50 protein-coding genes, 1 tRNA gene, 1 rRNA gene and 2 riboswitches (1 of these 54 running past the window's edge) are annotated in these 57671 nt (G+C 51.2%); of the genes, 15 read left to right on the top strand and 37 right to left on the bottom strand.

From position 1 onward, the window contains the following. From ACLB09_RS24385 to ACLB09_RS24340, 10 genes are all read right to left on the bottom strand, one after another. Nucleotides 1–106, bottom strand: the 5' portion of a protein-coding gene (locus ACLB09_RS24385) for a YwiB family protein (protein WP_410772430.1). It extends 314 nt beyond the left edge of the window; the window shows 106 of its 420 coding nt (coding positions 1–106); its start codon is at nt 104–106; the stop codon falls past the left edge of the window. 408 nt (nt 107–514) lie between these two features. Then, nucleotides 515–1687 (bottom strand): beta propeller repeat protein, encoded by a 1173-nt coding sequence (locus tag ACLB09_RS24380; RefSeq protein WP_410772429.1) that lies wholly within the window; start codon nt 1685–1687, stop codon nt 515–517. 156 nt (nt 1688–1843) lie between these two features. After that, nucleotides 1844–2713: an agmatinase gene (gene speB, locus ACLB09_RS24375; protein WP_410772428.1), complete on the bottom strand. Its 870-nt coding sequence runs from the start codon at nt 2711–2713 to the stop codon at nt 1844–1846. Nucleotides 2714–2728: 15 nt separating this feature from the next. After that, nucleotides 2729–3556, bottom strand: a complete 828-nt coding sequence (gene speE / locus ACLB09_RS24370) for a polyamine aminopropyltransferase (protein WP_211024709.1) — start codon at nt 3554–3556, stop codon at nt 2729–2731. 184 nt (nt 3557–3740) lie between these two features. After that, nucleotides 3741–4781, bottom strand: a complete 1041-nt coding sequence (locus ACLB09_RS24365; RefSeq protein WP_410772427.1) for an NAD(P)/FAD-dependent oxidoreductase — start codon at nt 4779–4781, stop codon at nt 3741–3743. A 59-nt stretch (nt 4782–4840) separates the two neighbouring features. Continuing rightward, entirely contained in the window at nt 4841–6571 is a 1731-nt protein-coding gene (locus ACLB09_RS24360; protein WP_410772426.1) for an ABC transporter ATP-binding protein, read from the bottom strand. A 35-nt stretch (nt 6572–6606) separates the two neighbouring features. After that, entirely contained in the window at nt 6607–7644 is a 1038-nt protein-coding gene (locus ACLB09_RS24355) for a FecCD family ABC transporter permease (protein ID WP_410772455.1), read from the bottom strand. 8 nt (nt 7645–7652) lie between these two features. Next, nucleotides 7653–8708 carry a FecCD family ABC transporter permease gene (locus ACLB09_RS24350; RefSeq protein ID WP_410772425.1) on the bottom strand — a complete coding sequence of 352 codons (1056 nt, stop codon included), beginning with the start codon at nt 8706–8708 and terminating at the stop codon, nt 7653–7655. 13 nt (nt 8709–8721) lie between these two features. Beyond that, a complete protein-coding gene (locus tag ACLB09_RS24345) occupies nt 8722–9708 on the bottom strand; it encodes an ABC transporter substrate-binding protein (RefSeq protein ID WP_410772424.1) in 987 nt (328 codons plus the stop codon). Nucleotides 9709–9740: 32 nt separating this feature from the next. Continuing rightward, the gene (locus ACLB09_RS24340; RefSeq protein WP_410772423.1) at nt 9741–11717 is read right to left on the bottom strand and encodes an AraC family transcriptional regulator; all 1977 of its coding nucleotides are present in this window, start codon (nt 11715–11717) and stop codon (nt 9741–9743) included. 304 nt (nt 11718–12021) lie between these two features. On the opposite strand from ACLB09_RS24340, the gene ACLB09_RS24335 reads away from it, so the two are divergent. Further along, on the top strand, nt 12022–14085 hold the full coding sequence (locus ACLB09_RS24335; protein ID WP_410772422.1) for a transglycosylase domain-containing protein: 2064 nt from the start codon (nt 12022–12024) through the stop codon (nt 14083–14085). Between the two features lie 842 nt (nt 14086–14927). Next, nucleotides 14928–15617 (top strand): DNA-3-methyladenine glycosylase, encoded by a 690-nt coding sequence (locus ACLB09_RS24330; protein WP_410772421.1) that lies wholly within the window; start codon nt 14928–14930, stop codon nt 15615–15617. Nucleotides 15618–15639: 22 nt separating this feature from the next. On the opposite strand, the gene ACLB09_RS24325 is transcribed toward ACLB09_RS24330, so the two are convergent. From ACLB09_RS24325 to ACLB09_RS24280, 10 genes are all read right to left on the bottom strand, one after another. Beyond that, on the bottom strand, nt 15640–16704 hold the full coding sequence (locus tag ACLB09_RS24325; RefSeq protein WP_410772420.1) for a protein-glutamate methylesterase/protein-glutamine glutaminase: 1065 nt from the start codon (nt 16702–16704) through the stop codon (nt 15640–15642). Between the two features lie 29 nt (nt 16705–16733). Next, nucleotides 16734–17525: a CheR family methyltransferase gene (locus ACLB09_RS24320; protein ID WP_410772419.1), complete on the bottom strand. Its 792-nt coding sequence runs from the start codon at nt 17523–17525 to the stop codon at nt 16734–16736. 21 nt (nt 17526–17546) lie between these two features. After that, nucleotides 17547–19619 (bottom strand): chemotaxis protein CheW, encoded by a 2073-nt coding sequence (locus tag ACLB09_RS24315; protein WP_410772418.1) that lies wholly within the window; start codon nt 19617–19619, stop codon nt 17547–17549. Between the two features lie 14 nt (nt 19620–19633). Further along, nucleotides 19634–20062 (bottom strand): chemotaxis protein CheW, encoded by a 429-nt coding sequence (locus ACLB09_RS24310; RefSeq protein ID WP_410772417.1) that lies wholly within the window; start codon nt 20060–20062, stop codon nt 19634–19636. Nucleotides 20063–20083: 21 nt separating this feature from the next. Then, nucleotides 20084–22066, bottom strand: a complete 1983-nt coding sequence (locus ACLB09_RS24305) for a methyl-accepting chemotaxis protein (protein ID WP_410772416.1) — start codon at nt 22064–22066, stop codon at nt 20084–20086. A gap of 16 nt (nt 22067–22082) precedes the next feature. Continuing rightward, entirely contained in the window at nt 22083–23678 is a 1596-nt protein-coding gene (locus ACLB09_RS24300) for a methyl-accepting chemotaxis protein (protein ID WP_410772415.1), read from the bottom strand. Between the two features lie 141 nt (nt 23679–23819). Beyond that, entirely contained in the window at nt 23820–24182 is a 363-nt protein-coding gene (locus ACLB09_RS24295; protein WP_410772414.1) for a response regulator, read from the bottom strand. A gap of 11 nt (nt 24183–24193) precedes the next feature. Continuing rightward, the gene (locus ACLB09_RS24290; protein WP_410772413.1) at nt 24194–24646 is read right to left on the bottom strand and encodes a chemotaxis protein CheX; all 453 of its coding nucleotides are present in this window, start codon (nt 24644–24646) and stop codon (nt 24194–24196) included. 228 nt (nt 24647–24874) lie between these two features. Beyond that, on the bottom strand, nt 24875–25540 hold the full coding sequence (locus ACLB09_RS24285) for a response regulator (RefSeq protein ID WP_410772412.1): 666 nt from the start codon (nt 25538–25540) through the stop codon (nt 24875–24877). A 31-nt stretch (nt 25541–25571) separates the two neighbouring features. Further along, a complete protein-coding gene (locus ACLB09_RS24280; protein ID WP_410772411.1) occupies nt 25572–28316 on the bottom strand; it encodes a PAS domain S-box protein in 2745 nt (914 codons plus the stop codon). A 289-nt stretch (nt 28317–28605) separates the two neighbouring features. Between ACLB09_RS24280 and ACLB09_RS24275 the strand changes: the two genes are divergently transcribed. The 4 genes from ACLB09_RS24275 (at nt 28606) to ACLB09_RS24260 (ending at nt 32875) form a co-directional block, all read left to right on the top strand. Further along, on the top strand, nt 28606–29019 hold the full coding sequence (locus ACLB09_RS24275; protein WP_410772410.1) for an ArsR/SmtB family transcription factor: 414 nt from the start codon (nt 28606–28608) through the stop codon (nt 29017–29019). After that, on the top strand, nt 29012–31282 hold the full coding sequence (locus ACLB09_RS24270; protein WP_410772409.1) for a heavy metal translocating P-type ATPase: 2271 nt from the start codon (nt 29012–29014) through the stop codon (nt 31280–31282). The genes ACLB09_RS24275 and ACLB09_RS24270 overlap by 8 nt, the downstream gene beginning before the upstream one ends. 4 nt (nt 31283–31286) lie before the next feature. Then, the gene (locus tag ACLB09_RS24265; RefSeq protein WP_410772408.1) at nt 31287–31424 is read left to right on the top strand and encodes a hypothetical protein; all 138 of its coding nucleotides are present in this window, start codon (nt 31287–31289) and stop codon (nt 31422–31424) included. Nucleotides 31425–31702: 278 nt separating this feature from the next. Beyond that, nucleotides 31703–32875: a copper amine oxidase N-terminal domain-containing protein gene (locus tag ACLB09_RS24260; protein WP_410772407.1), complete on the top strand. Its 1173-nt coding sequence runs from the start codon at nt 31703–31705 to the stop codon at nt 32873–32875. Nucleotides 32876–32963: 88 nt separating this feature from the next. Here ACLB09_RS24260 and ACLB09_RS24255 read toward each other — a convergent pair whose 3' ends face one another. Continuing rightward, nucleotides 32964–33491 (bottom strand): YwhD family protein, encoded by a 528-nt coding sequence (locus ACLB09_RS24255; RefSeq protein WP_410772406.1) that lies wholly within the window; start codon nt 33489–33491, stop codon nt 32964–32966. Nucleotides 33492–33672: 181 nt separating this feature from the next. On the opposite strand from ACLB09_RS24255, the gene ACLB09_RS24250 reads away from it, so the two are divergent. The 6 genes from ACLB09_RS24250 to ACLB09_RS24225 all read left to right on the top strand — a co-directional run bounded on the left by ACLB09_RS24250 (nt 33673) and on the right by ACLB09_RS24225 (nt 39809). Continuing rightward, on the top strand, nt 33673–35667 hold the full coding sequence (locus ACLB09_RS24250) for a M1 family metallopeptidase (protein ID WP_410772405.1): 1995 nt from the start codon (nt 33673–33675) through the stop codon (nt 35665–35667). A gap of 161 nt (nt 35668–35828) precedes the next feature. Then, nucleotides 35829–36659 carry a hypothetical protein gene (locus ACLB09_RS24245; RefSeq protein WP_410772404.1) on the top strand — a complete coding sequence of 277 codons (831 nt, stop codon included), beginning with the start codon at nt 35829–35831 and terminating at the stop codon, nt 36657–36659. Between the two features lie 221 nt (nt 36660–36880). Next, nucleotides 36881–37015: riboswitch (cyclic di-AMP (ydaO/yuaA leader) on the top strand. A 2-nt stretch (nt 37016–37017) separates the two neighbouring features. Beyond that, nucleotides 37018–37512 (top strand): C40 family peptidase, encoded by a 495-nt coding sequence (locus tag ACLB09_RS24240; RefSeq protein ID WP_410772403.1) that lies wholly within the window; start codon nt 37018–37020, stop codon nt 37510–37512. Nucleotides 37513–37753: 241 nt separating this feature from the next. Beyond that, a riboswitch (cyclic di-AMP (ydaO/yuaA leader) is annotated at nt 37754–37890 on the top strand. A 4-nt stretch (nt 37891–37894) separates the two neighbouring features. Further along, a complete protein-coding gene (locus tag ACLB09_RS24235) occupies nt 37895–38368 on the top strand; it encodes a C40 family peptidase (RefSeq protein ID WP_410772402.1) in 474 nt (157 codons plus the stop codon). Nucleotides 38369–38774: 406 nt separating this feature from the next. Continuing rightward, a complete protein-coding gene (locus tag ACLB09_RS24230; protein WP_410772401.1) occupies nt 38775–39278 on the top strand; it encodes a GNAT family N-acetyltransferase in 504 nt (167 codons plus the stop codon). Between the two features lie 171 nt (nt 39279–39449). Next, complete coding sequence (locus ACLB09_RS24225) at nt 39450–39809, top strand: c-type cytochrome (RefSeq protein ID WP_410772400.1); 360 nt, start codon at nt 39450–39452, stop codon at nt 39807–39809. Nucleotides 39810–39894: 85 nt separating this feature from the next. On the opposite strand, the gene ACLB09_RS24220 is transcribed toward ACLB09_RS24225, so the two are convergent. Both ACLB09_RS24220 and ACLB09_RS24215 read right to left on the bottom strand, forming a co-directional pair. Next, nucleotides 39895–40194: a 4a-hydroxytetrahydrobiopterin dehydratase gene (locus ACLB09_RS24220; protein WP_410772399.1), complete on the bottom strand. Its 300-nt coding sequence runs from the start codon at nt 40192–40194 to the stop codon at nt 39895–39897. A 242-nt stretch (nt 40195–40436) separates the two neighbouring features. Beyond that, nucleotides 40437–40730, bottom strand: coding sequence for a hypothetical protein (locus tag ACLB09_RS24215; RefSeq protein WP_410772398.1), 294 nt, complete (start codon nt 40728–40730; stop codon nt 40437–40439). A gap of 197 nt (nt 40731–40927) precedes the next feature. Here ACLB09_RS24215 and motA point away from each other — a divergent pair, with 197 nt between their 5' ends. Then, nucleotides 40928–41731: a flagellar motor stator protein MotA gene (gene motA / locus ACLB09_RS24210; protein WP_410772397.1), complete on the top strand. Its 804-nt coding sequence runs from the start codon at nt 40928–40930 to the stop codon at nt 41729–41731. Next, nucleotides 41715–42512 (top strand): flagellar motor protein MotB, encoded by a 798-nt coding sequence (motB, locus tag ACLB09_RS24205; RefSeq protein WP_410772396.1) that lies wholly within the window; start codon nt 41715–41717, stop codon nt 42510–42512. The genes motA and motB overlap by 17 nt, the downstream gene beginning before the upstream one ends. Before the next feature lie 120 nt (nt 42513–42632). On the opposite strand, the gene rluF is transcribed toward motB, so the two are convergent. Next, nucleotides 42633–43337, bottom strand: coding sequence for a 23S rRNA pseudouridine(2604) synthase RluF (rluF, locus tag ACLB09_RS24200; protein ID WP_410772395.1), 705 nt, complete (start codon nt 43335–43337; stop codon nt 42633–42635). 15 nt (nt 43338–43352) lie between these two features. Further along, on the bottom strand, nt 43353–45251 hold the full coding sequence (locus tag ACLB09_RS24195) for an ATP-binding protein (RefSeq protein WP_410772394.1): 1899 nt from the start codon (nt 45249–45251) through the stop codon (nt 43353–43355). A 336-nt stretch (nt 45252–45587) separates the two neighbouring features. Here ACLB09_RS24195 and tadA point away from each other — a divergent pair, with 336 nt between their 5' ends. Next, a complete protein-coding gene (gene tadA / locus ACLB09_RS24190) occupies nt 45588–46082 on the top strand; it encodes a tRNA adenosine(34) deaminase TadA (RefSeq protein ID WP_410772393.1) in 495 nt (164 codons plus the stop codon). A gap of 95 nt (nt 46083–46177) precedes the next feature. Here the strand turns inward: tadA and ACLB09_RS24185 are convergent, their stop codons facing one another. The 12 genes from ACLB09_RS24185 to rrf all read right to left on the bottom strand — a co-directional run. After that, nucleotides 46178–47251, bottom strand: a complete 1074-nt coding sequence (locus ACLB09_RS24185) for a DUF6612 family protein (protein WP_410772392.1) — start codon at nt 47249–47251, stop codon at nt 46178–46180. Nucleotides 47252–47348: 97 nt separating this feature from the next. After that, nucleotides 47349–48188, bottom strand: a complete 840-nt coding sequence (locus ACLB09_RS24180) for a YitT family protein (RefSeq protein WP_410772454.1) — start codon at nt 48186–48188, stop codon at nt 47349–47351. A gap of 365 nt (nt 48189–48553) precedes the next feature. Then, nucleotides 48554–48700, bottom strand: a complete 147-nt coding sequence (locus tag ACLB09_RS24175; protein WP_410772391.1) for a small acid-soluble spore protein P — start codon at nt 48698–48700, stop codon at nt 48554–48556. Between the two features lie 145 nt (nt 48701–48845). Beyond that, a tRNA-Ser gene (locus ACLB09_RS24170) sits at nt 48846–48934 on the bottom strand. A 61-nt stretch (nt 48935–48995) separates the two neighbouring features. Next, nucleotides 48996–50279 (bottom strand): serine--tRNA ligase, encoded by a 1284-nt coding sequence (gene serS / locus ACLB09_RS24165; RefSeq protein WP_410772390.1) that lies wholly within the window; start codon nt 50277–50279, stop codon nt 48996–48998. A gap of 148 nt (nt 50280–50427) precedes the next feature. Further along, nucleotides 50428–51012 carry a pyridoxal 5'-phosphate synthase glutaminase subunit PdxT gene (gene pdxT / locus ACLB09_RS24160; RefSeq protein ID WP_410772389.1) on the bottom strand — a complete coding sequence of 195 codons (585 nt, stop codon included), beginning with the start codon at nt 51010–51012 and terminating at the stop codon, nt 50428–50430. A gap of 74 nt (nt 51013–51086) precedes the next feature. Then, the gene (pdxS, locus tag ACLB09_RS24155; protein WP_410772388.1) at nt 51087–51968 is read right to left on the bottom strand and encodes a pyridoxal 5'-phosphate synthase lyase subunit PdxS; all 882 of its coding nucleotides are present in this window, start codon (nt 51966–51968) and stop codon (nt 51087–51089) included. A gap of 83 nt (nt 51969–52051) precedes the next feature. Further along, the gene (locus ACLB09_RS24150) at nt 52052–53476 is read right to left on the bottom strand and encodes a D-alanyl-D-alanine carboxypeptidase family protein (protein ID WP_410772453.1); all 1425 of its coding nucleotides are present in this window, start codon (nt 53474–53476) and stop codon (nt 52052–52054) included. A gap of 111 nt (nt 53477–53587) precedes the next feature. After that, entirely contained in the window at nt 53588–55045 is a 1458-nt protein-coding gene (guaB, locus tag ACLB09_RS24145; RefSeq protein ID WP_410772387.1) for an IMP dehydrogenase, read from the bottom strand. A gap of 321 nt (nt 55046–55366) precedes the next feature. Then, complete coding sequence (gene clpP, locus ACLB09_RS24140; RefSeq protein WP_410772386.1) at nt 55367–55963, bottom strand: ATP-dependent Clp endopeptidase proteolytic subunit ClpP; 597 nt, start codon at nt 55961–55963, stop codon at nt 55367–55369. 17 nt (nt 55964–55980) lie between these two features. Next, the gene (locus tag ACLB09_RS24135) at nt 55981–56808 is read right to left on the bottom strand and encodes an RNA polymerase sigma factor (protein WP_410772385.1); all 828 of its coding nucleotides are present in this window, start codon (nt 56806–56808) and stop codon (nt 55981–55983) included. A 788-nt stretch (nt 56809–57596) separates the two neighbouring features. Next, a 5S ribosomal RNA gene (gene rrf / locus ACLB09_RS25830) occupies nt 57597–57671 on the bottom strand; the annotation flags it as partial.

Below are 57671 nucleotides of genomic sequence, written 5' to 3'. Positions count from 1 at the left end.
AGGCCGCATCTCCCCGGACAAAGACCTCTCCCGTCACTTCCTGAAGAGTTTCCTCTCCGTTCTGGCGGCTCGTGACCACAATTTTGGCTCTGCTCTGATCCGGCATGTCCCAAATCCCCATTCTATATATTACATTGTATCCTATTGTACTACTATATCCAGTTCATTGTTTCAATTCAATACGGGTGAGGTTCTACCAAGGTGAGGAGAAAAAAGAAACCCGGTCAGAAACCGGGCTCTCTCCATGTGCTTTGCGTTGATACTTATATATGAATGTTTCACGTTACTTGCCGTTTAAATACGTGTTCAAAAAGTCGACTTTTTAGCACCGAGAAGGTTGGATGAAGGCGGGACTGAGGAGCGGAGCGTAGGCAAAACCTACGTGAGCACCTCAAATGTTTCCGAAGGAAACATACTTCGAAAGCATCCTCTTGGCCCGCCTGAATTCAAGATTCGATGTCGGTTAAGGATCCTGAAATGCTTCGTGATCAAAAGGTGACTTTTTGAACAACCTCTATAAATCAAACTTGATATTCCAGCTAACCCCGCCGTCTTTGGTAAAATAGATCGCCGCGTCATCCGGATTGGTGACGGCGAGCCAGCCGGTCTTCTTTGCCGGAAAAGCAATTTTCGCGTCAAATCCGGCAAGCGTTGCCGGGACGTTGCTCCAGGTTTTGCCTCCGTTAAAAGAGCGTCCCACTCCGACCTTGCCCGCTGCCGGAGAACCTCCGGCCAGGTAAACGGCGCCGTCCGCGATGACCAGATTCCCGGGATGTCCGCCGGGATTCGCCGGTCCCCGCTCCGCTACGGCCTTTCCCGAACCGGGTGCCGGTCCGCCGCCGGCGGTACTTTGAGCGACGACGCGGGTCCAGTTCTTCCCGTCATCCGCGCTGGTGTAAAGGGAATAGGAAACCTGCGACATGCCGGATTCCCCGCGCACAAGCGCCCATACCTGTTCGCCGCTGCTATAAATTTCACCGCCGATGCCTCCCGAGACGGCTAGCGACTCACGCCAATGGCGTCCGCCGTCCACGGTCTTCATCAGTTGGATTCCTCCGCCGGGCTTCACCGTCATGGCCCATCCCCGCTTGAGGCCTCCATCCGCAGGAAACAGCGCAGCCCGCGTATTGGCGGGCGTCGGAATCCGGGACCAAGCGTTTCCGCCATTTTTGGTCACATAGACCGCGTTCCTTGTATACCCGACTACAGTCTCGGCATTATGAACATCGATTCGTTGCAGGGATTGTCCTGCGGTATAAACGTTAGCCCACTTCGAGCCCCCGTCTTTGGTACGTATCAAGTTGAGATTCTGTGATTTTCCCGCCCGGGCCAAAGCCCAGCCCTTCACATTGTCCGGAAAATCGATCTGCTCAAACTGCCACTGCCCCGTATAAATCTCCTGCCAATGGCAGCCGCTGTCCGACGTCCCGATCAAAAAGCCGTTCCCGGCTGCACGTCCTGTCGATGTACTCAAAAAGTCAATGTCGCTGAACTTAAGAGGATCCTGATCGGCACCCGCTCTTTGCCGTTTCAGGTTTTGCAGTAATCCGTGATCGCCCTGCCCGCACTTGCCTTCCTCGGCTGCAGTCGCTTTTGTCGGCAATAAACCAGGGGTAGTCCCTATGCCCAGGATCAAGCCAATGCATAGCACCGGAAGAAGCCAAAACCGGACTTGTTGTTTGTTCATACTTCGACACCTCCGTTACCTTACTATTACCCGTTTCGAAGAAAAGTGGGACAACCTGTGTTCAGGAGAAAATGAAAAAGCACCTCCTGCCCGCAAACCAGGTTTACGAGAGGAGGCGCTTAAGTTTATATTTCGAAGGCTTTCAAGTAGCTTCGTTTACTTCACGAATCCAAGCAGCATTTCGCGGATCAGCTTCGCCGCCACGATTTGCGTTTGCTCGGTCGGATCGTAGATCGGGGCCACTTCCACGAGATCGCAGCCGACGACGTTCACGTCGGAACCCGCGATCAGATGCACGGCCTCAAGCAATTCCTTCGACGTAATGCCGCCGGCTTCCGCCGTACCCGTGCCTGGCGCGCAGGACGGGTCGAGCACGTCGATGTCGATCGTCACGTAAACCGGACGGCGTCCGAGCTTCGGCAGCGCGCTCTTCAACGGCGCGGCTACGTCGAACGGGTAGAAATTAATGTTTTCGCGTCCGTATTGGAATTCCTCCTTGGAACCCGAACGGATGCCGAATTGGTAGATGTTTTTGCCGCCCATCAGTTCGGCCGCTTTACGGACCGGCGTCGAGTGGGACAGCGGCTCACCCTCGTAATGCTCGCGCAAGTCGGCATGCGCGTCGATATGAATCAGCGCCAGGTCGGGATACTTCTCATACATCGCCTGGATCACCGGCCAAGTCACAAGATGCTCGCCGCCGAGACCGATCGGGAATTTATCGTCGGCCAGCAAGCCGCGGACGTACTCGCCGATCACCTCCAGGCTGCGTCCGGCGTTGCCGAACGGCAGCAGGAGATCGCCCGCATCGAAATAAGTAGCGTCAAGGATGCTCTTGTCCAGGTAAGGGCTGTATTCTTCCAATCCTACCGAAGCCTGACGAATGCGGGCCGGACCGAACCGGGACCCGGGACGGTAGCTGACCGTGAAATCCATCGGCATCCCGTAAATCACCGCTTTGGAAGACGCATAGTCCTCCGAACTACAAATAAATACGTTACCTGAATAAGCTTGATCCAGTTTCATTCTTTTTCTCTCCCTCTATTTCACAAGATCTTCCACGAATTTCGGCAGCACGAAGGCTGCTTTATGCAAACGTGGCGTATAGTATTTCGTATCGAGGTCCGGGATCTTCGTCTCGTCGACCTCGAGCGGATCATACTTTTTGCTGCCCATGGTGAACGTCCACAAACCGCTTGGATAAGTAGGGATGTTGGCACCATATACGCGGACGATCGGGAAGATTTCTTTGACGTCCTTGTTGACCTTCTGAATCAGGTCGGCCTTGAACCAAGGGTTGTCCGTTTGCGCAACGAAAATGCCGTCTTCCTTCAGCGCTTCGTGGATGCCCTGGTAAAATCCGCGTTCAAACAGCGGAGCCGCCGGGCCCACAGGTTCGGTCGAGTCGACCATGATCACGTCGTATTTATTCTTGCTTTCGATAATATGCATATATCCGTCGTTCACCTGAACCTCAACCCTGGGGTTGTCCAGTTCGCCGGCGATTTCCGGTAAGTATTTTTTCGAATATTCGATGACTTTTCCGTCAATTTCAACAAGAACGGCCTTTTCCACCTGGGGATGCTTGATCACTTCGCGGATCACCCCGCCATCGCCGCCGCCTACGACAAGCACGTGCTTAGGATTCGGATGGGTAAACAGCGCCGGATGGGCCACCATCTCATGATAAACAAACTCGTCCTTAACCGTCGTCATCACCATACCGTCGAGCACGAGCATCCGCCCGAATTCTTCGGTATCGATCATCGCCAGGTCTTGAAAATCCGTCTTCTCCGTCACTAAAGTTTCACGAATCTTTGCTGTAATGCCGAAGACGGGCGTTTGCTTCTCCGTATACCACAATTCCATCTTACAACCCTTCTTTCCGCCAGAATAGTGTTTGAATCATCGTTCACCCATACCAAACAAAATTGATAATAACACAGTTGGTGTTCGCTGTGCGAGTGATTTGCCGCCAAATGTTTCCGCTAATTTACGCAATAAAAAACGGCTGGCTCCCTATTATCGGAAGCTTCACCGTTTCTATACCCAATTATGCATCCTCCACCACGCCCAAAGCGCGATTCTTCTCTTTAAAGCGGCTGTTGTGGGAGGAAACGTAGGCTACCTTATCAGCATCCGGCTCCATGTACAGCTTGGCGCTGTTCACGGCTAAAGCCGCATCCGTAAAGGCCCCGGCGATCAGCCGGACCTTGGTCTCGTAGTCGACGAAATCACCCGCGGCAAAAACGCCCGGAATGTTGGTTTCCATTTTCCCCGAAACTTCCGCCGTCCACTCGCCCATGTTCAGCCCCCATTCCCGAATCGGGCCAAAGTCGCTGCGCATCCCGTGATTGACGACAACGGCATCCACATCGATCGTATCCTCGGAGATCCCGTCGACGTGACAGATCGTGACTTGCCCGATCGTTTTGCCGTCCTGGCTGTGCAGTTTACCGACGAGACAAGAAGTACGCACATCCACGGAGGAAGCCCGCATCCGGGCTACGTTGCGTTCGTGTCCGCCGAACTCCTCGCGGCGGTGAACGATCGTGACCCGGGCCGCGATGCTCTCCAGCTCGTTGGCCCAATCCACCGCGGAGTCTCCTCCGCCGGAAATGAGTACCTTCTTCCCGCGGAATACCTCCAACTCCTGCACCGTATAATGAAGGTTCGTCACTTCATACCGGTCGGATCCTTCAATTTCGAGCTTGGCCATTTTCCGGATCCCGTAGCCGATCGCCATAATGACCGTCCGCGTCCAGTGCCGCTGGCCCGATTCCGTGATCAGAATGAACGTGCCGTCCTCCTGCTTCTGAAGCCGGGTCACCTGCTCGCCCAGCACGATCGTCGGATCGAAGGTTTTCGCTTGCTGCTCCAATTGCTTGATCAGCGTCCCGCAGAGCGTCGGCGTTACGCCGCCTACGTCCCAGATCATTTTTTCGGGATAGATCAGCATGCGTCCCCCTAGCTTTGAGTTCGCATCGATCAATTTCGTCTTGAGGTCCCGCATCCCGCTGTAAAAAGCGGCATACATTCCCGCGGGTCCTCCTCCGATGATAGTAACGTCATATAGATCCAATGGTGTCGACATCTTATACTCCTCCAGTGCAAATTTGCTCCTAGTTACGTCCATCGCTGCTTCTCCTGTCATCAGGAGACTTGCTCCGCCATGCCGAATTGGGCCCGGTGCAGGCGGCTGTAGGCTCCACCGGCTTCCATAAGCTCATGATGCGTCCCCTCCTCGGCGATTCCCTGCTCGGCGACCACAATGATCCGGTCGGCGTCCTTGATCGTCGCCAGGCGGTGCGCAATGATCAGCGTCGTCCTTCCCTTCGCCAGCTTGGACAAGGCCAATTGAATGGCCGCCTCCGTCTCCGTATCCAAAGCCGAAGTCGCTTCATCCAAAATAAGAATCGGCGGGTTCTTCAGGAACATGCGCGCAATCGACAGGCGCTGCTTCTGGCCGCCCGAGAGCTTCACGCCGCGCTCGCCGATCATGGTGTCCATGCCTTGCGGCTGCTCGAGAATCAGCTCTTCAAGCTGCGCCATCCGGGCGGCCTCCCAAATAGCTTCCTCGGTCGCGCCGAGATCGCCGTAGGCGATATTTTCACGGATCGTCCCGTCAAACAGAAACACGTCCTGCTGCACAATCCCGATATGCGACCGCAGCGATTCCAAGGTGATGCTCCTGATATCCCGGCCATCCATTGTGATGGTCCCCTCGTCCACGTCATAAAAACGCGGCAGCAAACTGCATAACGTGGTTTTCCCGGCCCCTGAAGGACCTACCAGAGCGACCGTTTCTCCCGCCGCAATATCCAGATTCAAGCCTTTCAGAATCTTTTCTTTATGCTCGTAGCCGAAGGTCACATTTTTAAAAGATATATCTCCTTTTACCTTTTGAACGGGTTCCGCTCCGGGCTCATCGGCCACATCGGGATCCAGCTCCAGCAGTTCCAGATACCGTTTAAACCCCGCGATGCCTTTCGGATAAGTCTCAATCACCCGGTTAATCTGTTCGATCGGACCCAAGAATACGTTCGACAGCATCACGAATGCGATGAATTCTCCGTAAGTCATCTGTTTCTGAATCACGAACCAGGTTCCGCACATCAGTACGAACAGCGACACGAATTTCATCAAAATAAAACTGAGCGACGAGTTCCAGGCCATAATGCGGTAAGTGAGCAGTTTCGTTATCCGGAAGCGTTCGTTGTTTTCCGCAAACTTGGCGATTTCATGGTTTTCATTGGCAAAGGCCTGTACGACGCGGATTCCGCTTACGTTGTTCTCAACGCGGGCGTTATAATCGGCGATATCTGCAAACATTTTTTTGAAGGCCCGGGACATTTTCCGGCTGAAAAAGAGCGACAAATAAATCATCAACGGCACGATGATAAAAGTGAGCACCGCAAGCTGCCAGTTGATTCCGAGCATAATGCCGAACGCCCCGGCCAGCGTCATGACGGCAATGAACAAATCCTCCGGTCCGTGGTGGGCGATCTCGCCGATATCCATCAGATCGTTAGTCATCCGTGACACAAGATGCCCGGTTTTGTTGTTGTCAAAGAAACGAAAGGACAGCTTTTGCACGCGGTCAAACAGCTTTTTCCGCATATCCGACTCGATGTTGATGCCCAGTTTATGACCCCAATAGGTGACGACGTAATGAAAGAACGAGCTCACTGCATAGATCCCCAGCAAAGCGAGACAGGCGTAAAAAATCCATCTCCAGTTCCCGCTCGGCAGCAGCGTGTCCACCACTTGATTCACCGCCAGCGGAAATGCCAGCTCCAGCAAAGCGGCAAAGATGGCACAGGAGAAATCGAGAATAAACAATCCTTTATAAGGGCGATAGTATTCAAAAAAACGCCGCAACATGTCGGTGCCTCCCCTCTTTCCCGATGTTTGTTAAGTTAATTCTTGGTCTTGACCAGCAGGTACAAGAAATAGGGGGCGCCGATTACGGCCACTACGATCCCCGTAGGCACTTCCGTCGGCTGCAAAATCCATCTGCCGATCGTATCCGCCGTGAGCACCAGCAGCGCTCCCGCCAAAGCCGACGCGGGCAGCAGCCATTGATGCTTGGGGCCGACCAGCCTGCGGGCCAGATGGGGGCCGATTAGGCCCACGAACCCGATGCCCCCGCTGACCGACACGCAGGAGGCGGCAAGGCCTACGGCGGCGGCCAGCGTCTTAAGCTGTTCCCTGGATACGAAGGTCCCTAGGCCGGTTGCAGTAGCTTCACCCAAATTAAGCACATTCAAGACCCTTCCCTTATAAAAGACATAAGGGAGCAGAACAACGATCCACGGCAGCAGGCTTAGTACGAACTTCCAGCTTGTTCCCCAAATGCTGCCGGCAAGCCAGGTGGCTACGAATTGATATTTCTCCGGGCTCAGTCTTAGCGTCAGGACGATCATGGCGGAGCTGATCGCTGCGGCCACGGCAACCCCGGTAAGGAGCAGTCTTGTCGGCATAATGCCTTTGTGCCGGCTATAGGACAGGGCGAATACCACGGCTGCCGTCAGCGCTCCCCCTGCCATAGCCAGCACCGGCAAGAGCAGTGCCGGGACGGCGGAAGCGCTGGGGTACAGGAAGATGAACAACATCACCATCAACCCCGCGCCGGAGTTAATCCCCAAGATGCCGGGGTCGGCAAGCGCGTTGCGCGAAATGGCCTGCATCACGCAACCGGAAACCGCTAGTCCGGCGCCGATCAACACGGAGATCACGATCCGCGGAAGGCGGAAGTCGAACAGGATCAGCTCCTGTTGGGCCGTGCCTTTTCCCAGCAGCGTATGCGTTAAATCCACGGGCGAAAGCCGGATGAAGCCCGTATTCATGCTGATCATGAACGAGACGAGGATCAGCAGGCCAAGTATGGAAAGGACAAAAACTCCCTTTTTATTTTGTTTTTTGCCAAGCGGATTCACCGGCAGGTTGTTTTCCATCTCCATGTTTAGAGCTCCCTCCTTTCTTTGCGGGCCAAATACAGGAAGAAAGGAACGCCGATCAAAGAAATGAGAGCCCCTATCGGCACCTCGTACGGAGGATTGATCATCCTGGCGGCCAAGTCGGCCAATACTACCAGCAAGCTTCCCAGAACGGCCGAGCAGGGGATAATCCACCGATAGTCTACGCCGACCAAGTAGCGCGTAAGATGAGGAATGATTAAGCCCACAAAGCCCACCGGGCCGACCACGGAAACTGCCGAACCTGCGAGGATCAGCACAATGACCGTCGCGGTAAGCTTGACGAGCCCGGTCCGTTGGCCCAATCCCTTGGCAACGTCCTCCCCGAGGCTCAGCATCGTAATGGAGCGGGATAAGACAATAGCGCCGAGGAGGGCGCCTCCGACCCAGGGAACCATGATTTTGAGCTGGTACCATTTCGTACCGGCGACGCCCCCGGCAACCCAGAAGGCAATATCCTGCCCCACATTGAAGTGAAGCGCGATCCCTTCGCTCAAAGCGCTAAGCAGAGCGCTGAGCGCCGAGCCGGCCAGGATCAGGCGGATCGGCGTCAATCCCCCTTTGGCCAGGGAACCGACTCCGTAAACAACCCCTGCGCCCAGCCCCGCTCCGACGAAGGAATACAGGATCAGATACAAAAACGGCAAGCCGGGAAAAAAGGCAAAACACAGCGCAAGCGCGAAGCCCGCTCCCGCATTCAGCCCCAACAGTCCGGAGTCGGCCATAGGGTTGCGCGTCATTCCCTGCATGATCGCTCCGGCAACCGCGAAGGATGCGCCGACCAAAGCCCCGCCCAATACGCGGGGCAAGCGAAGCTCCCAAATGATCTGATGCTGGGTCGCTGCCTGATCAAAATGGAAAAACGCCGACCAAACCACGGGGAGCCGGATATCCGCCGCCCCGAAACAGATGGATAAGGCGATGCTCAAGAGAAGGACTGCGGTCCCCCCGATCAGAATGAGGGTGGCTGCCAGCGGCCGTGACCGTAAAGTTTTGGCTTTTTGCGGAAGCTCCCTCGTTAAAGATTGGACATGGGTGTTCATCGTACGTCACCTTTCATTCTGCTTGCTTGGAGTTTCGCGTAACGAGCAAATCGGCAATTTCCTCGGCTTGTCCAATCACGGCCGCCGGATCGTAGTAGTAGTAGCGGTCACTGTCCAGCTCATAGACACGGTTGTTTTTCACCGCCTCAAGCGACTGCCAGATCTTATCGCCTTGATAACCCATCTTTTCCTTTGGAATGTTCAGGAAAATATGATCGCCCGCATACTGGTTAACCGCCTCGAGCGAGAGGCTTTTCACCTGCGTATCTCCAAAAATTTCGTTCTTGATGATCTCCGGAGGCGTAAGCTGAAGCACATTGTAAATCGCTTGGCCGCCCCGGCCGTAATTATCCGCGAAAAGATTCATTTTCTTCTCGTCGATGGACATCAGCGTAAAGGTCTCCTCCGGACCGATAACCCCGTTCAATTTCGCCCTGGCGGCTTCTGCGCGTCGGTCATACTCTTCCAGCCAGGCCTTGGCTTCCTTCTCCCGGCCGAGCATTTTCCCCAGGCCTTCTATTTCTTCGTGCGCGTTTTTATAAGTATTGTAGGGAACCACGATCGTTGGAGCGATCTTGGAATAACTCTCGTAAGCGCTCTGATCGTTGTTGAACGTAAGGATCAAATCCGGCGAGAGGGCAACGATCTTTTCCATGGACGGATCCCAGTCGCCGACGCTTTCAATGCCTGCCGTTTTATCGCCCAGATAAGGATTATCAATAAAATATTGCGGGGCTCCCACAGGTTTTAATCCGAGAGAAACGACGGCGGACAAGTAATCCAAGGCGACGATCCGCTGCGGTTGAAGCGGAATTTCAACCTCGCCGAATACGGTATCGATCTTTTTGGTTCCGGCGGAAGCGCCTGTATCGGTCTGCCCGGCCGTATCCGGTTCCCCGGCGCCCGAGGCGGATTTATTCGCTGAGGAACAAGCGCCCAATACCAAGGGCATCACAAGCAGAAGTGTCAGGATCAGCGGGGTTGCTGCTTTTTTATACATCGATTAGTTCCTCCTCCTTTTGACATTCCAAACTAGTTTTTCGTGTCCCCAGCCAGCTTGTCCGCAATTTCTTCCGCCTGCAAGAGGGCCGACATCGGGTCGGAGGCAAAATATTTCTTCATCTCGATCTCATACACGCGATTATTGGTCACTGCCGGAAGCGAGGTCCAGGTCGACGGAAGCTTGGGTGGTTCTTGGCCTTCATTGACCAGAACGATCACGTAATCGCCGACGTAATCGCCAACGGTTTCCCAAGACAATTCGACCCGGCTCTCCTTCTTGTCGATCAGCTCGCTTTTCACCTTTGGAGCAGGCGTGAGTCCCAGAATTTGATAGATGGCTTTTCCTCCGCGTTCTCCCAAATCGCCCACGACCATTGCGAACTTCTCTACCGTTACATAATCCACGATGGTGAAAGTGGCTCCTTCGGGAATAACCTGATCGATTTTGCTGCGCGCGGCCTCTTTGCGTTGGTCAAAATCAGCAAGCCACTCCTTGGCCTTGTCCTGCTTGTTCAAGATTTCGCCCATGGCAGTTATTTCTTCATGAATATCCTTATATTGAGTTGAATCGAATACGACAGTAGGGGCAATTTTGGAGTAATTCTCATACGCCTCTTGATCCCAGGTAATGATCAGGTCCGGGGAAAGAGTCATTACTTTTTCAAGAGACACCTGACCGTCCAGGCCTATATCCTCAACGCTCGCAGAAACAAGCGGCTTCAAGAATGCACCGTAATCGAGCAGCGTCTTACTGACCCCAACTGGCATTACATCCAACGCCAAAATATCGCCGAGATACCAATCGGCCACCACCCGTTTAGGCTCCGCAGGCACTTCGACTTCTCCCATCACCGTAGATACTGTTCGTGTGCTTGCCTTATTCGAAGCTTGCGACCCGCCTGCTTCTTGTCCGGTCGCTTCCACTTCCTGTCCTGCGGCTTTAGCCGCTGAATTCCGGTTCTCGGCTGCGCCCCCTCCCGAACAAGCGGTAAGCAATAATGTAAAGCAAAGCATGAAGGTTAGCAGTTTGGTTGATCTTGAACCGTTAAACATGTATATATCCCCTTTTTCGCTGTATTGATAATGATTATCATTATTAATATAACGATGCAGGGGCATCCCGCCAATGGAGGATATGAATGTAGTCCATGTAAGATCTGAATCTGTTCTTCCAGCGGATACCTCGGTTTTATACTGTCCGGGCGTCAGCCCGGTCTGCTTTTTAAACACCCTGTTAAAGTAAAATACATCCGTATAACCCACGGCCAAGGCGATTTCCTGCGTGCTTGCCCCCGTACCGGACAGCATTTCCTTCGCTTTGTCGATCCGCACCTGGATGACATAGTCGATCGGACTTTTTCCCGTACTCTGCCTGAACTGCTTGGAAAGATACTGCATGCTGTAGTTCCACTTCTTGGCGAGCATTTCCAGGGAAATCGGCTCGTTGTAATGCTTGTGAATGTAATGGAGGATCTGTTCCGCCACATCGAGAGGTTTGGAGGAACTTTCCCTTAGCTGAAGCTGGCGGATATGCTCGTAAACAAACTCATAAAATCGGGATTTGGCGTAAAGTTGGTTCAGTGCGGGCACATGCCCCCGATTCCAATCCGAATACAACGCCCGGACAATCTGAAACAGAACGACGGGGGCTTCCGGGATCCAGACGCGATTATGCTTCATCGGATTCTTGGAAGGCGAAAGTTTCTTGACCTTGCCGGTCGGTGCATGAATTTCTCCTTGATAAAATATGGCATAGTATTCGATTTCTTCATCGCTTGCTTCTATGGATAAAAAGGCGCCTTTGCCGGCATGCAAAAGACAGAATCCGTCAATGCCATGATTGGACTTATTCAGCCGCATGCTGCCTTTCCCGCGCACCACAAGCAAATACCCGCTGGACGGGAACAAAGAAGTTTCCTGACCCCATGGCCTTACCGCCGAATGCCGGATTTCCGTAATCTTGATCAGCGCATGATTCCAGAAATCCGCATATCCCTCCCAATCCAAGGTCAACCCTCCCAAGTATCGTATAGTAATAAGCTTCATCAATAATCAGGCCTGATAAGTAATGAACCTTTCATAAGTAATAAGCCTCATTCTAATGTGATAGGTAATTAAGCTTCATTCTAATTGATAATGATTATCATCGTCAATGAGACAATGATAAATGGTCCTTTCGCCCTTAATGAATAACCTTAATAATCTATCCCATACTAGAATTATCCAGCATGTACATGCTGCGTATTTAGCGCTATATCCGGCGATTTTCCCTTTTAATTATCGTGGCCGGGAGTAAAAGAGGAGGTCCCTAATGCATAAACTTGTCCGCAGCCAGCGCAAACCGCGGCGCAGCCGGCTTCTGAAGCTAATGAAATATACCTTGTACTCCGGCTTATTTGGAGTGACGTTACTCGGCATTGTGCTGTTATATTTATCGCAAGCCAGCCTTCCTCCGGCGGATTCGGCCAAAAATTCGCAGCTGATCGACCTCGACGGACAAGCTGTGACCGTCTTTTCAAGCAGCGAGCGGAACCGGAAGCATGTGGATCTGGATGAGATATCGCCGTGGTTGATTAAAGCGACCTTGGCGGTGGAGGACCGGAAATTTTACGATCATTACGGATTTGATATGAAAGGAATGCTCCGGGCGCTGCTGGTCAATTTGAAAGAAATGGACAAAGTCCAGGGAGCCAGCACGCTTACCCAGCAATTGGCCCGGAACCTTTATCTCTCCCACGAACGAACCTGGTCACGCAAGCTTAAAGAAGCCAAGCTTACGGCACAGCTTGAAATGAAATACAGCAAAGATGAAATTTTGAATATGTACCTGAACGAGATTTATTACGGGCGCGGAGCGTACGGCATTGAAGCGGCGTCGCAAATGTATTTCGGCAAGTCCGCTAAAGATCTCGATCTGGCCGAAAGCTCCATATTGGCCGGCATCCCCAAAGGACCTACCTACTACTCGCCCTACAACCATATGAAAAATGCCAAGGACCGCCAAAAAATCATTCTGGCCGCCATGAAAGAGACTGGATTGATTACGCAAGAACAAGCCGACGAGGCCTATAACCATCTGTTGTCCTTTCAATCTCCGCAGCAGCGGACCCGCACCGAGGAGGCTCCTTATTTCCGGGACTACATCCGGAACATTGTGGTGCATGAGCTGGGTTTTGAAGAAAGCTTGCTGGAGCATGGCGGGCTGCGTATCTATACGACGCTGGACATGGATGCGCAGCGTGCTGCCGAAGCGGCCGTAGCATCGGAGCTTCAAAACAGCCCCGACCTGGAAGCGGCGCTCGTGTCCATCGATCCACGGAACGGGTACGTCAAAGCCCTCGTTGGCGGAGCAAATTACAGGGTAAGCCAGTACAATCACGTGTTTGCCACCACCCGGCAACCCGGCTCCAGCTTCAAGCCGATTATGTATCTAGCGGCCCTGGAATCGAAAAAGATGACTGCCGTGAGCACCTTTAACAGCCAGCCCACGCTATTCCACTATGACGACAACCGCAAGACGTACAGTCCCAAAAACTACGGGGACAAGTATCTTGGCGAAATCGATATGCGCAAAGCGATTGCGGCATCGGACAATATCTATGCGGTCAATACCATTCTGACCGTAGGGGCCGAGCAAGTGATTCAGTTGGGCAAAAAAATGGGGATCACCAGCCCGCTGGAGCCCGTGCCTTCGTTGGCGCTGGGTACTTCCCCGATCAGCCCGTTCGAAATGGCCGCCGCCTTTTCCGTCATCAGCAATCAGGGGCGGAAGGTCACTCCCGTCGCCGTGCTGAGAATTACGGATGAAGAAGGGCATACGCTCTATAGGGCTCCTCAAATGAAGGAGCAGGAGCAAGTGATCGATCCGGCCGCCGCTTATGTGCTCACGCAGCTGATGGAAAGCGTGTTTGAAACCGGCGGCACCGGCAACCGGGTATCGGCCGAGATCAAGCGGCCGGTGGCCGGCAAAACCGGAACGACCAGCACGGACGCGTGGCTGGTCGGGTTTACGCCGGAGCTGTCGACGGCCGTCTGGGTCGGTTACGACAAGGGCAAGACGCTCGGCACGGCCGAGTCGCGCCGGGCGGCACCGATCTTCGCCAAGTTCATGGAGAACGCGCTGGAAAAGGTGCCGCCGAAAATTTTTCCGATGCCGGACGGCGTAGTCAGCGTCTACATCGACTCCGCCACCGGCAAGCTCGCGACCGCCGACTGCCCGGACAAGAAGCTGGAGGTTTTCTTGCAAGGCACGGAGCCGACCGAATTCTGCACCGCTCACGGCGAAGGCGAACAGCCTGCCGAGCCGCTGCCGGTCAAGGACAAAACGGAAAGCCACTCCTGGTGGAGCGATTTGAAACGCTGGTGGATGGATTAGAACGGTGAGGAACGCAGGTAGTTTCTTGTCGGAGTAGTAGTTGATATGAGGCGGATGAACTCGCTCGGAGATAGGCTGCTGTTGTGCTGGGTTAGTTAGTTCCCGTTGGAGTGACTAGTTGGTGCGTGGCGAGTGAACTCTCTTGGGGACAGGCTGCTGTTGTGCTGGATTAGTTAGTTCCCGTCAGAGTGACTAGTTGGCGCGCGGCGAGTGAACTCTCTTGGGATAGGATGCTGTTGTGCTGGGTTAGTTAGTTCCCGTCGGAGTGACTAGTTGGTGCGTGGCGAGTGAACTCTCTTGGGGATAGGATGCTGTTGTGCTGGGTTAGTTAGTTCTCGTCGGAGTGACTAGTTGGTGCGTGGCGATTGAACTCTCTTGGGGACAGGCTGCTGTTGTGCTAGGTTAGTTCATGTAGGAGTAACTAGTAGGGGCGCGGCGAGTGAACTCTCTTGGGGATAGGATGCTGTTGTGCTGGGTTAAGTGCCGTGTGCATGCGCCACAACATTAACTGGATTTCCTACAGTTAGTTTGACCCGATTCGGCTACTGGATTGAATTAGATGGAAAACCTCCATCTATTTCGGAGTAAAGTCAGCCGAATCGGCAAAAAATGCAGAATTAACTGTAGGCTTTCCAGTTAATTGATCTTTAAGAGCTTTTTGCTCGAAATTAACTACATATTTTCCAGTTAATTTTACGGTGGGCTATCTAAAGCCATTTTGCCTTGCGCTCTAAAAGGCCATTTTTATAATATAAAGGTAAACCTGACGGGGGTTGAACGTCATTCCGGGATCTCTAAACAAATACTTTCGGAATGGCAAAAATCCGAGGAGGCCTAAGCCTATGAAGTCTAAACCTGGCTGCTTTAACGCGGGGGAATTGCTCCCGCTTTCTTTTTATGCCGTTTCGGCGCTGGAGGCGGCGCCCCGGTTGCTGGGGCAGACGCTCGTCCGCGAGACCGAGGAAGGCGAGATTATCCGCTGCCGGATCGTCGAGACGGAAAGCTACGGCGGCGTGGAGGATAAGGGGAGCCATGCGTACGGGGGCCGGAGGACGGCCCGTACCGAAATTATGTTCGCCGAGGGCGGAGCCGCCTATATTTATTTGATTTACGGCATGTACCACTGCCTGAATGTGGTCACAGGGCCGCAGGACGACCCGCAGGCCGTCCTGATTCGGGCCGTGGAGCCGCTGACGCCGGGAGACGAGGCGCTCATGCGCGCCTATCGCGGCTCCCGCGCCCGCCGGCCGGGGGACTTGTCAGGGGGACCCGGCAAATTGTGCCGGGCCCTTAACATCGACAAGTCGCTCAACGGCGTGCTGCTGCACAGCGGCGACAGCCCGCTGCGGCTGGAAGCAGCGGGCACCCCGGCCGAGCCGCCGGCCCGGGGCGGCGGCTCGGCCATCATCCTTGCGGCGCCGCGCATCAACATCGCCTATGCGGCGGAATACGCCGACATGCCGTGGCGCTTCTATTACCAGGACAACCCTTATGTCTCGGTTGTCGACAAAACCAGGGGCATTCCTTATTAACTAAGGAATGCCCCTGTTGTTATCAAACCTTTGTCAATTGCCGGATTTTTGCGGCAATCACCGTCACGGGCACGACGTGGTCGACGCAATTGAGACTGATCGCCGCCCGCGGCATGCCGAACACGACGCAGGTGTCCTGGGCTTCCGCAATCGTGGATTCGGCTCCTTGCCGCTTGGCCTGCGCCATTGCCCTGGCGCCGTCGCTGCCCATGCCGGTCATCAGCACGTAGTGCTTCTTTAATCCCGGCAAGGCGGATACCGAATCGAACATGACGTCCACCGAAGGTCGATGGCCGTTTTGCGGCGGCTCCTGGTGCAAAACGATACGAACCTCATCCTTCCGTCTGACCAGCGTCATATGGTAGCCGCCGGGTGCAATATAGGCGGTTCCCCCTTGCACCAACTGCCCGTCCTCCGCTTCCACGACCCGGATCCGGCACAGGTTGTTCAGCCGCTGAGCCAAAGACAGCGTGAACTTCGGCGGCATATGTTGAACAACCAGGACGGGATACGGGAAATCCGCCGGCAGTCCCGTCAGCACTGTTTCCAAGGCTTTGGGACCGCCCGTCGAAGTCCCGATCGCTACGATTTGACGGAACTCTTTTGCCCCATCCGAGACAACGCGCTTGGGCTCCCATGCGGCCTGCGGGGTTCCTCCGCGGCGCGCGGCAATCAGCACCGAAAGCTGGGTCCGTGCCGCTGCCTTGATCTTGCCGACGATCTCTTCCCGAGCCCCGACCAGTCCCGTCCCGACGGATCCGGAAGGCTTCGGTATAAAATCAACCGCCCCGCTTTGCAGCGCCGTGATCGTTTCTTCGGCCCCCTCCCTGGTGAGGGAACTGAGCATGATGACCCGCGTCGGCAGTTCTTCCATGATTTTTCCCAGCGCTTCGATTCCGTTCATTTCCGGCATTTCAATATCCATCGTAACTACATCAGGCCGCAACTCTTTGACCATCCTGACGCCCTCGGCCCCATTGCGGGCCGTGCCGACGACCTGAATATCTTCATCCTCTTCTACCAGCCGAACGATCATCCTGCGCATAAACAACGAGTCGTCAACGACGAGTACTTTGATTTTCCCCATGACTGGTATCTTCCTTTAGTTAAATTGAATTATTGCTTTCTGTAAAAAAAGGTTTCCGTAGCCTCCAGCCCATACTGATGCGGTTGAAAGATCTGCTCCGTTCCTCCGATGAACAAGTAACCGCCCGGCTTCAGAGCCTGGCTAAACTTAGAAAAGATAATCTCTTTCGCTTCATCGGTAAAATAAATCAGCACATTCCGGCAAACGATCAGGTCAAACCCTGTTTCATAGCGGTCGGCAAGCAGGTTATGCTGCTTAAACTGCACGCAATGCTTAACTTCTTCCGAAATCAGATACCGTTCACCCTGTTTTGTGAAAAATCGGTTCAAATGCGCTTTAGGCACGTCCTTGACCGCGGCCGCCTGATAGTTTCCGATTTTTGCTTTTCCAATGGCATTCTGGTCCAAATCCGTGGCCAACAGCTGAATTTCCTTCAGATTCATAAACTCGGATAGCAACATCGTTATGGAATACGGCTCCTCTCCTGTCGAGCAGGCGGCACTCCAGCATTTCAGTCTTGGGCTGCGTTTCAAAAGCTCGGGCAGGATCTTATCCCTCAGAACGTCCCATCTTTGTGGATTCCGGAAAAATTCCGATACGTTGATCGTCATCTGGTCCAGAAATTCACCATACAGAGCAGGCTGGGCAGAAAATGCGTTGAAAAAATCAACAAAGCTCGCATAGCCTCTTCTCTCGCGCAGGCTGCTCAGTCTGCGTTTCATTTGCGGTTCTTTATATAAAGCCAAATCAATGCCCGACTTTGTCTTTACGAGCTGGACAAACCGTGCAAAATCTTGATCCGGCTGCAGAGAGGTTACCATCCTCGCCTCGCCTCCTTTTGTTTAAGACACGGTTTTCCCGCCGATTTTACTAATAATTCCCGCTATCTCCATGATCAGCGCAACACTTCCGTCACCAAGAATCGTTCCGCCCGCAATCCCGGTTACCTTGCCTATATAGGAACCAAGCGACTTGATCACGATCTCCTGATTGCCGATCAATTCATCCACCACCAAAGCCAGGCGCTTCTCGGCAGACCCTACAATGACAAGGGAGATATTCTGCTTGACCTGTTCCGTTACCGGCAAATGAAAGTACTCATGAATCCGGGCGACCGGAATAACCTGATTGCGGAGCAAAATGACCGATTGTCCCCGCACCGTAACGATGTCATCCCGGGTGACTCTGACGATTTCCGAAATATTGCTCATGGGAATAATGTAGGTTTGTTTCGCAAGTTTGACAAGAAGCCCTTCGATGATGGCCAAGGTCAAGGGTAATTTGATTTTGAACGTTGTTCCCTTGCCGATTGCCGTATGGATTTCGATCAGTCCGTTCAGTTTCTCAATGTGGCTCTTGACGATGTCCATTCCCACGCCCCGCCCGGATACGTCGCTGACGACCGATGCCGTCGAGAAACCCGGCCGGAAAATCAATTCGACCGCTTCCGGCTCCGACAAATACGAAGCCTCCTCCGGCGTAATTACCCCTTTGGCAATCGCTGAAGATTTGACCTTCTCTGCGTGGATACCGGCTCCATCGTCTTCTACGTAGATGACGACCTGGTTATCTTCATGGGCAGCCCGGATCGTCAGCGTCCCTTTCGGCGACTTGCCGGCCGCTTCGCGTACTCCGGGAGCTTCGATACCATGGTCTACCGCATTTCGGATTAAATGGATTAGCGGATCGGCAATTTCTTCAATCAGCGTCCGGTCGAGCTCGGTGTCCTTTCCTTCGATGACCAGCTCGATTTCTTTGCCCAAATCCCGCGACAGATCTCGAATCATCCGCGGAAACCGGTTAAAGAGCTGCTCAATCGGAAGCATCCGGGTTTTCATCACGCTCTCTTGCAAGTCTCCGATAATTCGGGACAAATGGTCGGAGATATGTCCCAGTTCCTCCACCGAGTCATCCGTAAACCGCCTTCTCTGGATGCGTTCTACCTGATGAATCCGGGTTTGATCAATCACCAGCTCGCCGACCAGGTTCATCAGATGCTCCAGTCGTTCGACACTAACCCGAATCGTCTGCTGTTTGGACTTGGCAGGAGAGGAACTCTCTTCTTGCCCTGCCGTTTTGGGAGCGGAAAACGCAGGAGCGGGCTGCACCAGTTCGATTTCTTCTGCGGCTACGGGCTCGATCCGCACCGTTTCCACATCCATTAAATCCATGGTCAGTGCCCGCAGTTCCTCCCGGTTGCGATCGCCCGCATGGAGATAGGCAATCTCGGTCGATTCCGAGCTATGCTCCTCCATTTCCTCCAGCTCCGGATGGGTATATAACACTTCACCCCATTCGGCCAAACTGGACTGAATCACAAATGCCCGCGCGCCCTTGATCGGACAAGAGCTTGAGATCCGAACAAAGATCCAGTTTACCTGCCGGCCCTGATCCTGGCATTCGCATACTTTGAGCCGGGTATCGAGTAAAAGAACCGGCTTTAAGGAACTTGTCCACAAAGCCTCGGATTCCATTTTGTCAGCCACCGGATGAGCATGCGAATCAGCTTGTTGGACACCTTGCTTCACCTCTTCCGGCCCGTTTGCAAAACTATGCAACTCCTGAAGACAGACAGAGATATCAATCCCTGCACCGCCACCGCCGTCTACGATATCTAATTTCAGAAGCTTCAGGTGATCCAAGGCATGGAACAGGCGATCGATCAGGGCTCCGGTTACGGCACGTTTTCCGCTTCGGACCAGATCCAGCAACTGCTCCATTTCATGGGTCAACTGCTTCATTACGTCAAATCCCATGGCCGCCGAGGAGCCTTTCAGTGTATGCGCCGCGCGGAACAAGCTCTGCACGACGCCATGGGAATCCTCTTCCCGCTCAAGCTTCATTATTTCCTCATCCATCAGTTGCAGCTGTTCTTCAAGCTCCTCCAGAAAAACCTCTCTATATTCAGATAGCACGACAATAGGCCTCCTTATTCATGCAAAAGAACTTCATCGAGCCTCAAGATGCCGACCAGCCCGCTCTCCGCAAGCCCGATTCCTGTGAAAAAGCTCCCTTGTACACCTCCAACCCGCTCGGGGGGAGGTTGAATATCGGAAAACGTCGTCACCTTGTTCACCCGGTCGACGACAATGCCGACCGCTTCCTCCTGATGATGAATGACAACGATCCGGCTGCTCTTGGTATACTCCGCTTCGTTGCTGCCGAATAAACTGCGCAGACTGATTACGGGAACGATCCGGCCCCGCAGATTGATGACGCCCTTAACATATTCCCTGACATTCGGGATGGCGGTAATTTCCTGGATTTTGATAATTTCATGAATATCCTGAATCCGGATCGCGTATTGCTCTTGTTCAATTCCGAATTCAACATATTGCTCTTGTCCGCTTACCTGCATGTGTTTCCACCTCCTGCGTGATCAGACTTTGAACGCCGCTACCATGCGGTTTAATTCATCGGCAAGTTCAGCTAAAGCTCCTGCTGTCGAGGCCGTTTCCTCACTGCTTGCCGCTGTTTCTTGCGTTGCAGCCGAAATGTTCTCGATCGCGGCCACGACATCGCTCGATTGGGCCGCCTGCTCTTCGCTCGCCGCCGCTATCTCCATCACCCGACTCGCCGACTCGGTTACCATGGCAACGATATGGTCAAAGGCTTCTCCGGATTGCTCCGTAGAGAACATTCCTACTTCCACCGCTTTAACGGTTTCCGCCGTGTTGTTCTGCATGCCTTTAATAATGCCGGTAATCTGCTTCGTTGCCTCCCCGCTCCGTTCCGCCAATTTACGAACTTCATCCGCCACGACGGCGAAGCCTCGTCCCTGATCTCCTGCGCGGGCCGCTTCAATGGCGGCATTCAGTGCCAGGAGATTGGTCTGTTCCGCGATATCGTCAATAACCTCAATAATCTCGCCGATCCGGATTGAGTCCTCTTCCAGCCGGAGCACCTGACGGCTTACCGAATTCATTTCCTCCACGGAACGCCCTACTACCGCTCCGCCTTCACTGGCAACCGTCGCGGTTTTGTTCGCCAATTCCGAAGCCGAGGCCGCGCTGGCCGCTACAGAGTTGATCGCGACGGACAATTCCTTGAACAATTCATTGATCGTTTGGACCGCATACGCCTGGTCACCGCTGCCCGAGGCCAATTCTTCGGCTCCCGCGGAAATCTGCTGGGAGGCGGCAGCGACCTGAGAGGCATTCGCGTTAACTTGCCCGAGCATCGATTTCATGCTTTGCGTAATTTCCTGGAACCCCCGGCTTAACACGCCGATTTCATCATGCCTGCGCAAAACCTGTTCCGGCAAAGTCTTCGTGAAATCCCCCCGGGCCATATATTCGCCGATATCCACCACCTGCTTAAGCGGCTTTACAATGCTGTTGGTCAGTAAGACAACTACAAAGCCTAACACTAACAACGTGAGCAGACCGGCAATAATAATGATGGTCAAAATCCGGTCCGAATCGGCTGTGATCTCTTTCAAAGGAACCACCGTAGCTACCGACCAAGGGGTTTCGGTTTGGCCCACCGTAATCGGCGTGTAAAGAACATAAGTCTCATTCCAAGTATATGTGTAGGAGGACCCCTTTCTGATGAAATCCAGGGTTTCCGCATTCGCATCCGGGAATGCCTCTTTCAAATTTTTGCCGATGATGCTCTTATCCGGGTTCGTCACGACGGTACCTGCATTCGAATAAATATGGGCGAAGCCGGTCTTATACAGCTTGAATTGGTCCATCATGTTCTGAAGATACTCCAACTCGATGTCAATTCCGATGACACCCACCACGGAACCATTTTCTTCAATCGGAACGACAAGGGACGTCATCATGACATCCTTACCATTAATCGAGTCGCTGTAGGGATCCATGATCACTTCTTTTCCGCTATTTTTCACGATTTCGTAAAAGTCATCGTTGCCTTCGATAAACCAAGCCTCAAGCGGGCTCAGCTCCAGTCCGTTCTCCGTCCGTTTCCAATAAGGAACGGATCTTCCGAGTTCATTCGAACCCGGGGCATCCCGAAACTCCGCATCCTTGCCGTCAAAAGCGTTTGGTTCCCATATAGCCCATGCCCCTAAATAGGAAGGGTTCTTTTCCACGGTTTGTTTAAGCATGGCATTCTGGGTAGTCCGGTTCGCCGCAGCGGTCTGCTTCAAGCTTTCCATGGATTCGGCCAAATTGCGGGCTACCGCGATCGCACTTTCAAACTCTAGCTGCACATTGGCACCGATCTTCTCGCCCGAGGTTTTCGATAAAGACATCGCTGTGGATATCGCTTCATTTTTCGTCGTTATACCTATAAAAGTTAGCATGATCCCCAGCAGAATGATGACCGATCCCAAAATGGTAATCAGCATGCGAGTCCTTAATTTCATGGAAAATCCGAATCTTGTTAATTTCACCATTGTCGCCACCTAACTATGAGTTCACTTTAAACACCGATACGGTATGGTTTAATTCCTCCGCCAGGCCTGCAAGAGATTGTGCCGCCGAAGCCGTTTCTTCGCAGCTGGCCGCCGATTCCTCCGTCACCGCCGAAATATTCTCGACCGCCGCCATCACTTCCGCAGATTGAGCTGCCTGCTGCTCGCTTGCCGCAGCAATCTCCGTTACTTTGCCTGCAGACTCGTTAATTTTAGTCATAATATGTTCAAAGGCTTCTCCGGTCTGCTTGGTTAGTGCCACTCCATCACGAGTAGCCTTGACGCTATGGCGCGTATTTTCTTGCATCCCTTTAATGATGTCGGTGATCTGTTTGGTAGCTTCCCCGCTCCGCTCCGCCAATTTCCGGACTTCATCCGCTACGACGGCAAAGCCTCTTCCCTGGTCCCCGGCACGCGCAGCTTCAATCGCTGCATTCAGGGCAAGCAGGTTTGTCTGCTCCGCGATATCATCGATAACTTCAATAATCTCGCCGATCTTGTTCGAATCCTCTTCCAGTCTGGCCACCTGCACGTTAACCTGGTTCATGCCTTCAACGGAAGAACGGACGACCTTCCCGCCCTGCTCTGCGATGTTCATCGTATCGTCCGAAATATCCGAGGCTTGTTCGGCAATCCGGGCAACCGCATGCGTCGCGGCGGACAATTCTTTAAACAATTCGTTAATCGTTTGGGCGGCATGGGCTTGTCCTGCGCTGCCCCCGGCGATCTCTTCCGTGCTTGCAGATATTTGCTGAGCGGCAGCGGATACGCCTTCAGCGGTGGTAAGAACCCCGCCTACGATGCTGCGCAGGCTCAGAATCATATCGTTCGTCGAAGAAGTAAGCCTGCCAATCTCATCCTTCGAGTCCACTTCCGTCGTTTCGGTCAAGTCGCCTTTGGATACTCTCTCAACCAGTTTAACGACCCGTTGAAGCGGGCTGGATATACTGCGCGAAAGGATTACGCTAAACGCAACTCCGAGCAAAACCGATAGAACCAGCACAATAAACGTGATGTTTCGCGAATCCAGGTACAACTGGCCCGCCTGGGCGTTGCGTTCTTCCGCAAGTTCTACGTTCACCGCAACCAATTGTTCGATGATCCCCATGACCGTATCTCCGCTCTTATCGAGCTCTCCTCGCAGCAGCGCGAAAAATTCATCGGTTTTATCCTCATAAATCAAGGCCTTGGCTTCGTCCAAATCCTGTTTAAAAGCGTCCCACGCCGGGCCTAAAGTCGCCAGGAGCTCCTCTTCCCTGCTGGTCAACTTGGTAGCCTGATATTGATTGATATTCGACTCTACCTCACTGATAAAACTATTAATTTTCTGATTATAATCATCCCTGACCGCCTTGTTGTCATCCATGATTTCCATATCGCGGATATTCACCCGGATTCTCTGATATAATCCCGAAGCGGCGGATATGTCCCGAACCGTTACCAGATTGTTATCATACATGTCGGACATGCTGTCGCTCATTTTGTCTATACTGCTTAATCCAAAGTACCCTATGAATACCAGCAACGCGGCCATTAGAAAAAAACCAAAGTATAACTTCACCGATATTTTCAAGTTCCGAAACCATCCCATGGCTATCCCTCGCTATCTTTGTCATTAATTTGTTCCAATTCCGCTTCAAGGTGTTCCAAAATCTGCTCTAGATCTTCCCCTGATAAACGATCGTCGTGATGAAACCTGATGAACTTCATTTCCCTTACCACCTTCACTTTTCTAAGCCCCTAATGCTTTTCGAATGGATTCCAGAACCCTTTCCTCTTGAAACGGTTTGACGATAAAGTCTCTGGCCCCGGCTTGCAGAGATTCCACAACCATCGCCTGCTGCCCCATAGCCGAACACATAATAATTTTTGCATCCGGATCTATGGCCTTGATCTGCCTAACCGCCTCTACCCCCTCCATCACCGGCATCGTGATGTCCATGGTCACCAGATCGGGCGCCAGGGTCCGGTACTTCTCTATCGCGTCCTGCCCGTTCTCGGCTTCACCCACGATCTCAAATCCGTTTTTGCTCAAAATGGTTTTCAACATTAACCGCATAAATGCCGCGTCATCAACAACCAGAATTTTATTCATAGTAAGTCCCCCTAAGCCTGTAACAGTAAAATGGTGTTCACCGGGCCGATCGCTTCCAAATGAACCGTAACCCGAATACCGCGACTAAACCCGTACATTCGAAGCTGTCCTACCATCACCGTAGGAGGAGTGATATCAATATGTCTTCCGCGATTCGACAGAAGCGTGGATGTATTCCCGGCAATCATATTCGCCATCTCTCCGACAAAACTGTGGAGCATTTCTCCTTCCAGCGGCATGCCGTACATATTCTGGCTCAGATTAGAAAATATCCGGCCCTCTCCCTCTATGATCAGGCGCCCTTCCAAGTCTCCTACAATGCCTACAAGCACGCCGATGTCACTTTGTATCAAATTTTGCTCGAATAAATGGGGAGCTTCGACCTGCATAGGACAACTAAAAATGTGCTTTATCGATTCTATGGCGCTGTTCAATAAGTCTGTTGCCCCGTCATACTTTTGCACTAAACCAAATCCTTCCTTGTGTGATTAATGTCCTATCTTTCTAGTACTCTCATCATACACACGCGAAGAAAGGCGGTAACCGAAAAAGTATTGCGGGGGCCCGCAAATATTTTGCGGAATTTTGTAGTTTTATGTAGTTTGATGTCGAAAAACAGCAAAAAAAACGCCTTTCGGCGTTCTTTGTGGAGAAGTCTATGTTATTATTGCGTAGGTCTTTAGACCCATATGTTAACTTGAGGACTTTGAAAAGTCCGAGTCGGACAACAAACCTAACGTTTTTGCCTTCATGGCGGCTTCAATCCGGGATTTTACCCCTAGCTTATGAAACAAACTGGTCAAACTATATTCCAAGGAACGTTGACTTACCAGAATATTTTCGGCGATCGCTTTATTGCTTTTCCCCCTGGCGATTTGTTTCAAAATATCGTATTCCTTATGGGTAATGACGCCTGTGTCCTGGCCGCCTGTCTTTTCCGTCTCCTGCCCGGATATTCTCCTCAATTGCCGGACCAGGGACAGAGGCAGCACCGCTTCCCCACGGAGAGCGCAGCGTACGGCAGTCACGAGTTGCTCTCTATCCGCCGTTTTGAGCACGAAACCCGTTATTCCCGCTTCCACCATGAGGTTGAAATGGTTCGTAAATTCAAATCCGGTATAGATCAAGATCACCGCCTCCGGCACTACGGTAATAATCTGCTTGGCCAGGTCAATTCCGTTCATCTTCGGCATATGAAGATCGAGCAGCATTAGATCGTAATGATTATGCCGAACCAGTTCCATCGCCTTTTCTACGGTTTCCGCGATCGCCACAACCATATCTCCTTCTTGTTCCAGCAGCACTTTGGTGCCTGCCATGACCGAAGGATGATCATCCACGAGCAAAATATGGATCATCACTGCACACCCCTTGTTCCTGTCTTATTTGTTACCGGGCCGGAATGGAAATGGTGATGGACAGTCCCTCTTCCGGTGATGAGTTGAATTCAATATGTCCATCCATGCCGCGAACCCGCTCTTTCATCCCGTAAATCCCCATGCTGTTAAACGTATGAGTCGTCTCTCCGACATCCATTCCAACCCCGTTGTCCTCATAATGCAAATAAATGTGGTCGCCCTCGGAATACAATTTAATCGTTACCAGGGAGGCGTCGGAGTGTTTGGTCGCGTTGGCCAGCATTTCTTGAACGATCCGGTATAGCCCGATAATGATATCATCATGGATCACGAGCCCAAAATCGGAGTAATCGAATTGGATTGCGTAATTAGTACGCAGCTGTGCAAATTCAAACAAGGTTTCCAGAGAACGTTCCAACCCCTCCTCCTTCAATAGAGGAGGTCTTAATTCATTGCACGTGATCCTGATCTGGTAAATGACGTCAAGCAGCCCTTGTTCGATTTCCGCCAGTTGGCACCGGTACTGGGGCGGAAGCTCCAAATCGGCCGTAATCTGGTTCAATTTGCGATACCAGACGATTTGCTCCTGGAGCGCCGCATCGTGAAGATCCTGCGATAAACGTTTCCGCTCGTTTTCGGATAGATGAAATATGAACCGCAACAACCATTGCGGCATGATTCTTCCGGATGCCAATATGTCTATATTCCGCCTCAAATCCTCGATAACCCGGAAATTGTCATATAAAACGCTGACGTAGCGGGAGAGCGTCTCAAGCCAAACTTTTTGAGCCTGAACCAGCAGCAGCGGCGAACTCTCCCCCACGCAAAGAATCCGGCTTTCCCCGTTGACTTCCCCGATTTTGACGTAGTGACCTTCCAGTGTATCAATCAACCGACATAGGGGGAGCCCATCGGCCCCATGTTCCCGGATGCTGAACAACACATCATCGGGGATATCCTTCCCTCCATGGGTCACAACAGCCTGTCCATTCTGATTTACCTTCATCATGCTAACCTTGCCCGTACCCAGCACCTGTCGCACTTCCCGCACCAGCCGGCTGTTTAACTCATCCACTTTAACCACGCCGAAAAGATCGGATGAAAATTGATCCAGGCTGATCTGCAACCGGAAGTACCGGTCCTCGCTCTTCCTGATCGACTGCTCGGCATTCCATCGTTCCATCTCCGCTTTCCTGCGCGAAGTAATATCCCAGGCCAAGGTCATTGCCGTTCCCTGCCCCAGATGAGGGAGCGCCGTGGTAACTGCCTCCACTTCAATCACATTGCCGTTCAGGCACACGACCTGATGCTGAGTCATCGGGGTGCCCCCGAGTTCAAGGTTCATCTGCGTTTCATGAATTGTAATTTCCTCATAAGCCCCCTGGCCCAATATATCCCGATACGTAAGCCCAATAATCTCACTCTTGTCCTTCGCCCCATACAATGCGACACTGGCGGGATTCGCGTAAGTGAATTTGTTTTCTCTATGAAGAAGGATCGCGATCGGTGACAGTTCCACCAGTTGGCGGTTGATTTCCTCGCTGGCGAGCAACGCGCGCTCTGCCTGCTTCCGTGAGGTAATATCCTCAAATACGATCTCCACTGTCGAGTTCGTATTGTCGTAAATCCCGATCACCACGGCTTCAAACTTATCTCCGTTCACGCGAACGAGGGTCATTTCTTCCGGAGGGAGGGAGCCTGCCTCAATCAAATCTTCGAAAAAAGTTCTGCACCATTCCACATCTTCTTCGGTTACCCAATCCCAAGGCGTCGTCCCGACGATATCGGCAAGATCGTTAGCGCCAAGAATCCGCATGCCTGCCGGATTTACGTAGACAATCATTCCTTTATGACATAGCGCGATCGCAACCGGGGACATCTCCACCAGCCTCCGGTACCGTTCCATGCTTTCTTTCAAGGCGACTTCCATCTTTTTGCGTTCCGTAATATCGTAAAAAACGTGTACCGTCGTCTCCGTATGCGCATCGTAAATTCCGATGACCTCCGCATTCATCAATTGTCCGTGCTGACCGATTATTTGGTACTCCAAGGCCGCTCCAAACTCGTTCTCGGCGATAAAACGGATCCTGTTTCGCGCTTTGTTCCATTCATGCGGCGGTAAAATCCGGTATATTTCCTGCCCGACGATCTCCTCAAGCGTATCGACGCCCATGATCCGCAGACCTGCCGGATTTACATAAACAAACCGTTCATCTTTCTGCACGATCATCGGATGCGGCGAAATCTCGATCAATCGGGAGAAGCGCTCCTCGCTTTCCTTCAATTCTTGCTCCGCTTTCCTCTTGCCGGTAATATCGAGTACCATCCCGTCGAGCCGGACCAGGTTACCGGCTTCATCGAGGGTCGGAATAATCCGGACCTCCACCCAGCGAATCCCTCCGTTGACATGAATAATCCGGTATTCGCTGGTATCCGCTTCCCCTCGGCGCAGACCTGCGGCTACAGCATGGAAATGATCGATGTCGTCCGGATGAACGATTTTCTCCCAGGCCATTTTGCTATTAAAATTATCCGGGTTATACCCCGTAATGGTTATGAATGCTCTCGACGTAAACACGACGCTGCGCGATTGATCATTATAGGACCAGGTGCCCACATCTATATTATGAAGCATATTTTCAAGCAGGCTGATCCGTTGACCGGCCTCATCCAGCGCTTTGCGGTAGTGACCGATGCGCTTTCGAAACCATGCAATCACCGCATACAACGTAAATAGAAAAATAAAAATAAGAACTCCAAAGATAAGGCTGTTCAAGTCGGCCCCCCCTTTACCCTCTGATGACTTCAATCCGACGGGACAACTAACTTTTCGTGACTACTTATAATTTGTATATCGGTCTGGGGCCCTGAATTGCTAATATTACCAGAGTAATAAAGAGAATAGAAAATTATGGATTTTTCTTGCATATTTCCGGGCAAACATTCTAATGATCATTTGAATATGATAAGGCAAAGCCGTATAATGCAATTAACAATCAAATCATCATTTGAATATAAAATTACGAGAGCGCGAAAAGAAGGTGAACCCTCTGATGAGGATGAACATGGAAAACGAATTGGGGAAAGAATTGGATCTGGAGTCCGATCTTATTACGAACGATGAGATTTGCGAGCATGGCTGCGGGGACACCGTCCGGACGGAACAGCTGCGTCAAAGCTTGCGGGAAGACGACATTCTGGGCATGGCGCAAATATTCAAAGCACTCTCCGATCCCAATCGGATGAAAATCGCCTATTTGCTGCTGCGGGGACAAGAGTGCTGCGTATGCGACATTGCTGCTGTCCTGGGCAGTTCCGTAGCCACGGCTTCCCATCATTTGCGCCAATTGAAGCTGATGGAAATCGCAAAATCGCGCAAAGAAGGGAAGAATGTATTCTACTCTCTGAAAGACCATCATATCGAGACTCTCATCACGATGACATTGGAACACCAGAAGGAGAGGAACGACCATGAATAAACCACATTCCGCTCATAAAATCGCCGGCCAGCAAGAGACCCGCAAAGAATATAAGGTGCAAGGCTTGTCCTGCGCCAATTGTGCCCGCGAAATGCAGGAAGAAATACAAAAACTGGAGCACGGGCAAGATGCGGCGTTATTGTTTAACAGCGGCCGGCTGCTGGTCCGGCCGGAAATCGACCTGCAGCGGGTGCAGCGAATTTTGAGCAGCGATGGAGCCACGCTGGTGACTTCTGCACCAACGCCGGAACATGGCGGACAAGACCATCGTCATGGGGTAGAGGGGCATGAACACGGCCACGCTCGTGGTGATGGGCATGACCATGCTGGCGGGCATGACCATGCCGAGAGTCGCGGACACGGGCATAGCCATGGCCACAGCCACGGCGAGGGCGAAGGCCGGATCGGCCAATGGCTGCTCACCCTCTCCGCCTTGCTCTATGCCGCTACTTTTATTGCGGATACTCGGCTTCCCGAAAACGCCATTATTTTAATGTACATTGCTTCTATTGTAATGAGCGGGTACTCCACTTTTCTACGGGGATTGCGAAATTTGTTCCGTCTCAAATTCAATATGGATACGTTGATGACCGTAGCTCTGGTCGGCGCCTCGCTGATCGGCGAATGGAAGGAAGCTACGCTTGTCGCCATCTTGTTCGGCCTGAACGAACTGCTGGAAGGCTACGGCATGAGCCGGGCCCGCAAATCGATGGAGGCGCTGCTGGATGCGGCTCCGAAACAGGCCGTTCTAGTCAGGGACGGCCAGGAGGTAACGGTGCCGATCGCGCAGCTTCAAGGCGGGGATATCGTACTCGTCCGTCCCGGCGAAAAGATCCCGTCGGATGGTTCCGTCCTTGAGGGACATAGCGCCGTGAATGAAGCGGCGATCACGGGCGAATCCATACCCGTGCCGAAAAAGCCGGGGGCGCCCGTCTTCGGCGGGAGCGTTAATGCCGAAGGGCTGCTGAAGGTAAGGATCGATAAAGCGTACGAGGACTCCTCGCTCGCCAAGATTATGCACCTGGTGCAGGAAGCCCAGGACACCAAAACGCCGACTGAACTGTTCATCGACAAGTTCGCCAAATATTACACGCCGGCCATCATGATTATTGCCGCACTCGTCGTCGTTGTGCCGCCGCTGCTTTTCGGCCAGCCGTGGATGAAATGGCTTTACGAAGGACTGGCGATCCTGATCGTCGGATGTCCGTGTTCGCTGGTCCTCTCTTCGCCGATCGCGTTGGTCAGCGGAATGACCCGCTGCGCACGCGCCGGCGTCCTCGTCAAGGGCGGCATTCATCTGGAGCAGCTCGGGAAGATCAACGCCATCGCTTTTGACAAGACGGGCACACTGACCCTGGGGCGCCCGGCCGTCATCCGCGAAATCGTTTACGATACGGAGCGGTTCCATCGGGTCGCCGGTGCGATGGAGACCGGTTCCCTGCACCCGCTAGCTGAAGCGATCGTGCGGCATGTCGAGACCCGCGGCCTCACCAGATCCGCGCTTCCGCAGCCAGCCGGTCTGACGACGCTTCCCGGCGTCGGCCTGTCCGGGGATATCGGCGGTACGCGGTATTGGGTCGGCAGCGAGGAAGTGCTCGAGCAGCTCGCCTTGCCGGCCGCCATCCGCAGCCAGGTCGCTGGTGACCTGGCCCGCTTGAAAGAGGACGGCCTCACCGTGGTGCTCGCTGCCGAAAAGGGCCGGGCGCTCGGCTTGTTCGGCCTCGCCGACGAACTCCGTCCGGAAAGCCCGGACGTCGTCGCGCGGCTGCACCGCAGCGGCATCGCCCACACCGTCATGCTGACGGGGGACCATGCCGGATCGGCCCGGAGAATCGCCGACAAAGCCGGCGTCACGGACTGGTATGCGGGCCTGCTGCCGGAGCAAAAAGTCGAGCGGATTCGCGAACTCTCCGCCCGCTGGAACGTGGCGATGGTCGGCGACGGCATCAACGACGCTCCCGCCCTCGCGGCTTCCAATCTCGGCATCGCCATGGGTAAAGGGACGGACAGCGCCGTAGAAACCGCCGACATCGTGCTCATGCAGGATCATCTCGGCAAGCTGCCCGGCGCGATCACGGTCGCAAGGCAAGCCAGCCGGGTGATCCGCTGGAATATCGGCATCTCGCTGACCCTGAAGCTGATTGCCCTGCTGCTGACGATTCCAGGTTGGCTCACGCTATGGATCGCCGTCATGTCCGATATGGGGGCGACTATCCTCGTAACCTTGCTGGGGCTGACGGTCCTGCTCGGCAAGGAAAAGTAGGAGAATGCCTGCCTGTCTGCCGCTTGCCGGGGACCGCTTCTTCGGGCTGACAGACTCCCGCGGCGCTGAAGCACTTATTTGCGGTACACCGGCCTTCCGGTTATCGGCAACCTGGACTTCGTTTTGCCAAGCGGCTCATTAACTGGAAAACATCCAGTTAATTTCTCTCCACGCTACTAACTTGTTCATCTAACTGGAGTACCTACAGTTAATTCAGCCCTGAAGCATAAACTGCTACTTGGAGCCCAAATAACTGGAGGTTTTCCAGTTGTTTTTTCTCTATGCCGGTTTTCCGGAAAATTAGCTGTAAGAATTCCGTTTATTTGAATACCCCCCTCCATTTATTACCAAATTTATCTATATAATCACAACCTTTCCTGGGCTTGAAGCGTTCATATTATTGTAAAGGAGGCTTTTCATATGAAAAAATCGAAATCGACCGCCGCCAAGGCCGCAGCCGTGGCTCTGGTTCTTACCGTCACGATGGCTTCGGGAAGCATTCCCCGCCTGGCGCCGAATCCTGCAGCTGCCGCAACCGATTCAGTGAATCAAAAAGTTACTGTCATGCTGGAACATAAGCCCTTCAAACAATCCGGACAACTTTATGTCCCCTTGAGGGAAGTAGCCGCACTCTTCGACCTTCAACTTACCTATAACCATGCAACCAAATCGTTGGAACTCACCGGAGTCACCCAGTATGCCAAACTGAAGGCGGGCAGCGCAAGCGCCACGGGTAAAAACAACGTCACCGTATCCCTCGGCGCTCCCATACTGATTAAGCAAGGCAACACTTATGTACCGGCTTCCCTTTTTGCCAAGCTGTTCGGAATTCCAATCACCCCGTCCGGCAAACAGGAAATCACGTATGTTTATTCCTCCAAATATGTAATGGCTCAAGCCGAAGGCAAGTTGTTTTGGCTAAACCGTGCAAAAGGCGTGTTGTATATGGGCGTAAGCGGCCAACTTCCTGCCCGGGCCGGATCCATTAATATAGAACATCCCGATTTACTATGGATGGATGCCAACAAAATCAACGACTCCACCTATGCAACGAGCATTTATAACATCTATGGAGAGCCGCATATCTTTGATGGACGATACCGGGCCATTCTGCATAACGGTTCCATCGTCCGTCAGGCGAGCATGTCTTACGGCGGGCCTTCAAGCATTAATCTGGAAAAAGACGTACTCACCCATGACGGCAAAATCATCCTGAACAACGGGCAAACCGCCGAACTCGTTACGCCGGACGGAAAGGTCGCCGAGGTAATCGATCTGGAGGAAATCGGCGGCCCGGATGACGTTTACAGTCTGGAAGTCATGGAAACCGATTTCTTGCTAATCCGCCCGTATTCCACGGGAACGCTGCTGCTGGTTGACCGGAGCTCGGGCGAAGCGACGTCCATTTACCTAAGCATGTTGGATAAAGCCAGCATCGACCGGATTCAAAACGATGAGTTCGGCATCGGCGATGGACTGAAGTATACCGGCCGTACCGGCGATCAGTTGAATTTCATTTGGCAGCTGCCCACCTTAAGCTCCGAGGCGGTCACAAAAACCTACGACTTATCCAAGAAAACAACAACACCGTAAAGCCAATTCTCAAAAAAAACAGCGGCACATGCGCTTGATGCGCGTGTACCGCTGTTTTCATGTTACCAGCTAACCAGACCGGTATGGATCATTCCGATTCCAGTGCCGTCTTCAATTCATCGGAGGAACGGTCCCACCATTCCTGGTTCGTTTCAATCAGCAGCTTTTTGAGCGCGCCTCTTTGCTCGGTCGACAAACCGTCCAGAACGAACCGGCGCTTCAAAGCATAGTCCATTTTATTGACGTGATCGGCAAGAATTTTCCACCCGCGGCGCGCCTCGGTATCGATCCACATTTCGCAAGCCGTCATGCCTCCGTAAAACTGTCCTTCGGGGGAGCGGTCCACAGCTACCCAAACGACCCATACCTGACGGCCGGCCGGCACATCTTCGCGGTTCATGGAAAACTTGATGCCTTTCTCTACCTTGCTCTTGGCATGCATCGCACCGATGTCGATATAAGCCTCATCCCCGTCAATAATGACCGGAGACATGCTGTTCAGGTCTATGGAGCCCGCTCCAAACCCTTTGTGCTTGCTCTTCTCCTCATTGCTGATTATGTTCAGTGCGAATATCTTCTTGCCTGTTTTTTGCGACTCCGAATGGTTGTTGTCCATAATTCCCTCCCAATGTTTCCATAAGTAAAATGTCTATGACAAGCGGCGAGTGAGCCGCCGATTTCGCTTTCCGCAGAGGCTTTCCGTGCCGCGGATCGGTTTAATTTAATTTTAGCTAATAATCTCCCAAATGCAAACATATACATGCTGTAGATGCTTGTCAACGGGAGGTATCCATTGTATGACCCGACGAACTTTATTCTTCGGCATTTCCATTCTTGCCCTCTTCCTCATCGCCGGTACTATCCGGTACACCCTGAGTTTGGGGCCTTCAAATCAATCTTCGTTCGCGCCCGATAAGGCCAAGCCCCCAGTAACCGTCAAGAGCGGACCCGGCATCCCCCAGGCCGAAAGCATTCAGCAGCCGACCGCGGAGATCCTCAGCGACCGGGTCACCGAGTACCATATTCAAGTCAAGCTTAATGAAGATGACAACACGCTGACAGGTACGGAAACGCTGACCTGGACCCATCCCGGAAAAAAAGCCGTCAATGAGCTCTACTTGCACTTATATCCTAACGCCTTCGCCTCGGCGGACTCTACGTTCATGAGGGAATCCGGCGGTAAGCTTCGGAGCGACGTCATGCCGAAGGACGGTTGGGGATCGATGGAATTGACCGAAATCCGGACTACGGACGGCATTTCCTTGCTCCACCGGCTTCAGTTCGTTCAACCGGATGACGGGAACACCCATGACAAAACACTCGCCAAAGTACGCTTGCCGGTCACGGTCCGCGGCGGCGAAAGCGTAACCCTGAAAATCAATTTTACCGTGAAGCTCCCTAAAATATTTGCCCGTATGGGTACGTCCGGCGACTTCGTGATGGCAGGGCAATGGTTCCCGAAGCTGAGCGTCTATGAATCGGCCGGGACGCGCGGCCGAACGGCGGAAGGCTGGAATCTGCACCAATACCACGGCAATTCCGAATTTTACTCCGATTTCGGGATTTACAGCGTCAATATTGATGTACCCGAAACGTACACCGTGGCCGCAACCGGTTTTCAAACCAAACCGGCCGTTCGAAAAGACGGGCGCAAAGCAATCCAATTTTATGCCGACGATGTCCATGATTTTGCCTGGTCCGCCTCTCCCGATTTCGTATACGCGGAAGAACCGTTCTCCTCGGCAGAGGTGCCGGGCGTACGAATCAAGCTCTATCTGGATCCGGCTCATAAGGACTTGAAAGAGCGGTATTTCTATGCGGCCAAGGTAGCTCTTTCGAATTTCAGCAAGTGGTATGGCCGCTATCCGTATTCCACGCTGTCCGTAGTCGTCCCGCCCATCGGCGGAAACGGCGCCGGAGGCATGGAATACCCGACGCTGGTCACCGCATTCGGCGCTGGCAGCGACTCCCCGGGTTATGACGAATTGGAACGCACGGTCATTCATGAGATCGGGCACCAATTTTTCTACGGGATGATCGCCAGCAATGAATTCGAGGAAGCCTGGCTGGATGAGGCCTTCACTTCCTACGCCGAAGACAAGTTAATGGAGCAAGAATTCGGCATCGCTCCGAATCTGCCCATTCAGGCCGCACTCATCTCTTCTCCAGCTTCCCTGACCCTGCCGTCCTGGAAGTACGGTTCCGGGGACGTCTACGCCAAGAATGCATATTATCGCGGCAAGCTGGTTCTGCTCGATATCGAACGCCAGGTCGGCGCGAAAACCATGAAGCGGATTCTATATAACTACAGCCAGAAGTACAAATTCAAGCATCCGACCACGGCCGATTTTCAACGGGTCGTTGAACAAACGACGGGAAAGAGCTGGAAGCCTTACTTTAACCAATATGTATATGAAGGAAAAATGGCGGATTTCTCCGCAGACCGGATAACCGTGACCCCCCTTACCCAAAACGGCACCACTATCTACGAATCGACTGTAGAAATAAGCCGTAAGGGAGGAAACAGTCCTAAAATACCGCTGCTCTTCAGCTTTAAAGACGGTCATACGGTCAGAAAAGTCTGGAACGGCGAAGGCGATACCGTCCGAATGAAGCTGCAATACAAAGAGCCGCTGGATTGGGTACAAATTGACCCCGACTATTCACTGGTGCTGGAGAACAAGCATATCAACAATTACCTGAAATCCGGAATCGACGAACCGGTTAGCACCCGCTCAACCCTGAGTATCGTCAAACTGCTGGAGACTCTGCTTGGAACTCTTGTGTATTAGGCTGGATCACAACAAAATTTAGCGAATGCTTCCGATGCCAGTTTTGTTCGAAGCCATATCATAGTTGTAACGCTCACAAAACAAGCCGATGCTTACGAAGCAGTTTTGTTCGAAGCCATATCATAGTTGTAACGCTCACAAAACTTTTAGGAGGGAAAGTTATGACCTATGTAAGAAATGGATGGGGGCTTGTCAGGAGCCAGTTTCCCTCCGTGATCATCCTGTTCCTGTACCAGTTGCTCTGGGGATTGTTTCTGTACCGGCTGGTCAGTTCGGCGGTTACCGCCGTTCTGTCCAGGTACCCGGACTCCCCTCAGAACCAACTGAATCGGATCTTATATCTGATCGAAGGCCAATTTGAGCTAAAACATAATCCGGCGATCCATCAATATTTTTGGCTTCTGCTCGGGATGGTTGTCCTTCGACTCTTATTGACGCCGCTGCTTCAGGCCGGTATTCTCTACGGGCTGGTACCTGCCGATGCCCGCGCCTCCGGGTTCCCTCTCTTCCGGGGGATGAAGGAGTTCTGGAAGCCCGTCACGCTCTTTTTCCTGCTGGAACTGGCGCTATTAGCCTTACCGGGATTTTGGATGATCCCGAAATTGTACGCCTTGGCGCTCCGGCTGATTCCTGCCGGCGACAGGCTGGTCCCGATCCTGATCTTCTGCGGGTTTATTCTGGGCTGGGCCGCTTATGGCTGGCTTATCCGACAATTGCTGCTGTTTGCCCAGTTTGGCTACCTGTTCAAAACCGGAGTCTGGGGCTCACTGCTCGTCAGCTTGAAATATCTGTTGCCGGGGATCGCCATCTCGCTTATTCTCGGCGCTTCCGGAGCAGTCATGTTCTTACTGTTCGGTACCGTCTCCTGGATTTGGACCGGGTTACTTGCCCTCATCCTCCAGCAATCCTATCCTTTTTTCCGCAGTCTATTTCAAATTTGGACCCTAACCTCTCAATATCAGCTATGGCATTCGAAGACACAAAAAAGTTAAATTTTTTTAATTTTTATCATCCCTTGTGCCACAAGGCCTCCGCGCTTCTACGGAGGCCTTGTCCTGCGTTTTCCCCTCTGAATCTTGCTAAATAACCATTGCCAAAATATACTTGCCTTTGTTACAATAACAGCAGCACAATTTCAGTAACAGTTTTGTAATTATTTTTGTTACTATTAGCAGGAGTTTTCTGTTGAGTGTTGAATAAGTAAGAAGTCAGATGTAAATTACAGCCGAATTCCCTTCGCGGGGAACGGGGGAACCACTTTGGGTGAATTGATCTCGCAAGAGAGGGATCATAGGGGACCTTCAACCGAATCCTTAAGCTAACCTCGTAGGCATTGGAAGGAGCATTTCCTTGAAGAAACAGTTAACCGCAGCAGCAGTAAGTCTTGCATTACTTTTCTCCATCGGAACTGGTAGCGCTTTCGCGTCGGAATCCAAACTCGATGGCGTGATCGACAAAGCCCTGGGAACTGAATATGTTTCCGGTGGAACTACTACCTCAGGCTTCGACTGTTCGGGATTTACTATGTATGTCTTCTCGAAAATCGGCATTAAATTGCCGCACCAATCAGGCTCCCAGTACAAAATGGGAACCGCTATTGAGAAAGATCAACTGATTGCCGGCGACCTGGTGTTCTTCAACACTTCAGGCAAAGGCGTTTCTCATGTCGGCGTTTACGTCGGTGATGGCAAGTTTGCTCACGCTTCCTCTTCCAAGGGCGTAGTCATCAGCAAATTAAGCGAAAAGTATTATGTCGAGCGTTACGTTGGCGCGAAGCGCATTATGAGCACCGACAAATATGAAGAAGTTACCGGTGATGTTCAGGACCATGATGAAGTAGAATAATAACAGTCAAGCCCGCAGTGATTCTTTATGGAATCAACTTCTGCGGGTTTTTCTTTTTTTCAGGCACACTTCCTAGGAATCATTACCCGGTTCTGACCGGGATAAACAGGACAAATTAACTTATTTATTCAAAATTGCCGAAACAAACTTGCCAAGTCCGGCTAGCCTTGGTAAAATAACCAGAGTAAATAGTAACAACTTTGTAATTTCTGTCGTAACGTCGTATTTTTCGGGTGCATTCAACTAAGAACAGCCGAATTCCCGGCACCCGGGAAACGGGGGAACCATTTTGGGTGAATTGATCTCGCTACATAAGGATCATAGGGAACCTTCAACCGAATCCTCAAGCTAACCTCGCAGGCCTTGGAAGGAGTTTTACATCTTGAGAAAGACGATCACAGCAGCAGCTACGAGTTTGGCCATCCTATTCACCATGGGAACGGGAAGCGCTTTCGCAGACACCACGTTGAACAGCGTTGTTAAGTCCGTGTACGGCACACCTTATAAATACGGAGGAGTTACGACCAACGGTTTTGATTGTTCCGGATTTACAAGGTATGTGTTCAAAAAAATGGGCATCGATCTTGCCCGCGTGTCCGGAGCCCAGTACAAACAAGGAACGGCCGTGGCAAAAAGCCAATTGAAGGCAGGAGATCTCGTTTTCTTCAACACCTTGGGTAAAGGTAAAGTGTCCCACGTCGGCATTTACCTGGGCGACGATAAGTTCGCACACGCTTCTTCCTCTAAAGGCATCCGAACTGACAAATTGAGCAACAGCTATTATAAAACGCGTTATGTCGGGGCAAAAAGAATTTTGAGCAAATCCAGCTTTACAACGTTTGCCACAGAATCCTGATCACCCTGACACCTTTGAGGCCCTCACCTCGAAAACCCATCTGACCGCAACTGATTCTTGCAGGAATCGGCTGCGGTTTTTTTTCTCTGTATCATCTTACTCATATAACGAAGGATCGGATCAAAAGGTTTCTTGTACGCGGCCTATTTCCAAAAAAATATTTTTAATCTCCGTCCGTATCTCCTTCACTCCATATCCAAATCCTTCTATATCCAAAATTTACCCCATTGGCATAAGTCTAAACAGGAAATTTCCCCGTTCAGCACTTTTTTTCGTGCTTCCTTTCTTGCGATCCTCCATTTCAAAGCCTTTACAATCAAAGAAAATCCCGATAGAGTGAGGTTAAAAAGAACTTAAGCCATATGGGTAACCGCATATGTATTCCTATCGTTTAAGGAGGCGCATTATGGAAAAACCGATCGCAGCATTCCGAATCGTACCCATGGAAGAAAGCCACGGCGCGGAAATCAGCACCTGGCGTTACGATTCTCCCTATGATATTTATAGCTGGCTCCCCTGGGAACAAATGAAAGCGCTCGATGTAGAATTCGGCAATCCCGCCTTACGGGCGCAGCAGTATGTCTCTTTATTGAATCAGGAGGACGAACTTGCCGGATTTGCCCAGTACTTCCCTATGGAGGGGGTTACGCGTCTAGGGATCGGCATGAGGCCTGATTTATGCGGCCACGGCTTGGGTAAAGCTTTTGTACTTGCCATTGTGGAGGAGGCCCAGCGGCGGAAGCCGAGGGATGTGATTGACCTGGAGGTATTGACCTGGAATACCCGGGCGATCCGGGCCTACCAGAAATCAGGCTTTGTCATCACCGACCTGTACGAGAAGATGACGCCTGGGGGTATTTCCAAGCCCTATTACTGCATGGTGTTTCGCGGAACGCCCACGTCTACCTAGACAGGATTAACTTTCGAGTTCGATAGTTTGTCTGTGACTAATCATACATGAATACACCGTTTTTTTCGTATACTACAAATAATTCGTTACTTTTTTTGACACAAATGCTATGATCGCCGCGCATGTTCCGCTATAATGGAAGGGGTAGCTTACATAGGAGGGACGATTGAAATGCAGAAGTGGATCATGAGCGGAATACTCATCGTGGCGTGCGCCTTCGCAGCCGTGTTAATGTTTACATTGCCCGGTAAAGATCAGGTGGCGCAGGAAGAAAAGCCGCAATTGCCTGAAATTACATTAAATGCAGAGCAGGCCGAAGCCACGGTCAAGGCCAATTGTATTTCCTGTCATGGAGATCAATTGCAAGGCGGAGCCGGTCCGAATCTGCAGAAAATTGGATCCGAGCTGTCAGCTGAACAATTGTTTGGCATCATTACCAAAGGTAAAGGCGGCATGATGCCTGCTTTCAAGGACAAATTGAAGGAAGATGAAATCGCCAACGTTGCCATGTGGCTTGCTGAGAAGAAATAACGACACAACAAAGACACGCCCGCCGGGACTTTAGGGTCCCGGCGGGCGTTTTTCTTTTGACTCCATTCCAACCTGTCAGCCAGGCTTAGCCAACCGCTCTTGCTTTCTCAAATGCCTCGTTATATTGCTGGGCTTCCTTAATATCTACGGCCGTTATTCCACCCTCTTCCCAGGATGTCAAACGAAGCGTCACCGTTTTATGGTCGATGGTAATAAAAGGATGGTGATTAAATGCTTCCGAAATCGCGGCCACCTCATCAACGAACGCGATCCCTTTCATAAAGTTGGAGAATGTATATTTACGGATTATCCAACGTCCCTCCTCCAATTCCCAACCTTCCAATTTTTCCAAATGCGCTTCTACTTCTTGAGGTGTAAACGGCATTTTTCTTCCTCCCCGTTCTTCAAAACTTCCACTCCTATGTAGTCCTTCAGTCTAGGATTCAGTTGACCCGTAGCCTTAGCTCTATTCCACATCTGTTTATTATATTGCGCTCTCCGGCGGTTCATGCAAAAAGAGCTTCGACCCGATCACTGCCCACTTGGAGCATCGCAGCACTTTATTTTCTTCCAAGTTTATATTTTACCATGCTCTATCCAATAATCCAAAAATTTGCGAATCTCCCATCAAACTAGTTGGACAGAGGTAAGCTCTTCTTCCCCGATCAGGAAATTTATCCGGTGCCCTTCGGAATCGTGGATAACCACAGCACTCCCTACCGTAATCATCGGCTCGGTGCCAAGCGCGAAGAATAGATCCTCGGCCAGCGCCTCTTGAACCTCCTGTCTCTCTTCATCCGAGAGCCCATGCCATTCCAAAGCCTCCATCTCAAAAAATTTATAGCTATCGGGAATACGGCCCACCGCCGCCGTCAAATCTGCCAAAATATATTCATAATCTCTTCCATGCTTTACGCCCACTGCTATATTGCTCCCTTCATCCTTGTCATTTACAGACTGTATTATTATTATACCGGAAAAAACACCTTAAAAAAAAAGGGAAATCTGTCGATAAAAAAGATAAACCGTTTTTCGGATTTATTGGTAAGATCCGATGTCCCCAGCAAGGATGCGGAGACAGGAAAATGGCATCAATTATCTCAAGGACGAGGTGTGCAATGGAAATTTCAACAATTATTGGACTTCTTCTCGGTTTTGTGGCGCTTATCTTAGGTATGTTTTTGAAAGGCGCACCTGTAGAAAGTCTGGTCTCCAACCCGGCAGCTTTTGTAATTATCTTCGTAGGGACGGCAGCTACGTTGTTTGTGGGCTTTCCGCTCTCCGAGATTAAGAAATTCCCCAAGCTGATTAAATTAACGATGACCAAGCCCAAGATGATCACCAAAGCTGAATTGATCACTCTCTTTATGGAATGGGCTACGATCACGCGCCGGGAAGGTCTTCTTGCCCTGGAAGCCAAGGTGGAAGAGATCGACGATGACTTCCTGCGCGGCGGCATGCGGATGATTATTGACGGCAACGACCAGGATTTCGTTCAAGACGTGCTTACGGAAGATATCGCCGCTACCGAAGAACGACATAAGGTAGGCGCCCAGATCTTCACCCAAGCCGGGATGTACGCTCCTACCCTGGGGGTACTCGGCGCCGTCGTCGGTCTGATCGCCGCATTATCCGATATGAGTGATATCGAAAAATTATCTCATGCTATTTCCGGCGCTTTTATCGCCACCGTGTTCGGTATCTTTACCGGTTACGTCATGTGGCACCCGATCGCCAATAAATTGAAGCGTCTCTCCAAGAAAGAACTGGAAATACGGCTGATGATGGTGGAGGGCCTGCTCTCCATCCAATCCGGTGTATCAACGATCGCAATTCAACAAAAACTGGCCGTATTTTTGACCCCTGCCGAGCGTGCGCAAATTTTAGAAAAGGGGGCGGGTCAAGGTGAGCAAAAAGAATAAGAAGCACCAGGAACACGAAGAACATGCTGACGAGAGCTGGCTGCTGCCTTATTCCGACTTGATGACCCTTCTACTAGCTTTATTTATTGTCTTGTTCGGGATGAGTACGGTCGATGCCAAGAAGTTTGAAGAAATGAGTGAAGCGTTTCAAAGCGTGCTTACCGGCGGATCCGGCGTTCTCGATCATAATGCGATGAGCAGTAATACGAAGAACTCCATCAGTGAAAATGAGATTCCCAAACCTTCTACAAACAGCAAAAAGAGTGAGCTGATGCGCAAGGAGCAGGAGAATCTTGAATCCCTGAAAAAACAGCTGGACACATACATCAAGAATAACGGTTTAACCGACCAGTTAAATACCAAGCTTAATCAATCCCAGTTGATGGTCACGATCAGCGACAATGCGCTGTTCCCTTCGGGGGAAGCGGAGGTCAAGCCTGATGCCCGTATCCTTGCCAAAGCGATTTCAGCTATGCTTCAGGAGTTCCCCGACTATGAGGTCATCGTGTCCGGCCATACCGATAATGTACCGATTTCCAATTATGAGTTCCCTTCCAACTGGGACCTTAGCTCGGTCCGGGCCCTGAATTTTATGAAAATCTTGTTGCTGAACAACCAGCTGGATCCCAAGAAATTCAGCGCAATCGGTTACGGAGAGTATCATCCGGTCGCAAGTAACGAAACGAATGTTGGACGTGCCAAGAATCGCCGGGTTGAAGTATCGATCATCCGTAAGTATCAGGACGGCGATCAGCAAATTGGCATGCCGGCTACGCATTAACAAAATATCCTTTCACTAGTAAAAGGGCAGTCCCGATCTGGGCTGCCCTTTGTATTTAACCAAGCATATAAGGTTAGCAAACCTCCAGAAGCCATAGCTTGGCCTGAGATCAAGTCTAAACTACAAAAGAGAATAACCCAGCGCCTGTCCCAGTTCCTGCTTCTCCTGCTCCGTCAGGTCGCGCCATGTGCCGATCTTCTGATTCCCCAAATGGATGTTCATAATCCGGATCCGCTGCAGCTTCCGTACTTCGTAGCCGAGAGCGCTGCACATGCGGCGGAGTTGACGGTTCTTGCCCTCCGTCAATATAATCCGGAACACACGCTCCGTCATACGGGTAATCTGGCAAGGTAGCGTCATCTCCCCCAAAATCTTTACCCCTTCTCCCATCGCTCTAAGGAAGGACGGGGTCAACGGCTTATCCACGGTCACGATATATTCCTTTTCGTGCTTGCCTTCGGCCCGCAAGATTTTGTTGACGATATCTCCGTCGCTCGTGAGCAAAATCAGCCCTTCGGAATCCTTATCGAGCCGTCCGATGGGAAATATTCGCTTGTCATGACTCACAAAATCCACGATATTCCCCCGGATATGCCGCTCTGTCGTACTTGTGATGCCTACAGGCTTGTTCAGGGCGATATACACATGCTGATCGGGCTTCTCTTTAAGAGGCTTCCCGTTAATGCGGACATCATCACCTTCCTCCGCCTGGCTGCCAAGCAGCGCCGTCTCGCCGTTAATCGTCACTTTACCGGACTCCACCAGCCTGTCCGCCTCGCGTCTGGAACAATATCCTGTTTCACTGATGAATTTATTGATTCTCACTTCCATTGTCACCCTTCATGCTAAACTCTTCTTTGTCGTTACATCTTCCAGCCTGTTTATCTCGGTTACTCTCGGCAGGGTAATGGTCACAACGGTACCTTTTCCAACCTCGCTATCGATGGTCATCTTTCCTTTATGCCCCTCGATGATGCGCTGGGTCACCATTAGACCAAGGCCGGTACCCTTTTCCTTATTGGTATAAAATGGTTCACCGAGCCGTTCCAATCTTTCTTTGGGAATGCCTTCACCTTCGTCTATGACCTGAATAACGGCTTCACGCCCCTCCTCTTCCTCTAGGCGAAGCGTGATCGTACCTCCGCATGGCATAGCTTCCATCGCATTTTTCAGCACATTGATGAACACCTGCTTGAGTTGGTTCTCTTCACAGTGTACCAGAATAGGCGACGACGAGAAATGGGCCTGGAATTCAATGTTATGTAAATGAGCCTCACTGTCCAGCAAGGAGATGACATCTCCCAAAGTAAACCGGACATCCTTGACTTCAAACAGCACCGCTTGAGGCTTGGCTAAAATCAAAAACTCGCTGACGATCAGATTAATCCGGTCCAGCTCGGATAACATAATATCCGTATGCATTTGATTGATACTCTTGGTCCGCTGCTGCATCTGCAAAAACCCGCGCAGTGTAGTGAGCGGATTACGAATTTCATGGGCAACCCCCGCGGCCAGTTGTCCGACCGTCGTTAATTTTTCCGAACGGCGAAGCAGTTCCTCCATTTTATTATGCTCCGTCATATCCCTGGAAATGCTAATAAAGGCGACGATTAAGCCATCCTCATCATACACCGGCGATTCGCTGATACTTACATGCACCTCGGAGCCGTCCTTTCGTAAACGTACCGTTTCCGTCAAGACAAAAGGCCGGTTTCGCCAGATTTCCTTGGACCACCCTTCCCGTTCATCACTCAAGGATGGCGGAATGAATTCCAGCCTCGAACCGACGATCTCTTCGCTGTTCCAGCCGAACAGTTCCTCGAAGGCCGTATTGACCCGCAGGATGCTGCCGTCCAGATCGGTCACATGTATCGCGTCCGCCGTCTGGTTAATGATGGACTCCAAGTGTTCTTTAATCAATTGGTTCTCTTCGTTTTTCCGCCTAAGCACGGTCATGTAATGTCCAATACTGTCAGCCATCGTGTCGATTTGCTGTGCCAATTGCCCCAGTTCGTCCTTCCTGTACAACTCCATTCGGGTATCAAAATCGCCGGAAGAAAGACTACTGACTTTCATCAAAATATGTTGAATCGGCCGGATCAGCTTTCCGGCTAAAATATAACTGGTAAAGATGACGATTTGCAATAGCACGATAGATATGGATAACTGGCTTAACATATGCTTGGAAATCGCCGCCGAGATCGGTTCATAACTCGATATGATCCGGATTACATAAGGCTCCTTATACTGCGGCTGAATCGGAATAAAGCTGTCCAGAACCCGCTTGCCGTCGATTTCCGTTTCATAAAGCAGGGTCGCTCCTCTTTGCAAAGCCAACCGGGCCCTGTCGACGATGAGCGAATCATTCTTGTATTGGTACGTTCCAAATATCAAACTTTGATCCTGTTCGAATCTTTCGGGATTGATTCCCGTGATTTCAAGAAGATTGTCGTTTGCCCGCATCGACTCTTGGGTAATATTCTCCGGACTTGTCATTCTGAGCGTATCTTCAATAAAGTCCCGGGTGCTTGCCGGATCCGTACCATTCTTGATATATTCGTATACCGAACGGCTCTGTTCGACAGCCAAAGCGATTTGCTTGGCGGTCATCATCATGTTTGCTTCACTGTCTTTGCGTAAATTATCCCGGGTGGTGAAAAAACTAAGAACAGTATTTATAGAGAGAAGCGTTACTGCAAAAGCGGTCATGATTAAAGAAAGTTTGATTTTTATCGACAAATGGCTCCTCCCCCCTTCAGCAAACTTGGGGATATTTGGAATGGTTCGACACTTACCCCCATCATACCCGTAACGACAAGTTTTGCAAAGACGTTGAATTTCCCAGATACATTCCCTACAATAAGAAAAAATACCTATTTATCACCATCATCCCGTAAAAACCAAAAAAGTTATGCACATATTGTTAACATATCAACATTTCTAAAGTGGGATATGTGAATAAGAATGGGGATAAAACCGGGGTTGTCCACAGTGTTGTCCACAACATGTTAAGAACGAATATTTGTTCGCCGGACAACCTGTGCCTTAACTTGTCAAAAGGAGACTAATTATCTTATGCCATTACCTTTTATCCCGGAGCCTCCCCCCTCCACGCAAACCCATGAATATTGGATGCAAGAGGCCATCCGTGAAGCCTATAAAGCAGAAGCCATCGGGGAAGTGCCTATTGGCGCGATCATCGTCTTGGGCGATCAAATCGTCGGCCGCGGCCATAATTTAAGGGAAAGCTCCAAAGACGGAACGGCGCACGCCGAAATGATCGCCATACGCGAAGCCAGCGAGACGCTGGACGCTTGGCGGCTACTCCATTGCCGGTTGTATGTCACGCTGGAACCGTGCCCGATGTGTTCCGGGGCGATCGTCCAGTGCCGCATTCCGCTTGTCGTTTATGGTGCTCCCGACCCGAAAGCCGGCTGTGCCGGAACGCTCATGAATCTGCTGCAAGAGCCCCGGTTTAACCACCGGACAGAAGTTGTATCCGGCGTACTGCAGGAGGAGTGCGCTTCCCTGCTCACCCAGTTTTTCCGGAACCTACGCAAGAAAAGTTAACCCCCGGCGTACTCAACGCCACGATACGGGGAAACAACAAAAAACCCGCGTGAATCGCTAAGATTCACGCGGGTTTTATGAGTTAGGACTGGTGCTTAGTAACCAAGACCGCCCATTTCTGCTTCGAATTCCTCCATCGTAATGGTATCTGTAGGAATACCGATGGTAAACGCCGGTTTTTCATTGATTTTGCTGAACGTGCTCTTCATTTGCAACGCCAGCTTCACCTTTTCGTTCGTTTCCGGATCGTTGATTTCCACATCCGCATTCACATCGGAATAAGAAGGATAGTTCTCTTTATCGATGGCTGTATTCACTGTAAACTTGTTGATCTTCAAATAATTCTTCATTTCGTCCAACGCCTTACCCAGCTCATCCTGGTTGCCTGCTTCCAATTCTTTCTTCAACTCTTCGATGTCCTCAGGCTGCAGGTTCAGCATCGTACGGTATTCCTCTTTGCCGACGATATCGAGCACCTTCGGAAGCGCCTTGTTGATCAGGATCGTTAAGGCTTCCTTGACATTGTCGTTGGTCACGTTAAATTGAACGACTTGCTTCGCTTTGTATCCATCAGGGAGTTCTACATCTTTCGGCTCTACATTTTTGAAATAAGTAGCCGAATCGTATTCCGCAAGTATCGCACTGGATACTTCTCCCGCGAGCTTCTGCGATTTTTCAGGGTTGAACATGTCCGGGTTAAATTCTTCTCCGCTTTGTTCAGCCAATTCTTTCAGGTCCATGACCAGGAACTTCCCTACAACGCTCTCCGGCATCGGCAGGAACGGAATGTTCGGAATTTTGATGTAGATTTTTTCTTTGGTCATTACAAATGGAATCGTAATCGTCGTAGACATATCGCCAGTCAATTTTACTTCCAGCGTAGCCTCCGTTTGCATCGGATCCTTTTGATAAATCTGATTTACATTGATTTCCGCATTCTTCAACATGGAGAACACGGCGCCGATTTCCGCATTTGCGGAAGCTCCGGCATCAAAGGTCAGATCCACAATTTTAATTTGGTTCGTAGCAACATATGAATCCATTTTAAGTGCCTGAATCGCGGCGCTCCCCAGCGCCTCTTTTGGCTCTTTTTTGGCATTACAGCCGGACAGCACCAGAACTACCGACATTAGCAACACCAAAGCTGACATATAAAGCTTTCTTGACATTAAAGACTCCTCTCCGTCCTAAAAAGACTTACAAAAATACAAACCCTTCCATATCATAAACCATTTTCATGTAAGCGGAAACCCATTTCTGAAAAATTTAGTGAATTGCATTTTTCTTGAAACGTCCGCCTTTCACATCATGGATATTTCCTACAGCCAAAAATGCATTTTCATCAAAATGGTTTACAATTTCCTTAAGCTTAGCTTCCTCCAGGCGAGTAACCACGCAAAAAATTACTTTTTTGGGATCGCCGGAAAAACCGCCTTCACCGGCCAAATAAGTAACGCTGCGGCCTAACCGGTTTACAATGGCTGCGCCGATCTCTTCAATCTGATCGCTGATGATCCAAGCCGATTTCGATTCGTTCAAACCGTCTACGACGATATCTATCGTCTTATAGGCGATATAATAGGCCAACAGGGAAAATAATGCCCGTTCCCATCCGAATACGAATCCAGCGCTCAACAGAATGAAAAAGTTAAAGAACATAATAATTTCTCCGACGGAGAACGGGGACTTACGGGAAATGAGTATGGCTACGATCTCGGTACCGTCCAGCGAACCACCGAACCGGATTACAATCCCAGTACCCAAACCGAGCAAAATGCCGCCAAATACAAATGCCAGCAACGTGTCCGTAACAAACGGATCAACGGGATGAAGCAGAGCAGTGCCGATAGACATGACGGTAATGCCAACCAGTGTGGAAATGGCAAAGGTTTTACCAATTTGCTTATAACCGACAATCAGGAAAGGGAGGTTAAAGAGGAACAGAAAAATACCTAACGGTAGTTGAGACAGATAGGAGGACATGACAGATATGCCGGTGACCCCGCCGTCCGTAATCTTGTTAGGAACAAGAAACAGCTCAAGTGCGACAGAGACCAGAATGGCACCGATAACTATAAAGATAAATCTGAGCACAATGCTGCCCAAACTCTTTTTTTTATGCTGGCGCGGTTCCGTCTTGACAAAGTTTTCCGGGGAAGGGATGTTGGTTTCTACAAAATTCAATCGCATCACGATCCTTTCAGAATAGGGTTAGTTTTTCTCCATCTCTCCATTTCGTTGAACATCGGTTAATAATTGCCCTATCTTTATTATGACATTTTATGAGCTTTGTGTCTTGCTTTATTCAAAATTGGCGATATATGATCCCCAGCGCAGGGCATGCGCCTCCGTTGAATCCCCGATTTGCGAAAATTCGAGAGTACACTAAAAAGCCCGGCATGAACCATACCGGGTGATCACACAAATCCGCTTAATTTCATTTATCAAAAAAGAGGGTTCGAGCCAGTGATTCAGCTCCCTTGGGGATTGTTATGGCTCACATGATTCCGATTTTTCACCTTTTTGGATCCGGAAAGCGGCTCCGCTCCTCCATGTCCTTGTTCTCTTTGCACTTCCGGCTGGGTTCCGGGCGTGGTGTACGTTTTCGGTTTAGTCATCAGGGATTCCCCCCTTCCTGTGAATTGTACCGCTTATGTTAGACTGCAACAATAAAGGCTTCTTTATTCAGGGAAACAGCATTGGTCTTATGCCGCCGGAAAACGCAAAAAAGAGGACGATGATCGCCCCCTTAATAGATATGTATGGCGGAGAGGATGGGATTCGAACCCATGTGGGCTTGCACCCTAACGGTTTTCAAGACCGCCCCGTTATGACCGCTTCGGTACCTCTCCAAAGATGAATCTGATTTGCGTAACAAATCAGATTCTATCACAGACAAGAAATGTAATCAAGTTATTTTCGCTTGGCAATTACTTGCAAGTTACCCATATATGGACGCAGCACTTCCGGAATCTCCACGCTGCCGTCTTCGAGTTGATAATTTTCCAAAATTGCGGCTACCGTACGGCCTACGGCCAGTCCCGATCCATTCAGCGTATGCACAAATTCCGGCTTGGATTTCGGCTCGGGACGGAAACGGATGTTGGCCCGGCGGGCCTGGAAATCCTCTACGTTCGAGCATGAAGAGATCTCGCGGTAAACGCCGCTCTCCGGCAGCCAAACCTCAAGGTCATAGGTTTTCGCAGCCGTAAAACCAAGATCTCCCGTACACAGTGCCAGCACACGGTAAGGCAGATTCAGCAATTGCAATACCCGCTCCGCATTAGCTGTCATCTTTTCCAGCTCGTCATACGAGGTGTCGGGATGAACGATTTTGATCATCTCTACTTTGTTGAACTGGTGCTGACGAATCAGCCCCCGCGTATCGCGACCTGCAGCGCCGGCTTCGGAACGGAAGCAGGAGCTGTAAGCAACATAATTATGCGGCAATTCTTCCGCAGTCAAAATCTCGTCGCGATGATAGTTAGTGACCGGCACCTCAGCGGTTGGGATCAGATAGTAGTCGCTCTCGGTCAGTTTGAACAGATCTTCCTCAAACTTCGGCAACTGCCCCGTCCCATACAGGCTGTCCCGGTTCACGATGTATGGAGGCAGCATTTCCTCATATCCATGCTCGGTGCTATGCAGATCCATCATGAAACTGATGAGCGCCCGCTCCAGCCGTGCTCCCAATCCTTTATAGAAAGTAAACCGCGAGCCCGTAACCTTGGCACCGGCTTCAAAATCCAGAATGCCCAGTTCACCGGCAATGTCCCAATGCGCTTTTGGCGTAAAGTTAAACGTTCTCGGCTCGCTCCAACGGCGAACCTCCACATTCTCTTCCTCCGAGGCGCCGACCGGTACAGTGCTGCTAGGAATGTTCGGAATATTCAGCGTCAATTCATCGATTTTTGCTTCAAGCTCACGGACTTCATCGTCCAATTGCTTGATCCGGTCGCCTACCTCACGCATCTCTACGATCAGCTCATCGGCGTTTTCCTTGTTCTTCTTCCGCTGGGCCACTTCAGCCGACACGGTATTGCGGCGGTTTTTCAGCGTCTCGCTCTCTTGAAGCAGCTCCCGGCGTTTTTCGTCCAGCTCCGGAAAATTCGAGATCAGAGCAAGCGATTTTCCGCGGTTCTTCAGCGCTTCTTCGACACGTGCATAATCATTTCGCAATATTTTTACATCCAACATGGGTATTCCCTCCTAGAATCATCCCGTGGCAGCCGTGCCGGCTCTTGAAGCTTGACCATGACCCCCGGGATCGCCGGAAAACTTATCTTCCTATTAGAAAGAAAACAACCTTAACCCTTGGAAAAGAGTCAAGGTGTCTCTTATGGCCTTACTTTACGGCCGCTTCATAACTCTTAATCATTTCCAAAAAGTAGGCATGAAGCGAATAATCGTCCGTCAACTCCGGATGAAAGGATGAAACGAGCAAGTGCCCTTGGCGGGCTGTTACAATCTCATCCTTATACGTTGACAGTACTTCCGCGCCTTCGCCGATCCCCGTGATGAGCGGGGCACGGATAAATACGGCGCGCAGCGGTTCGCTAAGTCCTTTCACCTCAAGATCGGTTTCAAAGCTCTCCCGCTGGCGGCCGAAAGCGTTGCGGGAAACTTTGATGTCCATCAGCCCGAGGTGGGCTTCTTCTCCGCCTTCTATTTCCTTGGCCATGACGATCAGGCCAGCGCAAGTTCCGAAGACCGGCTTGCCTTGACTAGCGAAGTCACGAATCGCATCAATAAACTGATATTTGCGCATCAGTTTCCCGATGGTCGTGCTTTCCCCGCCGGGAATAATCAAGCCATCAAGCTCATCCAGCTGTCCGGCATGCTTTACGGTGACGCCTTCGGCCCCAGCGCTTTCAATACTTCGTATATGCTCCGCTACGGCGCCCTGCAGCGCCAATACGCCTACCTTCATCGTCCACCCTACTTTCCCCATGCCCAGCTGTCTGTGCTTGTATTACGGTATTGCATGCCGGTCTCAACCGGTTCTTACCAGCCGCGATCGGACATCCGCTCAGCAGCGGTCAACTTCGAAATTTCGATGCCTTTCATCGGCGTACCCAAATTCTTGGACACTTCGGCAATCAACTTGTAATCGGTATAATGCGTTGTAGCTTCCACGATCGCACGGGCGAATTTCTCCGGGCTATCGGATTTGAAAATCCCGGAACCTACAAATACGCCGTCCGCTCCAAGATGCATCATAAGGGCAGCATCCGCAGGAGTCGCAACCCCGCCCGCCGCAAAATTGACGACCGGCAGCTTGCCGTTCTCGTGCACTTCCAGCAGTAAATCATAGGCTACGCCCAGGTTTTTGGCTTCCGCATACAGCTCGTCCTTCGACATGCTCTGCACCTTGCGGATTTGGCTATTGATCAAACGCATGTGTCGGACCGCTTCAACAATATTTCCCGTTCCGGGCTCGCCTTTGGTACGGATCATGGACGCGCCTTCGCTAATCCGGCGCAGCGCTTCGCCAAGATCCTTCGCCCCGCATACGAAAGGAACGGTAAAATCACGTTTATCAATATGGAACACTTCATCTGCCGGGGTTAAAACTTCACTCTCATCCAGATAGTCTACCCCGAGAGATTCCAGAACTTTCGCTTCGACATAATGCCCGATCCGCGCTTTGGCCATCACGGGAATGGATACAACCTTCATAACCTCTTCGACGATTGTAGGATCCGCCATGCGGGCTACGCCGCCGGCTGCACGAATATCGGAAGGAACCCGTTCCAAAGCCATAACGGCGGTCGCCCCGGCCGCTTCGGCAATCTTAGCTTGTTCGGCATTCATGACGTCCATAATAACGCCGCCTTTTTGCATCTCAGCCATGCCTCTTTTTACTCGCGATGTTCCTGTTTCCATGTCCCTGCCTCCCGATAATAATCTAACTTGATATTTTACAATATTGTCCTGAAATATACAACTCGTATGCTCGGGATTGCTTGCTAGAACAGGTTTTTGATGCCGTTGAACAGATCCCGGAAGAAGTCTCCGATCGCACGCATCAACAGCTTGAACCAACCGGCTTTCTCGACATCCTCGGTCGTGATCAGGTTGACCTTTTTCTCCAGCGTCTGATTCATTCCGTCAGGCTTGAACGAGTAAGTCACCGTCCCTACCTTGGTCCCTTGTTTTAACGGCGCCGTCAGGGTTTCGCTCGTCAACTCCACTTTGGCTTGAACCGTGCTTACGTCCGCGCCTTTAGGAATAACAAAGCTTACGCCCTCATCGCTAACTACAGATACGGAAGTATTCTTCGCTTTATTTACCGTTACGGTTTCGGTGCCTGCTACCGTTGATTTCGGAGGAATGATTTGCTTCGTTTCAAAATTATTGAAACCGTAGTCCATAACTTTACGTGTTTCTACGAAACGGGCTTTCTCTGAAGAGGTTCCCATAACTACGCTGATCAAGCGCATACCGTTCCGTTCTGCCGTTCCGGTAAAACAATTGCCTGCGTTGGTTGTATGGCCGGTCTTAAGTCCGTCGAGTCCTTCGTAAGCGAACTGTTTAAAGTTCGTTACATTCTTATTCGCTTCCAGCATCCAGTTATAGTTTACGATAGGTTTAGTATCGCGCTCCCGGAATTGATAGGTTTGAAGCGACGTAAAATCGGAAAAATCCGGGTGGTCCGTTACGATATATTTAGCAAGGATGGCCGCATCCATCGCCGACATGACCGTTTCTTGGTCACCCGGCGTCCGGAATTCCTCCGGCATATCCTTGATATCAAGACCCGTCGAGTTCGCGAAATGCGCGGTTGTCATGCCCATCCGTTGGGCTTCGTCATTCATCATCTTTATAAATGCCTGCTCCGAGCCGGCCACGTGCTCAGCCAAGGCTACGGTAGCGTCATTGGCGGAACCGACCGCCATGGCGATGTACAACTCTTTTATGGTATGTTGATCCCCTTCTGCGAGAAAAATCCGGGAACCGATCGTTTGGGCCGCATTCTTACCGACCGTCACCACGTCATCCCAACCGAATTTCCCCTGCTTTACGAGATCCGCCACGATATATTCCGTCATCATTTTCGTCATGCTTGCCGGAGGCAAGGGCGTGTCACCATTAATGTTAAGAAGGACCTGTCCCGATACCGGCTCCAGCAAAATAGCAGAGCTTACTTTCAGATCGAGTTCTTCAGCGGTAGGAATTTTAACGGCTCCTGTTTGCTGGGATGCAGGTTTGGTTGAAGTTGTCGTAGACTCCGTTTGCTCCCCCTCCGCCAGCGCCATCGCCGGAACCAGAGAGAAGCACAGCATATTCAGCAACAGAACGGAAGCCACGCCTTTGCGGAGGTTATTCCGTTTTGATTTTGAAGTTGTGCGATGTTTATTCTTCAGTTTCAATGTTCTTAAAGCTCCTCTCATAATCTCGTTCATTTGCTTTATCTATTCTATCACAGGGCCTACCGCAAAAAAAGACAAGCAGGGTGATTTCCACCCTGCTTGATTTGGTATATGTTGGACATCGTTTTTAACTTAGAGAGAATAGTTCGGAGCTTCCTTCGTAATTTGTACGTCATGCGGATGACTTTCCCGAAGTCCAGCCCCGGTAATCCGTACAAAATGCGTATCGTTGCGCAACTCGTCCAAAGTTTTGGTGCCGCAATATCCCATGCCGGAACGCAATCCGCCGATCAGTTGGGTAATGGTATCGGAAAGCGGGCCTTTGTACGCCACGCGTCCTTCAATACCTTCCGGAACGAGCTTCTTGTCGTCATCCTGGAAGTACCGGTCCTTACTGCCTTGCTTCATCGCAGCCAGAGAACCCATCCCTCTATAGACTTTATAGCGGCGGCCTTGGTAGATTTCCGAGTCCCCAGGGCTTTCCTCGGTGCCCGCAAACAAGCTGCCGAGCATGACTGCATGGGCTCCGGCGGCGATCGCCTTCGTAATTTCACCGGAGTATTTAATGCCGCCGTCCGCGATAATCGGCACCCCGTATTCGCGGGCTACCGTTGCGCAGTCATATACGGCCGTAATTTGCGGAACGCCGATCCCGGCAATTACGCGGGTTGTACAAATCGAACCCGGTCCGATACCGACTTTTACAACCGAAGCTCCCGCTTCGATCAGAGCACGGGTCGCTTCTCCTGTCGCCACATTACCTGCGATAATTGTGAGACCCGGGTACCGTTTACGCAGTTCGGCAACAGCTTCCAGAATATTAATATGATGCCCGTGAGCCGAATCCACTGTAATTACGTCCACACCGGCTTTTACCAATGCTTCAGTCCGTTCAAAAGTATCTTTGGAAATCCCGACAGCAGCGCCCACAAGCAATCTGCCTTGGGCATCCTTGGCTGCGTTAGGGAATTGAATGGCTTTTTCGATATCTTTAATGGTGATAAGGCCTTTTAATACATTATTGTCATCCACTAAAGGCAGCTTCTCGATTTTGTGTTTTTGCAGAATCACTTCGGCTTCCTGCAGGGTTGTCCCAACTGGCGCGGTTACCAGGTTTTCGTGAGTCATGACCTCGCTGATTTTAATGCTGTAATCATGAACAAAACGCAAGTCGCGGTTGGTCAAAATACCGATCAGCTTATTCTCCTCGTCCACAATCGGCACGCCAGAGATCCGGAATTTGCCCATTACGACTTCGGCATCGGAGACAAGGTGGTCAGCCGACAACGAGAACGGATTCGTAATAACGCCGCTCTCCGAACGTTTCACCCGATCCACTTCCTCCGCTTGTTGCTCGATCGGCATATTTTTATGGATGATCCCAATGCCGCCTTCACGAGCCATGGCGATAGCCAGCGCCGCTTCCGTTACCGTATCCATCCCTGCGCTGATCAATGGCAGATTCAGCTTCACGTTGTCGCTCAGTCTCGTGGACACGTCCACCTCTTTTGGCAATACTTCCGACTTGCGGGGAACGAGCAATACATCGTCAAATGTAAGGCCTTCCTTGTCAAATTTACTTTCCCACACCTTTGGTTTTCCTCCTTGTTTTTGATCGGGTCCGGTCTATTTTCCTTATAAATCAAGGCCGAATTCGTACTTACGAAAATATATTATTGCCATCTTAGCAAAGGGCCTATAGGCTGTCAAGGATAAGCGTGTGGAAAAACCAATCGCCTTTTCAGCGCGTACGAGTGTCTCTCGGGCATGTACAACACAGGCTACAAGGCGGTTTATTTGAAAATATTACTTCCCTAAACCTCCCCATTCCATTCTTGCCGATTTGGCCGAACATACAAAAACCGCCATCCTTACGGACGACGGTTTTGATGTGAGCACAGGCTGGCTCGCTTATTTCACAGCTCTTGAGCTATAAATTACCTGGTCGAGAATCCCATAGTCTTTCGCTTCCTCGGCGGATAAAAAATAATCCCGGTCCATATCCCGTGCAATCCGCTCGACCGGCTGCCCGGTTCGTTCCGCGGCGATTTCATTCAGCCGTTCTCTTATCCGGATAATCCGTTTCGCACTGATTTCGATATCGCTTGCCTGGCCCTGAGTTCCCCCATGAGGCTGATGAATCATAATCTCGCTGTTCGGCAGTGCAAACCGTTTCCCCTTCGCTCCGGACATCAACAGTATTGCCGCAAACGAGGCGGCCATTCCTGAGCAGATCGTTTGAACATCCGGTTTAACATATTGCATCGTATCGTAAATCGCAAAGCCTGCCGAAGTGGAACCACCCGGACTGTTAATGTAAAAGTGGATATCTTTTTCGGGATCCTCCGCGGCAAGCAACAACATTTGCGCTGTAATGCTGTTAGCAACCTGATCATCGATGGCCGAGCCCAGAAACACGATCCTGTCTTTCAACAAACGCGAGTAAATGTCATAGGACCGTTCCCCATGTCCCGTTTGCTCAATTACATATGGAATTACCGTACTCATACAAACACCTCCATAGATTAGGCGGCCAATGGCATGGAGAGATTCCGGATCGTTGTCTGGTGGGAAGCTGACCGTGCGCGGTCAGTCCGGCGATGTGCATGCAAAACGGATACGACTGCATCCTTGGGTGCTCCGTCATTCATCAGCATGATCATTGCCGCCGTATTTTGTTGACGGAAGGCCTCAAGATAAGCATAGGTCATCAGCTCATCAGCTTCTTTTTTGACCTCGCCATACTCCTCGCGCTCATATCGTCCAGTAAATTTGGAGGCTGACTTTGAACCATGCTCTGACGTGTCTGCGTCCAGATTCTGCTGATCAGCTCCAACTTTCACCGTCGCCTTCAACTTAGTACGGGCCCGGTGTAAGGCAGCTTTCACCGCTCCCTCCGTGGAATTGACAAGCACGCCTGCTTCGGCAGCAGTATATTTCAAAATATCTACCAGCAGCAGAGCGGTCCGCTGTGCAGGAGCCAGGTTTTGAACCAAAGTTTCCATGGCCGTCCATACCTCGATGGAACTAACCTCCTGCGTCTGAATATCGTCTTCCAAAGGCTGGCGAACGGTAGACACCACTTTCTTGCGGTTCCGATCGATCCACGCATTACGTGCCACACGATACAAATAGGCTCGCGTAATACGCTCCCCTTGAACTCCTCCAAGCAAAGCGGACCACACTTTGAGCCAGGTATCCTGCACCAGATCATCCCCCTCCCACGGAGAACCGGCCAGGGAACGACAGTACTGACGAAGTGCCTGCTGATGCTTTCCAACCCATTCTGCCATATCCGTCAGCTTCTTTTCAGTCCCTGTCGTCGACTGACCATCCATTTGCTCTTTGCGCATCTTGGCTCACCTCCTGAAGATCATGCTCTCTATATTTGATCTCACTGTTATAAACGAAAAAATGATCCCTGTAGATACGGTACGATATACAATATTTAATTTCAAGCGTGGGGTTAAATGGCGGAGGACAAAATGGTTCAACCTTGTGGGCCTTGTTCCACGGGCCGTGTACCGCGGACCATTGTTACGAGTGCTTTGTACCCTAATTCTGTTGCTGATACTGATACTGGTACTGATACTGTTAATGTTACTGGTTCTATACTGGTTCTATACTGGTTCTATACTGGTTCTATACTGGTTCTATACTGGCTCTGTGCTGGTTCTATGCCGGTTCTATGCCGGCTCTATGCCGGTTCTATGCTGGCTCTGTAACTCATACTGGATTGGTAATTTTCATATTGCTGTTGCAGTTACTTATATTAGCACTGATACTGCTCCTATACACCAGCTCTATACTCCCGGGTTACCGCCTAATTCCCACAACTCCGTCTAACCCTCGTGGCCCTGCCTAACACACTTTGGATTTACCAAATTAACTGGATTTCCTACAGTTAATTTGGTCTTTATAGGTCGCCGGAGTAAATTAGATGGAAAACCTCCAGCTAATTTCGCGCTTTTCCGCTGAAATGGCTCGAACCCTCCGAATTAGCTGCAGGTTTTACAATTAATTGTCTCGAAGAGGGGATTTATTCAAAATTAACTGTAGGTTTTCCAGTTAATTTGTTGATTTGAAGTTCCAGAATAGCAAAAGAGCACCACCGAGGTTATCGGCAGTGCTCTTCTTCGTTGCTTGGCGGCGTCCTACTCTCCCAGGACCCTTCGGTCCAAGTACCATCGGCGCTGGAGGGCTTAACGGTCGTGTT

The organism is Fontibacillus forbon (assembly GCF_046559655.1).
GTDB lineage: Bacteria > Bacillota > Bacilli > Paenibacillales > Paenibacillaceae > Fontibacillus.
The sequence above is the reverse complement of the archived record's forward strand: the minus strand, read 5'-3'. Positions and strand labels throughout refer to the sequence as shown.

Excerpts from the sequence above, each read along its gene's own strand:
- serS (WP_410772390.1), bottom strand. The coding sequence starts at position 50,279 with ATGTTGGATGTAAAAATATTGCGAAATGATTATGCACGTGTCGAAGAA.
- motA (WP_410772397.1), top strand. The coding sequence starts at position 40,928 with ATGGAAATTTCAACAATTATTGGACTTCTTCTCGGTTTTGTGGCGCTT.
- ACLB09_RS24135 (WP_410772385.1), bottom strand. The coding sequence starts at position 56,808 with ATGCGCAAAGAGCAAATGGATGGTCAGTCGACGACAGGGACTGAAAAG.
- ACLB09_RS24345 (WP_410772424.1), bottom strand. The coding sequence starts at position 9,708 with ATGTATAAAAAAGCAGCAACCCCGCTGATCCTGACACTTCTGCTTGTG.
- ACLB09_RS24185 (WP_410772392.1), bottom strand. The coding sequence starts at position 47,251 with ATGTCAAGAAAGCTTTATATGTCAGCTTTGGTGTTGCTAATGTCGGTA.
- ACLB09_RS24330 (WP_410772421.1), top strand. The coding sequence starts at position 14,928 with ATGAAGTCTAAACCTGGCTGCTTTAACGCGGGGGAATTGCTCCCGCTT.
- pdxS (WP_410772388.1), bottom strand. The coding sequence starts at position 51,968 with ATGGAAACAGGAACATCGCGAGTAAAAAGAGGCATGGCTGAGATGCAA.
- ACLB09_RS24325 (WP_410772420.1), bottom strand. The coding sequence starts at position 16,704 with ATGGGGAAAATCAAAGTACTCGTCGTTGACGACTCGTTGTTTATGCGC.
- clpP (WP_410772386.1), bottom strand. The coding sequence starts at position 55,963 with ATGAGTACGGTAATTCCATATGTAATTGAGCAAACGGGACATGGGGAA.
- speB (WP_410772428.1), bottom strand. The coding sequence starts at position 2,713 with ATGAAACTGGATCAAGCTTATTCAGGTAACGTATTTATTTGTAGTTCG.
- ACLB09_RS24225 (WP_410772400.1), top strand. The coding sequence starts at position 39,450 with ATGCAGAAGTGGATCATGAGCGGAATACTCATCGTGGCGTGCGCCTTC.
- ACLB09_RS24295 (WP_410772414.1), bottom strand. The coding sequence starts at position 24,182 with ATGAATAAAATTCTGGTTGTTGATGACGCGGCATTTATGCGGTTAATG.
- ACLB09_RS24175 (WP_410772391.1), bottom strand. The coding sequence starts at position 48,700 with ATGACTAAACCGAAAACGTACACCACGCCCGGAACCCAGCCGGAAGTG.
- ACLB09_RS24310 (WP_410772417.1), bottom strand. The coding sequence starts at position 20,062 with ATGCAGGTAAGCGGACAAGAGCAATATGTTGAATTCGGAATTGAACAA.
- ACLB09_RS24270 (WP_410772409.1), top strand. The coding sequence starts at position 29,012 with ATGAATAAACCACATTCCGCTCATAAAATCGCCGGCCAGCAAGAGACC.
- ACLB09_RS24350 (WP_410772425.1), bottom strand. The coding sequence starts at position 8,708 with ATGAACACCCATGTCCAATCTTTAACGAGGGAGCTTCCGCAAAAAGCC.
- speE (WP_211024709.1), bottom strand. The coding sequence starts at position 3,556 with ATGGAATTGTGGTATACGGAGAAGCAAACGCCCGTCTTCGGCATTACA.
- ACLB09_RS24245 (WP_410772404.1), top strand. The coding sequence starts at position 35,829 with ATGACCTATGTAAGAAATGGATGGGGGCTTGTCAGGAGCCAGTTTCCC.
- ACLB09_RS24380 (WP_410772429.1), bottom strand. The coding sequence starts at position 1,687 with ATGAACAAACAACAAGTCCGGTTTTGGCTTCTTCCGGTGCTATGCATT.
- ACLB09_RS24255 (WP_410772406.1), bottom strand. The coding sequence starts at position 33,491 with ATGGACAACAACCATTCGGAGTCGCAAAAAACAGGCAAGAAGATATTC.
- pdxT (WP_410772389.1), bottom strand. The coding sequence starts at position 51,012 with ATGAAGGTAGGCGTATTGGCGCTGCAGGGCGCCGTAGCGGAGCATATA.
- ACLB09_RS24265 (WP_410772408.1), top strand. The coding sequence starts at position 31,287 with ATGCCTGCCTGTCTGCCGCTTGCCGGGGACCGCTTCTTCGGGCTGACA.
- ACLB09_RS24220 (WP_410772399.1), bottom strand. The coding sequence starts at position 40,194 with ATGCCGTTTACACCTCAAGAAGTAGAAGCGCATTTGGAAAAATTGGAA.
- ACLB09_RS24300 (WP_410772415.1), bottom strand. The coding sequence starts at position 23,678 with ATGGGATGGTTTCGGAACTTGAAAATATCGGTGAAGTTATACTTTGGT.
- ACLB09_RS24275 (WP_410772410.1), top strand. The coding sequence starts at position 28,606 with ATGGAAAACGAATTGGGGAAAGAATTGGATCTGGAGTCCGATCTTATT.
- tadA (WP_410772393.1), top strand. The coding sequence starts at position 45,588 with ATGCCATTACCTTTTATCCCGGAGCCTCCCCCCTCCACGCAAACCCAT.
- ACLB09_RS24260 (WP_410772407.1), top strand. The coding sequence starts at position 31,703 with ATGAAAAAATCGAAATCGACCGCCGCCAAGGCCGCAGCCGTGGCTCTG.
- ACLB09_RS24335 (WP_410772422.1), top strand. The coding sequence starts at position 12,022 with ATGCATAAACTTGTCCGCAGCCAGCGCAAACCGCGGCGCAGCCGGCTT.
- ACLB09_RS24285 (WP_410772412.1), bottom strand. The coding sequence starts at position 25,540 with ATGATCCATATTTTGCTCGTGGATGATCATCCTTCGGTCATGGCAGGC.
- ACLB09_RS24360 (WP_410772426.1), bottom strand. The coding sequence starts at position 6,571 with ATGTTGCGGCGTTTTTTTGAATACTATCGCCCTTATAAAGGATTGTTT.
- ACLB09_RS24250 (WP_410772405.1), top strand. The coding sequence starts at position 33,673 with ATGACCCGACGAACTTTATTCTTCGGCATTTCCATTCTTGCCCTCTTC.
- ACLB09_RS24355 (WP_410772455.1), bottom strand. The coding sequence starts at position 7,644 with ATGGAAAACAACCTGCCGGTGAATCCGCTTGGCAAAAAACAAAATAAA.
- ACLB09_RS24365 (WP_410772427.1), bottom strand. The coding sequence starts at position 4,781 with ATGTCGACACCATTGGATCTATATGACGTTACTATCATCGGAGGAGGA.
- ACLB09_RS24230 (WP_410772401.1), top strand. The coding sequence starts at position 38,775 with ATGGAAAAACCGATCGCAGCATTCCGAATCGTACCCATGGAAGAAAGC.
- ACLB09_RS24320 (WP_410772419.1), bottom strand. The coding sequence starts at position 17,525 with ATGGTAACCTCTCTGCAGCCGGATCAAGATTTTGCACGGTTTGTCCAG.
- ACLB09_RS24150 (WP_410772453.1), bottom strand. The coding sequence starts at position 53,476 with ATGAGAGGAGCTTTAAGAACATTGAAACTGAAGAATAAACATCGCACA.